At 62.5% G+C, this 57671-nt stretch carries 51 protein-coding genes (2 of these 51 running past the window's edge); 27 read left to right on the forward strand and 24 right to left on the reverse strand.

Annotation, left to right across the window (positions count from 1 at the left end; genetic code table 11):
* Positions 1–1482: the beginning of a serine hydrolase gene (locus B0E55_RS02070; RefSeq protein WP_080908984.1), read on the reverse strand. It extends 1887 nt beyond the left edge of the window; the window shows 1482 of its 3369 coding nt (coding positions 1–1482); its start codon is at positions 1480–1482; its stop codon lies off the left edge, out of view.
* 54 nt (positions 1483–1536) lie between these two features.
* The gene (locus B0E55_RS02075; protein WP_080908985.1) at positions 1537–3147 is read right to left on the reverse strand and encodes an ABC transporter substrate-binding protein; all 1611 of its coding nucleotides are present in this window, start codon (positions 3145–3147) and stop codon (positions 1537–1539) included.
* A gap of 207 nt (positions 3148–3354) precedes the next feature.
* Between B0E55_RS02075 and B0E55_RS02080 the strand changes: the two genes are divergently transcribed.
* The 4 genes from B0E55_RS02080 (at position 3355) to B0E55_RS02095 (ending at position 7113) form a co-directional block, all read left to right on the forward strand.
* On the forward strand, positions 3355–4470 hold the full coding sequence (locus B0E55_RS02080) for a pyridoxal phosphate-dependent aminotransferase (protein WP_179154745.1): 1116 nt from the start codon (positions 3355–3357) through the stop codon (positions 4468–4470).
* A gap of 64 nt (positions 4471–4534) precedes the next feature.
* On the forward strand, positions 4535–5143 hold the full coding sequence (locus B0E55_RS02085; RefSeq protein ID WP_024487531.1) for a TetR/AcrR family transcriptional regulator: 609 nt from the start codon (positions 4535–4537) through the stop codon (positions 5141–5143).
* 68 nt (positions 5144–5211) lie between these two features.
* The gene (gene purB / locus B0E55_RS02090) at positions 5212–6633 is read left to right on the forward strand and encodes an adenylosuccinate lyase (protein ID WP_019747059.1); all 1422 of its coding nucleotides are present in this window, start codon (positions 5212–5214) and stop codon (positions 6631–6633) included.
* A 66-nt stretch (positions 6634–6699) separates the two neighbouring features.
* Positions 6700–7113, forward strand: coding sequence for an HIT family protein (locus B0E55_RS02095; protein WP_019747060.1), 414 nt, complete (start codon positions 6700–6702; stop codon positions 7111–7113).
* A 15-nt stretch (positions 7114–7128) separates the two neighbouring features.
* Here B0E55_RS02095 and fes read toward each other — a convergent pair whose 3' ends face one another.
* Positions 7129–8364, reverse strand: a complete 1236-nt coding sequence (fes, locus tag B0E55_RS02100; RefSeq protein WP_080909059.1) for an enterochelin esterase — start codon at positions 8362–8364, stop codon at positions 7129–7131.
* A 66-nt stretch (positions 8365–8430) separates the two neighbouring features.
* Here fes and fepB point away from each other — a divergent pair, with 66 nt between their 5' ends.
* From fepB to B0E55_RS02115, 3 genes are all read left to right on the forward strand, one after another.
* Positions 8431–9426 carry a Fe2+-enterobactin ABC transporter substrate-binding protein gene (gene fepB / locus B0E55_RS02105; protein WP_241895987.1) on the forward strand — a complete coding sequence of 332 codons (996 nt, stop codon included), beginning with the start codon at positions 8431–8433 and terminating at the stop codon, positions 9424–9426.
* Between the two features lie 111 nt (positions 9427–9537).
* Positions 9538–10851, forward strand: coding sequence for a sensor histidine kinase (locus B0E55_RS02110; RefSeq protein ID WP_223257921.1), 1314 nt, complete (start codon positions 9538–9540; stop codon positions 10849–10851).
* Positions 10848–11510, forward strand: a complete 663-nt coding sequence (locus B0E55_RS02115) for a response regulator transcription factor (protein ID WP_019747064.1) — start codon at positions 10848–10850, stop codon at positions 11508–11510. The genes B0E55_RS02110 and B0E55_RS02115 overlap by 4 nt, the downstream gene beginning before the upstream one ends.
* A gap of 96 nt (positions 11511–11606) precedes the next feature.
* Here the strand turns inward: B0E55_RS02115 and B0E55_RS02120 are convergent, their stop codons facing one another.
* Complete coding sequence (locus tag B0E55_RS02120; protein ID WP_080908987.1) at positions 11607–12539, reverse strand: tyrosine-protein phosphatase; 933 nt, start codon at positions 12537–12539, stop codon at positions 11607–11609.
* 250 nt (positions 12540–12789) lie between these two features.
* Between B0E55_RS02120 and B0E55_RS02125 the strand changes: the two genes are divergently transcribed.
* From B0E55_RS02125 to B0E55_RS02135, 3 genes are all read left to right on the forward strand, one after another.
* Positions 12790–13824 carry an ABC transporter substrate-binding protein gene (locus tag B0E55_RS02125; protein ID WP_080908988.1) on the forward strand — a complete coding sequence of 345 codons (1035 nt, stop codon included), beginning with the start codon at positions 12790–12792 and terminating at the stop codon, positions 13822–13824.
* Between the two features lie 155 nt (positions 13825–13979).
* Positions 13980–14873: a phosphoribosylaminoimidazolesuccinocarboxamide synthase gene (locus B0E55_RS02130; protein ID WP_019747067.1), complete on the forward strand. Its 894-nt coding sequence runs from the start codon at positions 13980–13982 to the stop codon at positions 14871–14873.
* Positions 14870–16984: a S9 family peptidase gene (locus tag B0E55_RS02135; protein WP_080908989.1), complete on the forward strand. Its 2115-nt coding sequence runs from the start codon at positions 14870–14872 to the stop codon at positions 16982–16984. Before B0E55_RS02130 ends, B0E55_RS02135 begins: the two co-directional genes overlap by 4 nt.
* Positions 16985–16996: 12 nt before the next feature.
* Here B0E55_RS02135 and B0E55_RS02140 read toward each other — a convergent pair whose 3' ends face one another.
* Positions 16997–17686, reverse strand: a complete 690-nt coding sequence (locus tag B0E55_RS02140) for a response regulator (protein ID WP_003945570.1) — start codon at positions 17684–17686, stop codon at positions 16997–16999.
* Entirely contained in the window at positions 17683–19269 is a 1587-nt protein-coding gene (locus tag B0E55_RS02145; RefSeq protein WP_080908990.1) for a sensor histidine kinase, read from the reverse strand. The genes B0E55_RS02140 and B0E55_RS02145 overlap by 4 nt, the downstream gene beginning before the upstream one ends.
* Positions 19270–19388: 119 nt before the next feature.
* On the opposite strand from B0E55_RS02145, the gene B0E55_RS02150 reads away from it, so the two are divergent.
* Positions 19389–20801 carry a C4-dicarboxylate transporter DctA gene (locus B0E55_RS02150; RefSeq protein WP_003945501.1) on the forward strand — a complete coding sequence of 471 codons (1413 nt, stop codon included), beginning with the start codon at positions 19389–19391 and terminating at the stop codon, positions 20799–20801.
* A gap of 131 nt (positions 20802–20932) precedes the next feature.
* Here B0E55_RS02150 and B0E55_RS02155 read toward each other — a convergent pair whose 3' ends face one another.
* From B0E55_RS02155 to B0E55_RS02165, 3 genes are all read right to left on the reverse strand, one after another.
* Positions 20933–22156, reverse strand: a complete 1224-nt coding sequence (locus B0E55_RS02155) for an acyl-CoA dehydrogenase family protein (protein ID WP_080908991.1) — start codon at positions 22154–22156, stop codon at positions 20933–20935.
* Positions 22153–23430 carry an acyl-CoA dehydrogenase family protein gene (locus B0E55_RS02160; RefSeq protein ID WP_020906373.1) on the reverse strand — a complete coding sequence of 426 codons (1278 nt, stop codon included), beginning with the start codon at positions 23428–23430 and terminating at the stop codon, positions 22153–22155. Before B0E55_RS02160 ends, B0E55_RS02155 begins: the two co-directional genes overlap by 4 nt.
* 125 nt (positions 23431–23555) lie before the next feature.
* A complete protein-coding gene (locus tag B0E55_RS02165; RefSeq protein WP_080908992.1) occupies positions 23556–24542 on the reverse strand; it encodes a sucrase ferredoxin in 987 nt (328 codons plus the stop codon).
* A 122-nt stretch (positions 24543–24664) separates the two neighbouring features.
* On the opposite strand from B0E55_RS02165, the gene B0E55_RS02170 reads away from it, so the two are divergent.
* The 4 genes from B0E55_RS02170 (at position 24665) to B0E55_RS02185 (ending at position 28593) form a co-directional block, all read left to right on the forward strand.
* Positions 24665–25603, forward strand: coding sequence for an ABC transporter substrate-binding protein (locus B0E55_RS02170; RefSeq protein ID WP_080908993.1), 939 nt, complete (start codon positions 24665–24667; stop codon positions 25601–25603).
* A gap of 97 nt (positions 25604–25700) precedes the next feature.
* Complete coding sequence (locus B0E55_RS02175) at positions 25701–26198, forward strand: glutathione peroxidase (protein WP_003945816.1); 498 nt, start codon at positions 25701–25703, stop codon at positions 26196–26198.
* Positions 26199–26300: 102 nt separating this feature from the next.
* Entirely contained in the window at positions 26301–27005 is a 705-nt protein-coding gene (locus B0E55_RS02180; RefSeq protein WP_019747074.1) for a DUF2334 domain-containing protein, read from the forward strand.
* A 226-nt stretch (positions 27006–27231) separates the two neighbouring features.
* Complete coding sequence (locus B0E55_RS02185; RefSeq protein WP_080908994.1) at positions 27232–28593, forward strand: Ig-like domain-containing protein; 1362 nt, start codon at positions 27232–27234, stop codon at positions 28591–28593.
* Positions 28594–28601: 8 nt separating this feature from the next.
* Here B0E55_RS02185 and B0E55_RS02190 read toward each other — a convergent pair whose 3' ends face one another.
* Positions 28602–29249: an MBL fold metallo-hydrolase gene (locus B0E55_RS02190; protein ID WP_029254557.1), complete on the reverse strand. Its 648-nt coding sequence runs from the start codon at positions 29247–29249 to the stop codon at positions 28602–28604.
* A gap of 165 nt (positions 29250–29414) precedes the next feature.
* Between B0E55_RS02190 and purS the strand changes: the two genes are divergently transcribed.
* Positions 29415–29654, forward strand: coding sequence for a phosphoribosylformylglycinamidine synthase subunit PurS (purS, locus tag B0E55_RS02195; RefSeq protein WP_003945817.1), 240 nt, complete (start codon positions 29415–29417; stop codon positions 29652–29654).
* Positions 29651–30328, forward strand: coding sequence for a phosphoribosylformylglycinamidine synthase subunit PurQ (gene purQ, locus B0E55_RS02200; RefSeq protein ID WP_019747077.1), 678 nt, complete (start codon positions 29651–29653; stop codon positions 30326–30328). The genes purS and purQ overlap by 4 nt, the downstream gene beginning before the upstream one ends.
* A gap of 83 nt (positions 30329–30411) precedes the next feature.
* Here purQ and B0E55_RS02205 read toward each other — a convergent pair whose 3' ends face one another.
* The gene (locus B0E55_RS02205; RefSeq protein WP_080908995.1) at positions 30412–31632 is read right to left on the reverse strand and encodes a pyridoxal phosphate-dependent aminotransferase; all 1221 of its coding nucleotides are present in this window, start codon (positions 31630–31632) and stop codon (positions 30412–30414) included.
* A gap of 138 nt (positions 31633–31770) precedes the next feature.
* On the opposite strand from B0E55_RS02205, the gene B0E55_RS02210 reads away from it, so the two are divergent.
* Positions 31771–33177: an aminotransferase-like domain-containing protein gene (locus tag B0E55_RS02210; protein WP_080908996.1), complete on the forward strand. Its 1407-nt coding sequence runs from the start codon at positions 31771–31773 to the stop codon at positions 33175–33177.
* 57 nt (positions 33178–33234) lie between these two features.
* Entirely contained in the window at positions 33235–33681 is a 447-nt protein-coding gene (locus B0E55_RS02215) for a hypothetical protein (RefSeq protein WP_024487534.1), read from the forward strand.
* Between the two features lie 6 nt (positions 33682–33687).
* Here the strand turns inward: B0E55_RS02215 and B0E55_RS02220 are convergent, their stop codons facing one another.
* Entirely contained in the window at positions 33688–34896 is a 1209-nt protein-coding gene (locus B0E55_RS02220) for a macrolide family glycosyltransferase (RefSeq protein WP_020968563.1), read from the reverse strand.
* Positions 34897–35076: 180 nt separating this feature from the next.
* Here B0E55_RS02220 and B0E55_RS02225 point away from each other — a divergent pair, with 180 nt between their 5' ends.
* Positions 35077–35367 (forward strand): YiaA/YiaB family inner membrane protein, encoded by a 291-nt coding sequence (locus tag B0E55_RS02225; protein WP_003945505.1) that lies wholly within the window; start codon positions 35077–35079, stop codon positions 35365–35367.
* On the opposite strand, the gene B0E55_RS02230 is transcribed toward B0E55_RS02225, so the two are convergent.
* A complete protein-coding gene (locus tag B0E55_RS02230) occupies positions 35351–36472 on the reverse strand; it encodes a sensor histidine kinase (RefSeq protein WP_080908997.1) in 1122 nt (373 codons plus the stop codon). The genes B0E55_RS02225 and B0E55_RS02230 overlap by 17 nt on opposite strands.
* Positions 36469–37182: a response regulator transcription factor gene (locus B0E55_RS02235; RefSeq protein ID WP_080908998.1), complete on the reverse strand. Its 714-nt coding sequence runs from the start codon at positions 37180–37182 to the stop codon at positions 36469–36471. Before B0E55_RS02235 ends, B0E55_RS02230 begins: the two co-directional genes overlap by 4 nt.
* A gap of 215 nt (positions 37183–37397) precedes the next feature.
* Here B0E55_RS02235 and B0E55_RS02240 point away from each other — a divergent pair, with 215 nt between their 5' ends.
* Together B0E55_RS02240 and B0E55_RS02245 are read left to right on the forward strand one after the other, a co-directional pair.
* Positions 37398–38048 carry a DUF305 domain-containing protein gene (locus B0E55_RS02240; RefSeq protein WP_080908999.1) on the forward strand — a complete coding sequence of 217 codons (651 nt, stop codon included), beginning with the start codon at positions 37398–37400 and terminating at the stop codon, positions 38046–38048.
* Between the two features lie 112 nt (positions 38049–38160).
* On the forward strand, positions 38161–40239 hold the full coding sequence (locus tag B0E55_RS02245) for a heavy metal translocating P-type ATPase (RefSeq protein ID WP_080909000.1): 2079 nt from the start codon (positions 38161–38163) through the stop codon (positions 40237–40239).
* A gap of 18 nt (positions 40240–40257) precedes the next feature.
* Here B0E55_RS02245 and B0E55_RS02250 read toward each other — a convergent pair whose 3' ends face one another.
* The 4 genes from B0E55_RS02250 to B0E55_RS02265 all read right to left on the reverse strand — a co-directional run bounded on the left by B0E55_RS02250 (position 40258) and on the right by B0E55_RS02265 (position 44137).
* Positions 40258–41028: an alpha/beta fold hydrolase gene (locus tag B0E55_RS02250; RefSeq protein WP_024487536.1), complete on the reverse strand. Its 771-nt coding sequence runs from the start codon at positions 41026–41028 to the stop codon at positions 40258–40260.
* Positions 41029–41171: 143 nt separating this feature from the next.
* Positions 41172–41711: a hypothetical protein gene (locus B0E55_RS02255; RefSeq protein WP_080909001.1), complete on the reverse strand. Its 540-nt coding sequence runs from the start codon at positions 41709–41711 to the stop codon at positions 41172–41174.
* 51 nt (positions 41712–41762) lie between these two features.
* Entirely contained in the window at positions 41763–43364 is a 1602-nt protein-coding gene (locus B0E55_RS02260) for an ABC-F family ATP-binding cassette domain-containing protein (protein WP_080909002.1), read from the reverse strand.
* 218 nt (positions 43365–43582) lie between these two features.
* Positions 43583–44137, reverse strand: a complete 555-nt coding sequence (locus tag B0E55_RS02265) for a hypothetical protein (RefSeq protein ID WP_029254565.1) — start codon at positions 44135–44137, stop codon at positions 43583–43585.
* A 96-nt stretch (positions 44138–44233) separates the two neighbouring features.
* Between B0E55_RS02265 and B0E55_RS02270 the strand changes: the two genes are divergently transcribed.
* The 3 genes from B0E55_RS02270 to B0E55_RS02280 all read left to right on the forward strand — a co-directional run bounded on the left by B0E55_RS02270 (position 44234) and on the right by B0E55_RS02280 (position 48606).
* On the forward strand, positions 44234–46051 hold the full coding sequence (locus B0E55_RS02270; protein ID WP_198538383.1) for a penicillin-binding transpeptidase domain-containing protein: 1818 nt from the start codon (positions 44234–44236) through the stop codon (positions 46049–46051).
* Between the two features lie 107 nt (positions 46052–46158).
* Positions 46159–47838, forward strand: a complete 1680-nt coding sequence (locus B0E55_RS02275) for an NTF2-like N-terminal transpeptidase domain-containing protein (RefSeq protein WP_080909004.1) — start codon at positions 46159–46161, stop codon at positions 47836–47838.
* Positions 47839–47868: 30 nt separating this feature from the next.
* Positions 47869–48606, forward strand: a complete 738-nt coding sequence (locus tag B0E55_RS02280; protein ID WP_003945554.1) for a sulfite exporter TauE/SafE family protein — start codon at positions 47869–47871, stop codon at positions 48604–48606.
* Positions 48607–48612: 6 nt separating this feature from the next.
* Here the strand turns inward: B0E55_RS02280 and B0E55_RS02285 are convergent, their stop codons facing one another.
* The 4 genes from B0E55_RS02285 to B0E55_RS02300 form a co-directional block, all read right to left on the reverse strand.
* Positions 48613–50085 (reverse strand): peptide MFS transporter, encoded by a 1473-nt coding sequence (locus B0E55_RS02285; protein ID WP_019747095.1) that lies wholly within the window; start codon positions 50083–50085, stop codon positions 48613–48615.
* A 57-nt stretch (positions 50086–50142) separates the two neighbouring features.
* Positions 50143–50520 carry a DUF3054 domain-containing protein gene (locus tag B0E55_RS02290; protein WP_080909005.1) on the reverse strand — a complete coding sequence of 126 codons (378 nt, stop codon included), beginning with the start codon at positions 50518–50520 and terminating at the stop codon, positions 50143–50145.
* 64 nt (positions 50521–50584) lie between these two features.
* Complete coding sequence (locus tag B0E55_RS02295; protein WP_019747097.1) at positions 50585–51133, reverse strand: YceI family protein; 549 nt, start codon at positions 51131–51133, stop codon at positions 50585–50587.
* A 78-nt stretch (positions 51134–51211) separates the two neighbouring features.
* Positions 51212–52948 carry a 2-isopropylmalate synthase gene (locus B0E55_RS02300; protein WP_029254569.1) on the reverse strand — a complete coding sequence of 579 codons (1737 nt, stop codon included), beginning with the start codon at positions 52946–52948 and terminating at the stop codon, positions 51212–51214.
* 163 nt (positions 52949–53111) lie between these two features.
* Here B0E55_RS02300 and B0E55_RS02305 point away from each other — a divergent pair, with 163 nt between their 5' ends.
* Positions 53112–53792, forward strand: coding sequence for a FadR/GntR family transcriptional regulator (locus B0E55_RS02305; RefSeq protein ID WP_007734477.1), 681 nt, complete (start codon positions 53112–53114; stop codon positions 53790–53792).
* Here the strand turns inward: B0E55_RS02305 and B0E55_RS02310 are convergent.
* Positions 53789–54895, reverse strand: coding sequence for a TIGR00374 family protein (locus B0E55_RS02310; RefSeq protein WP_080909006.1), 1107 nt, complete (start codon positions 54893–54895; stop codon positions 53789–53791). The genes B0E55_RS02305 and B0E55_RS02310 overlap by 4 nt on opposite strands.
* Before the next feature lie 9 nt (positions 54896–54904).
* A complete protein-coding gene (locus B0E55_RS02315) occupies positions 54905–56383 on the reverse strand; it encodes an adenylate/guanylate cyclase domain-containing protein (RefSeq protein WP_003945952.1) in 1479 nt (492 codons plus the stop codon).
* Between the two features lie 192 nt (positions 56384–56575).
* Here B0E55_RS02315 and B0E55_RS02320 point away from each other — a divergent pair, with 192 nt between their 5' ends.
* Positions 56576–57671 carry the 5' portion of an AI-2E family transporter gene (locus tag B0E55_RS02320; protein ID WP_019747101.1) on the forward strand. It continues 83 nt past the right edge of the window, so the window shows 1096 of its 1179 coding nt (coding positions 1–1096); it begins with the start codon at positions 56576–56578; its stop codon lies beyond the right edge, outside the window.

Consider the following 57671-nt stretch of genomic DNA (forward strand, 5'->3'; position numbering starts at 1 on the left):
AAGCGCGTCGATCGGCTCGAGGAAGTCGGCTTGGTCCGAGGTACCCCAGGCGCCGTTGACGGCGTACATGAAGTCTGCGCCGTACCCGTCCGATCCACGTGGATTGAGGGTCAGGATGCGCCAGCCCTGCGCTGCGAGAACCTGGTGGGCGGGGTGATAGGTATCGGCAACGCCGGTCCACGCGTTGTGCGGTCCACCGTGAATGTCGAGCAGAAGGGGTGCAGCGCCATCAGTTTCGGGAGCGGACAGCAACCAGCCATGCACGGTACGGCCGTCGGAGATGGTGAATTCGCGCTCCTCGGCGGCAAACAGGGTCACCTCGGGGAGTGCTTCTGCGGTGAATTTTGTCAGCGTGGTGACAGCGCCGCTGTCGAGATCGACGAGTGCGACCTCGCCGAAGGACTGCTGTGTGGTGACGATGACGGAGGCGACGCGGGCGTCACGGGCAACGGAGAGCGCCGAGACGACCTCGTTGGGATTGGCGACGAGGGAGCGAGAGGTTCCGGTTTCGATGTCGGCTGCATACAGATGCGTCCATCCGCGATCGCGGAGGCAGAACACGATTTCGTCGCGAGTATTCGACAGTGCCGGTGTGCCACCGGGGTAACCGGGCGCGCCGGGCATCACGTTGCGATCGAGATGAGCTGTGAGGGTGACGTCGACCGGTGTCTCAGTTGGGCCGGGGACGGACAGACGGATCAGGTCGGCAGTTCCGACACGGACCTCGGGGGTGCCGATGGCGACGACCGAATCTCCTTGCGGGTGCCACAGTGTGGAGCCCTGCACCCCGGTGGCGTGACCGAGTCGCTGCGGCGGAACTGACAGATCGTCGACGAGGATTCGGTAAGCGCTGAACGTGAGGTTCAGATCGCTGTCCGGTTCGAGATTCGCGGTGAAGGCAAGAGCCGTGCCGTCGGGCGACCAGGACGGTACGTCCGCATTCCAATCACCGTCGGTGAGGCGTCGTACTGCCTTCGTCTCCAGATCGACGGTGTGCAGGTGGCGACGGAAGGTGCCGAGCCAACCGGCGCCGTCCACCTTGTATCCGAGTCGGTCGGTGACGATGGGCGCATTCGGATCGGTGGAGTCCGAACGTGAGATCACAGCGGCGAACGCAATGGCATTTCCGTCCGGGCTCCAGACCGGTGCGCCGGCACCGAGGGGGAGTGATGCTGCTGTGGTGAGGGTTTCGGCCTCGCCGCCGGCGAGCGGGATCAGGTGCAGCTGCGCGGAGTCGCCGACCTTGCGGAGGAAGGCAATCGAGGTTCCGTCCGGAGAGAACCGAGGTGCCGAATCGGCGGGCCCCGCAGTGAGGCGGCGAGCCTGGGAATCGCGGGACACTGCCCAGAGCGATGTAGTTGCCTTTCCGGCAACAATTTCCGAGCGAACGAAGACGACCACGGTGCCGTCGGGCGAGATTGCGGTTTCAGTGGGTGTGACCACGCGGTGGAGGTCGTCGAGAACAAATGGACGGTCAGTCATGTAGATCCTTCGAATCGGAGAAATAGATGCAGACGTAAAGCTTTGTCTTCCGGCTTATTTCAGAACTCGGATGCCTGGGCCCGCCAGGGTTCCACCAATCGGCGCGTACAGGGACGTCGCACCGTTGAAGAACATGAAGTTCGGCGATGTGGATACCGGAACGACGTCAGAAGAGGTGAACAGCGCCTGTTCCGCTTCCTTCCACACCGAGCAGGATTCCTGCCCGGGCAGAACCGATGCCTTCGCAGCCAGTTCGGTGTACTCGGGATTGTCGATCGATGCGAAGTTGACGCCCGCCGGAGGGGTCGGGCCGGAGAAGTACGGAACGAAGATGCTGGGAGTGTCACTCTGGACGGTCAGACCGATCGAGATCGACCAGGATGTCAGGTCCTTTGCTGCGAACGTATTGGAGATGATGAAATTGTTGTCACCACCGCGAAGCTCTACCTTCGCGCCGAGTTCCTGCCACTGCTTCATCGCGTATTCTGCTGCTGCAGAAGTGGTATCGCGGTAGTTGGCAAAGATGACCGTCAATTGCAGCGATTGACCGTCCTTGGTCAGAACGCCGTCGGATCCGGGCTTCCAGCCGGCGTCGGAGAGGGTCTTCTTCGCCGCGGCAATGTCGAACTTCGGAACTACACCGGTGACACTGTCGTAGTCACATGCCCGCGGATCGACAACGGCCAATGCCGTAGCGCGCGAACCCTTGCCACCGGTGTTGATGTCCGTGTAGTCGTCGAGATCGATTGCCTGCACGAGCGCGCTGCGCACCGCTTCGTCCTTGGTGGGAAGAGCAGCATTGTGGTTGAAGATGAACTGCCCGCTCAAGGTGTTCGACGTCATCGATTCCAGGCCGGACGCTTCCACACGTTCGATATCCGCACCGGCCACCGGTGCTGCGTTCACCGTTCCGGTGAGGACCAGGTTCGCCGTCGTCGCCGCGTCGGTCACGATCTTGATCGTGACGGCCTTGGGTACTCCGAGGGTGTCCGATGTGGTTTCGCCGTTCGGTCCCCAGTTGTATCCGTCGCGGCGTTCGAGCGTCACGTGATCGTTTGCCACTACTTCGGTGATCTTGAACAGGCCGGTTCCGTTGCTGCTGCTGCGAACACTGGCGGGGTCGTCGAGTGCTGCCTGGCATGCCAGTTTGAGAGCACCGATGCGCTCGAGCAGGAAGGGCGCAGGTTCCGCCGTCTTGATCGTGAGCTCGTCGCCATCGGCGGTTGCTACCGCAGTTTCGGGTACCGACGCTCCCAGCCACGGCGAGCCGTTCGTCTTGTCGACGACCCAGTTGATGTTGTTCGCGGCTGTCTGGGCAGTGAACGTCGTGCCGTCTTCACACGTGATCCCTTTTTTGAGGGTGAAGTTCAGCGAAGTTCCGTTCTCGCTCCATTTTTCGGCCAGATACGAGCCCGCTGCACGGGTTTTGGGGTCGATGGCCAACAACGAGTCGTTGGTATAGCTGTTGATTGCCTGCGTGGCAGTCAGGTTGGTGATCAGGGGATGAAGGTTGCCGGGGTCGGTGTTCACGATCGTCGTGAAACTCCCGTCCTTGGCGTAGTCCCCGGAGGTACCGCCGCCAGGATCAGAGGTGCTTCCGCACGAGGCAACCGTGAGAACGCCGATCGTGACCAGAGCCGCGGTGGGCACTGAGCGAGCTTTCATCTGATGCACCTTTTGATCGAAGGATGTCGTTGATCAATGCTGCGCGAGGGACGTGGCCCAGGTCTCGTTGAATCGACTCATGCTGAGCACCTGAATCTGTCGGATCGTCACAAAGGATGGTCGTCGTTTCTCACGGAAGTGTGGTTCGGCTACCGTCGGGGTGTGCGCTCAGAATCTCGTCGATCAGATATCCAGACCTTCCATGTCATGGATGTATGGAAGGCCGCGACCGAACGTCAGCGGACGCACGGTGACGTTCTGACGTTGGCTGCCGGTCAACCGTCGACCCCCGCGCCGGCACCGGTGCTACGTGCGACGCGCGAGATCCTCGGCACCGAACTACTCGGGTATACCGAGACTTTCGGGATCCTGCCGCTACGCGAAGCTATTGCGCGCTACCACAGCGAGCGATCGGGAATAGCCGTCGACGCCGAAGACGTGGTGGTGACGACAGGTTCGTCCGGGGCGTTCACCTTGCTTTTCCTGGCCGCGTTCGACGAGGGCGACACCGTGGTGGTCGCTCGCCCCGGATATCCCGCCTACCGCAACACCCTTGCCGCTCTCGGCTGCAACGTCGTCGAACTCGACTGCGGGCCGGCAACCCGATACCAGCCGACGGTGGACATGCTCGAGGCCTTGCCGTCGCCGCCTGCCGGTCTGATCGTTGCCAGCCCGGCAAATCCGACGGGCACGGTGATCTCGCCCGAGGAGCTCGCTGCGTTGGCGACGTGGTGCGAGCAGCACGGCACCCTCCTGATCTCGGACGAGATCTACCACGGCATCGGATACGGCGATCAGCACACGTCGAGCGCCTGGGAGACCTCACGCGAATCCGTTGTGATCGGCTCGGTGTCCAAGTACTTCTCGATGACGGGTTGGCGGCTCGGGTGGATGTTGGTGCCGACGTACTTGCGGCGCCCGCTGCAGCGACTCGCGTCGAACATGACGGTGTGTCCGCCCGCGATCTCTCAGTACGCCGCCATCGAGGCGTTCTCGGACGAGGCGAAGGTCGAGTTGGACGGGCACGTTCAGCGGTACGCCGTCAATCGTGAACTGCTGTTGACCGGGTTGCCGAAACTGGGCATCACCGAGCTGGCTCCCGCCGACGGTGCGTTCTACGTCTACGCGGATATCGGCCATCTGTGTGGCGACGAGGGCGCCACCGCGTGGTGTGCCCGGTTGCTGACAGATACCGGGGTCGCGTTGGCACCCGGAATCGATTTCGACACCGTCCACGGAAACCGGATGGTCAGACTTTCGTTCGCGGGCGCGACAGCCGACATCCAGGAGGCGCTGACCCGCCTCGAGAAGTGGCTCGGGTAACAAACAGCAGGGTCTTCGAGCTGTTTCGCCATGCGGAGGTGCCCTCTGCTGGCACGATGTCGTGGTGTCTTCTGCAGCTACGCCCAAGGGTGAACGACGTCGCCAAGCTCTGGTGGCGTCCGCTGCTGAACTTTTGCTGGAGGGCGGGTTCGACGCCGTTCGTCACCGAGCGGTGGCAACCAGGGCCGACCTTCCTCTGGCTTCGACGACCTATTACTTCGACTCACTCGACGATCTGATCGCGTGTGCCGTCGAGCTCAACGGCAACGCCGACATGGAAGCGATGCGCGCCAGAGTGGCTGCGGTGACCCAACGTCGGCGGGGCGCGGAATCAACCGTCGAACTTTTGGTCGAGCTGCTGCTCGGAGACGAAGAGAAGCGGCCGGAGAGCCGCGAACGATTGATCTCGCGCTACGAACGATTTGTGGCGTGTGCCCGTCATCCCGCGCTTCGTGACGTGCAGTTGCGCCTACGCGCCCAGCTCGACGACCTGTTGACCGATGCGCTTCGACGCTCGGGCCGAACGGCTCCCGAGGGGCAATTGCGCCGTCTTGTCGCGATGGTCGACGGCGCGATGATCACGGCGCTCGGGGAGTACGACCCGGACCCACGCGGGTTGGCCAGAGGAATGCTCTTGGAATCGATCGACGTGATGGCGCCGCCGGTCGTCTAGCTCGGGGGTGACAGCTGCTCTAGCTCGGGGGTAACAGCACTGCTCGGCCACCGTTAGACTGAGGCCTCGTGAGCCGCATCCCGAATGTCCTTGCCAACCGATACGCCAGCCCGGAGCTTGTTGCTCTGTGGTCTCCCGAGTACAAGATCGTGCTCGAGCGCCAATTGTGGGTGGCGGTGTTGCGTGCGCAGGCAGAGCTGGGCATCGACATTCCGGCCGACGCCATCGACGACTACGAGCGCGTCATCGACAACGTCGACCTGGCGTCCATCGCGGACCGCGAGCGGGTCACCCGCCACGACGTGAAGGCACGCATCGAGGAATTCAATGCACTCGCCGGACACGAGCAGGTCCACAAGGGCATGACCAGCCGTGACCTCACCGAGAACGTCGAGCAGCTGCAGATCGTGCGTTCTCTCGAACACGTCTACAACCACGGCATCGCCGTCGCCGCCCGTCTGGGTGAGCGCGCTGCCGAGTACTCGTCCATCGTGATGGCCGGCCGCTCGCACAACGTCGCAGCTCAGGCCACCACCTTGGGCAAGCGTTTCGCTTCTGCGGCCGACGAGCTTCTCGTTGCACTGACACGTCTGCGTCAGCTGATCGACCGCTACCCGCTGCGTGGGATCAAGGGCCCGATGGGTACCGCTCAGGACATGCTCGACCTCCTCGACGGCGATGCGGCCAAGCTCGAGCAGCTCGAAGCGAAGGTCGCGGAGCACCTCGGATTCGCCCACGTATTGACCAGCGTCGGCCAGGTGTACCCGCGTTCCCTCGACCACGACGTCATCTCCGCGCTCGTCCAGGTCGGCGCGGGCCCGTCGTCGTTTGCACACACGATCCGCCTGATGGCCGGCCATGAGCTGGTCACCGAAGGCTTCCAGCCCGGCCAGGTCGGCAGCTCGGCGATGCCGCACAAGATGAACACCCGCTCGTGCGAGCGAGTCAACGGACTTCAGGTGATCCTGCGCGGCTACGGCTCCATGGCAGCCGAGCTTGCGGGTGCACAGTGGAACGAAGGCGACGTCTTCTGCTCCGTCGTGCGTCGCGTCGCTCTGCCGGACGCGTTCTTCGCGATCGACGGCATGTTCGAGACCTTCCTGACCGTGCTGATCGAGATGGGCGCGTACCCGGCCGTCATCGAGAAGGAACTGACGCGCTACCTGCCGTTCCTCGCCACGACCCGCGTTCTCATGGCAGCGGTGCGCGCGGGCGTCGGACGCGAGACCGCCCACGAGGCGATCAAGGAGAACGCCGTCGCAGTTGCGCTGGCGATGCGTGAGGAAGGCAAGGAGCCCGACCTGCTCGATCGCCTTGCCGCCGACGACCGTTTGCCGCTCGACCGCGCCGCCCTCGACGAGGCTCTGGCCGACAAGGCGGCCTTTGTCGGCGCCGCGTCTGCTCAGGTCGACGCCGTTGTCGCCGAGGTGCAGAAGCTTGTCGACGCCAACCCCGAAGCTGCGGCGTATGCGCCGTCGCCGATTCTGTAAGGGCTACGCCCCCGTGCGCCTTTTCGGTAGTCACCACTACCGAAAAGGCGCACAGGGTCGAAGAGCATGAACTGCATCTTCTGTTCCATCATCGCCGGTGAGGCCGAGGCCAGCGTCGTCTACGACGACGCGAATGTCCTTGCCTTCATGGATATTCGGCCGTTCACATCCGGCCATCTCCTGGTCGTGCCGAAGCGCCACGCCAGTGGATTGTCCACGCTCGATTCCGACGACGGTGCCAGGATCTTTTCCGTCGCACAGAAGATCGCCGCAGCGATGCGTACCGGACCTCTCCCCGTCGACGGAGTGAATCTGCATCTCTCTGACGGAGCTGTTGCGGGGCAGGAAGTCTTCCATGTTCATCTGCACGTCATTCCGCGAAATCGCGGCGACGGCTTCGGCCTGCGTGCGCTACCTCGCACGCCCAATCGGGCAATTCTCGACAGCACGGCTGCCGTCATTCGCGGTGCACTGAACTAGCGGCACCGGCCACTTTCAGGGACTGCCGATCAGTTCGACAACGGAGTCCAGAAGGACACTGCGCCAGCACAACCAGTCGTGGCCGCCGTCGAAGATCCGATACGACACTTGCGCTCCGGCAGCCTTCAACGCCTGTGCGACCGCTGCGCTGTGCCCGACCATGTCGGACTCGTGCCTACCTACTTCGAGGACAACGCGTAAACCGTCCGGCACGCCATCGCGCTCGATGCGTGCGGCGATGTCTCCACCCGGCGGACCGTCCTCGCCGCGCTTCAAGCCTGTCGGCCACCAGAATGAACCGGACCCGCTGGCGACCAGCGCGAAGTGTTCGGGGAATTCGAGTGCTGCGAACATCGAGGCCAGGCCGCCGAAGCTCTGCCCCGAGACCACCGTTCGCGTTCGATCAGACGAGAAGGGTGCGACGGCGCGCACCTGCGGAAGTAGTTCGTCGACGACTGCACTCCAGTAGTCGCGGTTGCACGGCAATTCCTTCGAACGACGTTGATTGTCAACGGAATCAATGGCCAGCAGAACGCAGGACTTCAGTTTGCCGGTCTGCACTGCACGATCGAAGGCGGCACCTGCTGGCATGACCTCGGCCCAGTGGCGCCCGTCGAGAAGTATCACGAGCGGCCGTTCTTCGAGCGGTGTCAATCCGTCGTCCACGGTCTCGTAGATCCACACCGGCCGCTCGACGTCCAACGTCGAACTGGCCCAGGTGAGCTGTATCGACTTCCTGAAAACTGGAGCATCCCAACCGAACTGGACCGGCGCCGAGGGCATCTCGGCGACGGAACGCCTTGTGTCCACGCCTGCGGAAAGCGGATTGAGTGGGTCGGCAATTCGGTGTTCGAGCAACCCCAACCAGCGGGTGCGGCGGGTCGTGTCTTCCTTGCCTGCTCCCGGATAGTCGAATTCGTCGACTACGGACTTCGGCGCCGGGATGATGCTGTAACTGCTGCGCCAGGTGTTCGAGACTTCGGCGGCGTAGAACCACACCGGACTCTCGCCGATCCGTTGCATCACGCTGAGTTGTTCCGCGTGATGGTCGGTCAACGAGTTTGCGTCGAGGTAGACGCGCTCGACTTCCGTCTCCTCGGGCTGTCGCCAGAGGAAAGTTACTCGAACTGTATGTGTGTCAACACTTTCGATGATCGGCGTGCCTTGTTGCACTATCCGGTTCCAGAAGGTGTCGATGTCGGGCGAGGCCGCGAGGGAAGCGGACAATTCTGTCACCGCCTGAGTTAGCATGAGCACAGCCTAACCTAATTTCATGGGCTTTTGAATTCGAGGAGTGGTCCGCCAGTGGGCGTCACAATGAAAAAATCGCGCGCCTTGAAGGTGCTCTCCGCAGTCTTGGTGGCAGGGTTCGCTCTCGCCGGATGTAGTTCTGCGGATGCCGATTCCGGTGCTGATTCGGCTGCATCGCAGGGTAATTGGCCCCGCACGGTGGAAACGCCGAAGGGGCCGGTGGAGATCACGTCGAAGCCGGAGAGGATCGTCTCGACCAGTGTGACGCTGACGGGCACGCTGTTGTCGATCGACGCTCCGGTGGTGGCTACCGCATCGACGGGACCGAACACCGACGTATCGGATGCGCAGGGGTTGTTCACACAGTGGGGCGACATAGCTCGAGAACGTGGACTCGCAGTGCTGCCGATGGGCGGCGCGAACGCAGAATCCGTTCTGGCCCAGAACCCGGACCTCATCGTCGTCTCGGCGACTGGAGGTGACTCCGTCGTCGATCTGTACGAACAGTTCACGGCCATCGCTCCGACAATAGTGGTGGACTACGGAGGAAGTAGTTGGCAGGAAGTGGCCGCCGTGATGGGTGAAGCGACAGGTCTCGAAGACAACGCAGCGGCCACGGTCGCGAAATTCGACAGCGCAGTAGAGGCAGCGAAGGCCAAGATCACACTTCCCCCGCAGCCGACCACCGCGCTCGTCTACTACGAGGACGGCAGCGGCGCCAATATCTGGACGCACGAGTCCGGGCAGGCGAAGTTGCTCACGGCGATGGGTTTCACGGTCGCCGACATTCCCGAGTCTGCGAAGAGCAGTGAATCCATGGGTAAGCGCAAGGACATCATTCAGGTCTCGGCCGAGAACCTCTACGACGGTATCGCGGGCAACACCCTGATCCTGGTCAGCGCCGACGACGGTGCGGTGAAAGCGGTCGAGGCACTTCCCCTGTTGGCGCAGCATCCGGCAATTCGTGATCACCATGTCTATGCCGTGGGGCTCGATACCTTCCGTCTCGACTACTACAGCGCAACCAACATGGTGAACCGGTTGGTCGAGCAGTTCAGCTGATCCATAAGTACTAGTGCTTTCACCCCGAACTAGTCCTTTGGTTGTAGCCGAGAATCGAACATTCCCTTCACGTTCGTCGAATGTGGGACCAAGTGGTGCGCGCATGCCACCATGAACGTCAATCATCGGATGCGGAATGGGGAGTGGATGTTCGACTCGGCTGGTCAGAATGTCTCGGGGCAAGCTCTGGCATCGCGAGGGTGGGGACGTTTCAACCTGAACAACCCGGCCACGGCGGCCGTGATCGTCGGCCTGCTGAGTGTGCCGTGGGTGTTCGGTCTCGCCAGTCTCAAGACTGAACCCGAGACGAGCAATCGAGTGCTGAGCGATCCGGGAACCGTCGTCGGCATCATGGGTTTCCTGACGGTGTTGACCGTGGTGGCGTGTGCGCGCCGGCGGTACCCGATCGCGTACTACCTCCTGACGTTGGCAGGATCCGGCGGATTGATGCTCTTCCTCGGCAGTCGATCGCTGGGGGCCACGCCGCTTTTCTGGTTCGCGATCATGGCAGTGTCCATCCGGGTGAGCGGCATGCGCCTGGTCGGACTGCTGGTCCTCGGAATGGCGATGGACGTGATCTTGGCGATGTATCTCACCGAGCGGGACGGGCTGACGGTCGCAGAGGTTCAGGTGGGGGAGTTGCCCCACCTGTTCCTCGAGCCGGCGGCAAACACCGTCACGAGTTTTCTGGTCGTCGCCGCCATGGGAAAGATCGTCGCGCGTCTGCGAAAGCAAGCAATGGAGAACAGTCAGGCGGTAGCGGATCTGCACCGGGACCGCGAACGCAAGATCGCGAATGCCGTTGTCGCCGAACGGCAGGACATGGCACGTGAGTTGCACGACGTCGCGGCTCACCACATGACCGGCATGATCATCCAGGCCCGTGCCGCCGACAAGTTCTTCTCGAGCAATCCCGAACAAGCGCAAGCCCTCCTGGGCGGCGTCATCGAGCAGGGGCAGCGGGCCCTCAACAGCTTGCGGCAGATCGTGGGGATCCTCCGTCTGGGTGAGGAAGACCCCGATTTCCCGACGCCCATGGTCTCCGACATCGACGAGTTGGTGGACGACTGCAGGCGCACCATCTCGTCGATCTCGCTCGAGAAGGTCGGCCGCTTCGACGACCTGGACAGCGGAGTCCAGTTGACGTGCTACCGCATCGTCCAGGAGGCGTTGTCGAACGTCCTTCGCCATGCGCCGGGTAGCGAGTCCAAGGTATGTCTGAGCCGAGAAGCCGGTGCGGTGAGAGTCCGGGTGATCAATACGCTCGGGAATGCTCGTCCGTCCTCCGACGGGCAAAACCTCGGAATTGTGGGAATGCGCGAACGCGCGACGCTCATGGGTGGTCAACTGGACGCCGGACCGAATTCGGAAGGTGAGTGGGCTGTGCAGGCACTGGTGCCGGTGAACGGGAGGATCAACGCATGATCGACGTCCTTATTGCAGACGACCAGCAGGTGGTACGGCAGGGGTTCGAACTGTTTCTCTCCGGTCACCCCGAGATTCGCGTCGTCGGGCATGCCAAGACGGGAGTCGAGGCGTACGAGCAGGTGCGTGCACTGCGTCCGGACGTCGTACTGATGGATATCCGAATGCCTCACGGTGACGGATTGACCGCGACCAGGGAGGTCCTTGCCGAGTTTCCGGCGACCCGCGTCGTCGTGATCACCACGTTCGATCTCGACGAGTACGTTTTCGAGGCGCTCGACAGTGGCGCCGCAGGGTTCCTGCTCAAAGACGCCGATCCCGAGGAGCTCTCGTCGGCAGTGCTGACCGTGGCCGAGGGTGGTTCGGTGCTCTCTCCGAGATTGACGTCGAGACTGATCGTGGAGTTCGCGAGGCGCAAACCGGCACCGATGTCCACGGCGCGCTCCGGATCGGATCACGGTCTCAGCGCGCGTGAAATGGATGTGGTGCAGTTGCTGTCACAAGGCTTGGGAAACAACGACATCGCAGATTCCCTCAGCCTCGAGCAGAGCACGGTGAAGTCGCACATCAGCAACATCTGCAAGAAGCTGCAGGTGCGCACCCGTGTGCAGATCGTCATCTGGGCGTACCGAAACAACGTGATCGCCGTATCGCGCTGACGCACGGGACGCTGCGGCGCATCCGGCACGGCGCGGGCAGAGAAAGTCCACGTGCCCGGGTTCGACCCCTCGTCGAACCCGGGGCAGCTGGATCGCTCAGCCCAGCAGTTTGGCTTTGAGCGTCATGACGGTCGCCGGACTCAGACCCAAGCCCTCGGTCAGGTAACGATCGACCGACCCGTAGGTCAGGTCCAACTGGGCGAGGCCGGCATCGAGATAGCTTGCCTCGACACCCAACAGGGGCTCCATGTTGACGGCCATCTGTTCGCCCAGGCTCGCCGCGATGCCCGCGCGCGTGGCCTTCATGCCTTCGGCTGTGTATTCGTTGGTCAGCAAGTAGTCATTCATGATCACCGAGCGGTCGATACCGGCGATGCTCAGCAGCAGAAACGACGTCCAGCCGGTGCGGTCTTTACCTGCAGTGCAATGGAAGACCTGTGCGCCTTCGGTTTCCGCGAGGCCCGTGAGCAACTGTGCGAACCCGGCTCGCTCCGTCGCTCCGGTGACGAAGGCGCGGTTCATGTCCTGCATCATCGATCGTGAGTCCTCGGGGGACTTGATCTTCGCGACCATCTCGGCGATGTTCCCGGACAGGATCGGAATGTTCTCGTACGCAACCCCGTCGGGCAGGACATCCGGCTTGCTGGCGATCTCGGGTTCCGTGCGCAGATCGTAAACCTTTGTCAGTCCCAGCTTTTCGAGAATGCTCATGTCATCGCCCTTGGGCGTGATCGCGTTCGCGCGGTAGAAGACTCCCTTGTTCACGGGCAGACCGAAAGTTCCCGAGTATCCGGCGCCGGTGCCTGCGACGTCGCGGAAATTGTCGATCCCGGTCAGCCGCGGAGCATCTGGGGTTTGCTCGGCACTGCCGAAGTTGCTGGATCCGAAATCCAGTGAGCCGAACTGTGGAGCCGAGGGGGCAGGTCCGGCGTGCGCGATCGAGGCGCCGAAACCGGTGATGAGAAAGCTGCTGGTCAACGCAATGGCCGCGGCAGACCGTAGCGAGCACGTGCGCGTGGATCGGGACATGTGTGAGCCCTTCGTCGAGCGGAGAGAGTGGCTGGTCGATGAGGTATCGCGAAGGCAAGGTAGCGAGTTCGCGTGTCCGATTCGAGAGGAATCTTGCTTTGCTCCCTCTCAGTGGGAGGCGTGCTGCTGTGAGCGTGAGTGACTCGGGAGGCGCAGTTCATTCCTCGAGACCTGTGTTTGTGTAAAGGTCCAGTGCCCTGATATTGGTTAGCCTCACCAAATCAATTCCGGAGCAGTCCGGTGCGTTCAGATGGAGTTCAACATGCGGGTTCAAGGTCTGTCGCGGTTTCGCCGCGCAGTGGTGATCGGCGCAGCAGCTGCGCTGGCGGTCGGCGTCGCCGGCTGCAGCAACTCCGAGGAGGCGTCGTCCGAATCGTCGACGACAGCCGCGAGCTCGCAGACCCGTGTCTTCGAGGCACAGAACGGATCCATCGAGATCCCGAGCGACCCGCAGCGGATCGTGGCCTGCGGATACGCAGTTCTGCCGCTTATTCAGGCGGGAGCGAACCTGGCAGCAGTATGTGAGTGGACCCGTGAACTCGGCAACATGGACGACAAGACCAAGGCCGCTTACGAAGCTCTGCCGAAGGTCGCGCCCGACGGCAACGTCTCCCAGCTCAACTACGAGGGAATCGTCGCTGCCGAGCCCGATCTGATCATCATGGGTGTTCCCGCTCGTGTCGAAAGCCAGCTGGACATGGCGCAGCTCAAGGCGGCCGCTCCCGTCGTCTTCCTGGGACCGACGGTTCCTGCTGATTGGCGAGTGCTGGGCGAGCAGTTCGCCGATGCCGCGAATGTCTCCGACACCTACGGCGAGTTCAAGGACGACTACGACGCCAAAACCGCCGAACTGGCCGCGAAGTACAAGGACAAGCTCGGCTCGTTGACCTTCGGCGGCGTGTGCAACGTCTGCAAGCCCGAGGCCGGCACCTTCTCACGCGAGTACGCGTCTTCGTACACGACCAATCTCTTCGACGGACTCGGACTGCAGTTCCCCGGCACCCCCGCAGACCCCGCCGACATCCACGTCGAACAGGTATCCATCGAGAAGATCGGCGAAAATCTCGGAAATGTCGACGTGATCGTCTACGGCCTCAACGCCGACGGCTCGATGTCTCCGCAGTTGCAGGAGCTGGTCAATTCCGAGCTGTGGAAGGAATTGCCCGCAGTGAAGGCCGGCAACGTCGTCCAGGTCCAGCATTCGTTGGCCGCGACCTATCAGACGGCTCTTCTGACGCTGGATTCGATCGACGAGGGCCTGTCGAAGCTGCCCGCAAACCAGTAGTTCATCGACTGTGACGGTGGCCTCTCGCCTGCTGGCGAGGGGCCACCTGCATATCCGGATGAGCAGGGCGGACAGCTCTCCGAACGGCGAGGACGCTTACCTGTCCCGGCTACCGGGGTTCTGTACGAACTGCGAACGCCCGATAGGGTGACCGGGTGCGTCCTACACTTGATTCCTACACTCATCTGGCCGGTGGCAAGGTCCGTGACCTTTACACGATCGACGACGAGCATCTGCTGCTTGTCGCGAGTGATCGGATCTCGGCCTACGACCACGTGCTCAGCACGCCGATCCCGGACAAGGGTCGCGTGCTCACCGCGATGAGCGTGTTCTTCTTCAACGTCCTCGGTGGCACCAACCACCTGGCCGGCGAGCCCGACGACGATCGCATCCCGGAAGAGGTTCTCGGCCGCGCTCTCGTGGTGCGCTCCCTCGACATGGTTCCCGTCGAATGCGTCGTTCGTGGCTTCCTCACCGGCTCCGGCCTGGTCGACTACAACAACACCGGCGCAGTGTGCGGCGTCGCGTTGCCCGAGGGCCTCGTCGAGGCGTCGCGGCTGCCCGACCCGATCTTCACCCCGGCGTCCAAGGCAGCTCTCGGGGATCACGACGAGAACATCAGCTTCGATCAGGTAGTGGAGAAGGTCGGCCAGAAGCTGGCAGTGCAGCTTCGCGAGGACACTCTCGACGTTTATGCCCGCGCCTCCAACTTCGCGGCCGATCGCGGAATCATCCTTGCGGACACCAAGCTCGAATTCGGTCTCGACTCCGGTGGAAACCTCGTGCTCGCCGACGAGGTGCTCACCCCCGACTCGTCGCGCTACTGGCCTCTCGAAGGCTACGAAGCGGGCAAGGTGCAGCCCAGTTTCGACAAGCAGTTCGTGCGCGACTGGCTCACGAGCCCCGAATCCGGCTGGGACCGTAGCTCGGACACGACACCGCCGCCGTTGCCGCAGGAGATCGTCGACGCGACTCGGGCACGCTACATCGAGGCGTACGAGCGCATTTCCGGTCTGTCCTTCGACGATTGGGTCGGTCCCAGCGCATGAGCCTGATCCCGCCGGTCGCAAAGAAGGTCCCCGCCGAACGTACCCATCACGGACACACGTTCGTCGATGACTACGAGTGGCTGCGGGACAAGGACAACGCCGAGGTCGTCGCATACCTCGAAGCCGAAAACGCGTACACCGACGAGCAGACGGCCGCGCTCGAGCCGTTGCGCGAGAAGATCTTCCAGGAGATCAAGTCGCGGACGCAGGAAACCGACATGTCGGTGCCCACTCGCATGGGTAAGTGGTGGTACTACTCGCGCAGCGTGGAAGGCAAGTCGTACACCGTCCAGTGCCGGTGCCCCATCGCCGGTGAAGACGACTGGACTCCGCCCAACCTGACGCCCGGCGTCGAGCTGGCGGGCGAGCAGATCCTCATGGACGGCAACGTCGAAGCCGAAGGGCACGAGTTCTTTTCGCTCGGCGCGTTCTCCATCAGCGAGGACGGCACGTTGCTTGCGTACTCGGTGGACATCGTCGGCGACGAGCGGTACACCTTGCGGTTCAAGAACCTCGAGACCGGTGAGATGCTCGCCGACGAGATTCCCGATACCGCGCCTGGCGCCACCTGGGCGATCGACCACAGTCACGTCTTCTACATGACGGTCGACGATTCCTGGCGTCCGGACACCGTGTGGCGTCACAAGCTGGGAACGCCGCAGAGTCAAGATGTTTCGGTGTTCCATGAGCCCGACGAACGGTACTGGGTTTCGGTGGGGTCTACCCGCAGTGAGAAGTACCTGATGATCTGGGTCGGTTCCAAGGTGACCAGCGAAGGCTGGATGCTGGAATCGGCGAACCCGGAAGGCGACTTCCGCGTCATCATCCCGCGTCGCGAGGGCGTCGAGTACGGCGCTGAACACGCGGTGATCGGGGGAGAGGACCGCTTCCTGATCCTCCACAACGACGTCGTGGACGGAGTCAAGGCAGAGAACTTCGTGTTGGTGGAAGCTCCCGTGTCGGATCCGACAAACATGACGACGCTGATCGAGCACAGCGCAGACGTTCGTCTGGAAGAAGCCGAAGCCTTTGCCGGACACCTCGTCCTGAGCTACCGCCGCGAGGCGCTCACTCGGGTTGCCGTGTGGCCGTTGACGGATGACGGCTACGGTGAGCGTCACGAAATCGACTTCGACGAAGAACTCTTCAGCATCGGTATGGGGTCCAATCCGGAATGGGCGCAGCCCACCATCCGACTCGGCTTCACGTCGTTCATCACTCCCGGGCAGGTGTACGACTACTACGTCGCCAGTGGTGAACTGGCACTGCGCAAGTCGCAGCCTGTTCTCGGTGACTTCGATGCGAGTAATTACGAGCAGCGTCGCGACTGGGCAGTGGCCGACGACGGAACCCGCATTCCGCTCTCGATCGTGAGGCGCGTAGGTGCGCCGGAAGGTCCCGCGCCGCTGCTGTTGTACGGCTACGGTTCCTACGAGGCGAGCATCGACCCGTCGTTCTCGGTTGCCCGCTTGTCGTTGCTCGATCGCGGCGTCGTCTTCGTGGTCGCACACGTGCGCGGCGGCGGCGAGATGGGTCGTCACTGGTACGAAAACGGCAAGACGCTCACGAAGAAGAACACCTTCACCGATTTTGTCTCATGCGCAAAGCATTTGATCGATACCGGTGTCACAGCCGCTGATCGCATGGTTGCCGACGGCGGTAGTGCGGGTGGATTGTTGATGGGGGCTGTCGCCAACCTCGCTCCGGAACTGTTTGCCGGCGTTCTCGCCAATGTTCCGTTTGTCGACCCGCTGACGTCGATTCTCGATCCGTCGCTGCCGTTGACGGTCATCGAGTGGGACGAATGGGGAGATCCGCTGCACAACAAGGACGTCTACGACTACATGCGCTCGTACAGCCCGTACGAGAACGTGGAAGCCAAGGACTATCCCGCCATTCTTGCGATCACGAGCATCAACGACACCCGTGTTCTGTACGTGGAGCCGGCCAAGTGGGTCGCGAAACTGCGCGCCACGAAGACCGGTGATGCTCCGCTACTTCTCAAGACCGAGATGAGCGCCGGACACGGCGGTGTCAGCGGTCGCTACGAGAAGTGGAAAGAGGTCGCATTCGAGTTCGCCTGGGTTCTCGACACGGTTGGCGCAAACTAGATTCTGTGTCAATCAGGTTCTGCGGTAACGAACCTGAGGGCGCCCAGCGCGCCCGTACTCGGTCTCCCGGGTGAGCATGCCGTCGTCTGCCAGCTTTTCCAGGTAGCGCCAGGCTGTCACCCGGGACACGCCGACCGATGCTGCCACCTCTGCAGCGGTCACGGGTCCCTCAGAATCCCGGACAGACGCTGCGACGAGCCCGAGTGTTTGAGACGCAAAGCCTTTCGGTGCCGCTGCTCGATCGTCGGACGTTCGTAGTGCGGACATCGCGCGGTCGATGTCGTGTTGACTGACCGCAGACTCTCCAGCGGGAAGTGCTGCACGATATTCGAGGTAGCGCTCGAGCTTGTCGCGGAATGCTGCGAAAGTGAACGGCTTGAGAAGATAGAGGACGATCCCGCGAGCCACGGCGCTTCGGACCACCTCCAGATCGCGCGCCGAGGTAACCGCGATGATGTCCGGACTGGGCCGCAACCCGCCGAGGGCGGAGGCCACGTCGAGACCGCTGGCGTCGGGCAACCCGATGTCGAGCAGGACCAGGTCGATGGGCTGGTCAGTGGCGTTGGCTGCCGTAACTGCACGCACGGCGGCGTTTCCGGAATGAACCACGCCGTGGACCACGAATTCCGGCACACGCTCGACGTACGAACGGTGCGCCTGGGCGATCAACGGTTCGTCGTCGACTATCAATACACGGATCATCGCGGTGCTTCCGCCTCGCGCAGCGGGATACGGACAACCAGCATGGAGCCCATCGCCGGCTCGCTGGTGAGCGTGCCGCCGTGCCGTTTCACGACTTGAGAGACCAGAGCGAGACCGAGTCCGCGAGAGCCGGATTTTGTGGAGTAGCCACGGCCCTTGGCCTTTTCGAGTGCTTCGGGTGTCATTCCCGGGCCGCTGTCGGCGACGGCAACAACCATCATCGAATCCTCTTCCATTACCGTCACTTCCACCCACGGAGACTCGCTCGCGCGCGATGCGTCAATAGCATTGTCCACGAGATTGCCGACCAGCGTGACCAACTCGCGTGCATTGAGCGAAGGAACCGGACCGAGCGCGGTGTCTTCCGTGATGGTCAGGTCGACCCCGCGTTCGGTCGCTTCGCTCATTTTCCCGAGCAGTAGTGCGGCCAGCGCCGGCTCGTGGACCGCATTCATCAGACGATCGATCAACTGTTGGGACACCCGCAATTCGTTGGTGGCGAAGGCCACTGCGTCCTCGTTTCGCCCCAACTCGACCATCGTGATGATCGTGTGCAGACGATTTGCACTTTCGTGGGCTTGCGATCGAAGCGACTCGGCAAAACTACGTACCGAATCCAATTCCCCGAGTACGTTCTGAAGTTCGGTGTGATCGCGAATTGTCAGCACGGTGCCAATTCTGTTGCCTTCCCACTCAACCGGGTGTTGGTTGACCACCAGCACACGCTTGTCGGTGAGGTGCACTTGATCCTTCGCGGGAGAGGCGTCGTCGACCCGCATGGTCTCGGGGATGGATGAAAGTGGCACGGGCCCGTCCGGTAGATCGAGGAGGCGACGTGCTTCGTCGTTGACGATGTCCACTCTCGCGTCTTTGCTTCGGCCTTGCCCGATCACCACCAAACCCTCACCGATGCTGTGCAGTACGGCGTCGTGGTGCTCGTACATGGTGCGCAGTTCGTCCGGAGCCATTCCCAGGGTCTGTCGCCTGATGCGTCGGCTCACCAGAAGTGAACTCAGGAGGGCGGCAAGAAGACCGCCGCCGGCAACGAACAGGATGACCGGAACGCTTTGGGCGAACTGCTTGCTGATCTGCTCGCGGGTGACACCGGCAGAAACCAGACCGACCAGGGTTCCGCCGGAATCGTAGACAGGAGTGACTGCGCGGATCGACGGCCCCAGCGACCCGGCGTACGTCTCCGTGAAGGTCACGCCGGCGAGTGCGCGGTCAATGTTTCCGTTGAACAGTTGACCGATCAGCTCCGGGCTCGTGTGGGTGAATCGAGTGCGATCCGGCGCCATCACCACGATGAAATCGACGCCGGTTGCCTGTCGTATTTTCTCGGTCTGTGGTTGCAGAATCGCGGTCGGGTCCGGGCTCGTCAGGGCGGCCACCGTCGAATCCGACAGGGCGAGAGTCTGCGCTATCGAGCTCACCTGCCTGCGGATCGCGTCGTCGCTGTCTCGGCGTTCGTCGACAACTGCGAGCGCGGCCCCCACGCCGATGACCAGCGCCAACAACGCCAACTGCAGGAGCAGGATCTGCCTGGCGACGCTCATACGTCGGCCGGTCTTTCGTTCGACCATCGAGCGCCTCCTGAACGTAATGAACACAAACTTCCGGGCCCACCTGTTTGCAACAAGAATTCTCCACGACTCGAAGTGATCCCGATCACTTCACAGATATCCGATCCAAAGGACACCCCATGAGCAGCACGGCAACAGGGACAGTAGACGGTTCCCCACAGCCCGAGGGCACCAAGGCAAAGCGCGACAAGACGCATTGGCTCTACATGAGCGTGATCGTCGCGGTTATCGGCGGCATCCTCGTCGGTTGGCTCGCACCCGAGTTCGGTAAGTCCGTCGGTGTACTCGGCACGTTGTTCGTCAGCCTGATCAAGATGATGATCAGCCCGGTCATCTTCTGCACCATCGTGCTCGGCATCGGCTCGGTTCGAGCTGCGGCCAAGGTCGGCAAGGTCGGCGGCCTCGCACTCGCCTACTTCATCGGGATGTCCACCATCGCACTCGCGATCGGCCTGGGAGTCGGCAACCTGCTCAACCCGGGCAGTGGCCTGAACATCACGCCCAACGCGGCCTCCGTGGCCAAGCTTGCAGATCAGGCCCACAGCGCGGGCGGTACCTGGGACTTCATCGCGTCCATCATTCCGACGTCGATGCTGTCCTCCCTCACCGCCGGCAGCGTGCTGCAGACTCTGTTCGTCGCCCTTCTGGTCGGCTTCGCGATCCAGTCGCTCGGCAAGTCGGGTGAGCCGATTCTCAAGGCCGTCGGATACATCCAGAAGCTCGTGTTCAAGATCCTGACGATGATTCTCTGGCTCGCCCCGATCGGTGCTTTCGGCGCCATCGCCAGCGTCGTCGGCCAGACCGGTTTGAACGCCGTCGTCCAGCTCGGAACCCTGATGATCGGCTTCTACCTGACCTGCCTGATCTTCGTCTTCGGTGTTCTCGGAACGCTGCTGCGCGCGGTCACCGGATTCAACATCTTCAAGCTGGTCAAGTACTTGGCCCGTGAGTACCTGCTCATCTTCGCCACGTCGTCCTCCGAATCGGCACTGCCGCGTCTGATCGCCAAGATGGAGCACGTAGGCGTCGAGCGCACCACGGTGGGCATCGTCGTTCCCACCGGCTACTCGTTCAACCTCGACGGCACCGCGATCTACCTGACGATGGCCTCGATCTTCATCGCCGACGCCATGGGACAGCCGCTCGCCTTCGGTGAACAGCTCTCGCTGCTGGTGTTCATGATCATCGCCTCCAAGGGCGCTGCGGGAGTCAGCGGCGCCGGTCTGGCCACGCTGGCCGGCGGACTGCAGAGCCATCGCCCCGAGCTTCTCGACGGCGTCGGACTCATCGTCGGAATCGACCGCTTCATGTCGGAAGCGCGAGCGATCACCAACTTCTCGGGCAATGCGGTCGCGACTCTCCTGGTCGGCGCGTGGACCAAGACGATCGACAAGGAACGCGTCATCGAGGTGCTCGACGGGAAGATTCCGTTCAACGAAGCCACGATGCTCGACGACGAGGACGAAGAAGAGCAGCACAAACTCGAAACGGCTCCGACCGGCACCAAGCAGTCATTTGTGAGCCATCACTAGATACTTCCGCTCTGCTGAACGTTTGACCGCACAGCAGGCGCGGAACCCGATCTACGATCAGTGATCCTGGTCGTAACGATGAAAGAGACCGCCGCACCAACCGTGCGACGGTCTCTTTCTGTTCGTGGGTGCTATGTGTACCAGGTGGGTTCGGGAATCTCGCCGGTCAGAAAACGACTACCGACTTCACGGCGCTTGTACGCGAGCGGATCGTGAAGGGTATGCGTCCGGATGTTGCGCCAGTAGATATCCAGGCCGACGTCGTTGGACGTGGCTCTGGCACCGGTCAGTTCGAAGATCTTGTTGCTGATCTCCAAGGAGACGTCGGCGGCGCGAAGTTTTGCGGCCGCGATGCGTACGGCGAGGTCGCCGCGAGCCTGCTCGGTGAGGTTTTCGCGAGCGTCGTGGAGCACGGCGTCGGCCTCACGGCTGACCTGATCCACGAAGGCCTCCGCCGCCCACAGCTTCGATTGCAAGTCGCCGTAGCCCTCACGGAGGTACCACTCGTCGGTTGCGATTTCGCGGTTGTCACCGCCGTACGGCCATGGACGCGTACGGGTTCGGGTGTACTCGGCCGCAGTGTCCAGTGCGCCACGCGCGATCCCGAGGTAGAAGTTCGCGAACACGATCTCGATCGCGGGGAAGTTCAGGGTGTTGTAGACCAGAGGTTGGAATTCCTTGTCGACAAAGCCTGCCGCACTTGCCCAGTCGACCTCGACGTCGTTGACCTCGACACTGCCCGAATCGGTGAGGCGCTGCCCGAGGTTGTCCCAATCGCCGCGGAAGACTATGCCGTCCTGAGCAGTCGGCACGATAGCGAACACATGCGTCGCAGTTCCGTCGATGATTCCTTCGAGCACCGTGAGGTCGGTGACTCGTCCGCCGGTGGAAAACGACTTCACACCGTTGAATACCAGGGTGTCTCCGCGATCCACGACGGTGAGGTCGGTGTCTCGAGGGTTCACCGCGCCGCCGAAGAAGAATCGGTTGCTCGTGTACAGCTCCTCGACAGCGGAGATCTGCGGATCGGTTCCGACCAATCTGGCTGCCCATGCCCACAGGTAGTGGTACCCGAGCAGTTGCCCGATCGAGCCGTCGGCGCGCGCGATCTCCCGAACCACCTTGTAGGCGGTCTCCCATCGCTGCCCACCGCCGCCGAACTCGATCGGACCCAGCAGTGTCACCAGACCACTGTCCTTGAGCAGCTGGACTTCTCGGAACGGTGGTTCGCCGGCTCGGTCGCGGGCGAGCGCGTCGACGGCAAGGACGTTGCTCACCTCGCGAGCGCGGTCGATCCAGCCTTCGGATGTGTCGGGAACGCCGACGAAGACTTCGGTTTCACTGGTCACGGTCATGCCTGTACATCCTTTTCGGTCGGTGCAGTCCCGATGGCCCACACGTAAATCGGTTCGGTTCCGTTGATTTCGTAGTCGCCGACAACTTTGGATTTGAAGACGACCGGATTATGACTGGCCACGGTGCGCGCGTTGCGCCAGAACCGATCGAGATCGAGGTCGCGGCTCACTCCGGAAGCACCGAGTGCGTCGAAGATCTTGGCCGTGGCCGGAACGACGAGTCCGATCGAGGCGACTTGCCCTCGCCCCGAATCGATTTCGGCTGCGATGTTGGCGGCTTTCTCTTCCTCCGGCGAGCCGGAGAATGCGGCTTCGTATGCCCATTGGGACGACTGTGCTGCGTGCAGCGCCACGGCCTCGGCTGCAAAGGCAGCCGAGGACACCTCGCCGACAACTTGCTGGATCTGCGAATCCTGCGCGTATCTCGGAGCGTTGCCGTGACTGAAGGTTCGAGTACGAGAGGCGACTCGACGAGAGATCTCGGTTGTCGCAGCCTTGGCGATGCCGGCGAGAGTGGCGAGATGGAACAGTTGGTAGAACGCGGTCTGGTATTTGAAGCGCGTCGAGAAGTCGAAGATGTTCTCCGGCTGGACTATTGCGTTCTCGTAGACGGACGAGCCGGAGCCAGTCGTCTGCTGGCCGAACCCGTTCCAGTCGTCACTGTGTGTGACACCGGGTTGTCTCGCTTCGACTGCGGCGATCACGAATGCGCCGGTGTCGGTGCGCTGCGAGTACAGGTCGATCCAGTCGGCGAAAATGGAACCCGTGCTGTAGAACTTTGCCCCGTTCGCCAGGAAGTGGTCGGCATCGGGTGCGGGAGAGACCTTGGTGTTGGCTTCGCCCAATGCAACGTCGCCGATTTCGGTCCACGCGTTGCCGACCAACTGTCCCTCCGCGAAGCGTCGGAGCCAGGTGTCACGCTCAGGCCCGGGGTCGGCGACCAGTCGGTCTTCGACAAACGCGAAATGACCGCGCAGTGCCTGGGTGATGTTGGAATCGGCGCTCGACAACTCGACTAGTAACCGGATCAATTGCGGGATGCTCGCGCCGGATCCACCGTGTGTTGTCGGCACCCGAACGGCGCCGAAGCCTGCTTTCTTGAGTGCGTCGATCTGTTGGAAGGGAAGCACGTGATCGCGTTCGCGTTCGACGACGGCTTGTGCGATGTCCGCGAAGATCGGACGGAATTTTGCTGCCAGTGTTTCGTAGTCGACCTCACTCTTGATCGGATCTGCAGACCGGGAAACGGCATTCGGCGTCAGTGCGGTGGTCATGGGAAGAATGCAAGCTGTAATCACCAGGGGCGTCGATCCTTCATCGCGACCTGATTCGAAGTGTTGTCAGGCCGCGCAAATCTCGGTTCGATGGCCTGCCGGGCAGTTCTACCGGAATCGAGTGGTCAGTGCGATTGCTCGTGAAGGTGTTCTACGATCCATCCGTTCCATTCGACAGTTCCTCCGGAACCGCAATCGTGTCGGAACGGCTGCCCTGGAGAGCCGGGTCGAACGACCACGCGAAAGTCTCTCGCCTCCAATCGAAGATCGACAGTCGTATGTTCTCCGTCGACGCTCTCGGCGACACTCTCGAGTGCGTCCGTCGCGACGATGCCGGTAACGCGTCGGACTGCGTGTTCGGCGGCCTGAGCGGCCTGTGACAGTGCCGCTCGGCCGCGCAGGTGCAGCAGCTCCAATTCTCCGGCTTGGTATTTTTCGGCTGCATCGATCGCGGAGTTGCCGTCCAGTCGGCTGAAATAGACTGCGGCGGGCCACGCAATCATGTTGGCCGCGAATCGATCTCCGCCGATGTGACTGCATTCCCACACATCTGCGATCTGTGCCGCGTTCAGCGCCGACACGACCGGGCGACCGAGTTCCGCGCAGCACGCATCCTTCTTTCCATGTGTGCAGACTGCGAAGAGCGGTTCCGTGCGGGAGCGGCCGAAGTCGGGTTCCACTCCGGTGGCCATCGATTCGAACGGCAGTACCGACAGGTCCTCGTATCGGTCGACCGACCCTTCCCGCATCCACTGACGTGTGCCGTCCGTCCAGGCGAGTACGCACATCGGGGTGAGGACTCGGCGGTTGCGGGGCCGCCGGATCACCACGAGGCGGATACGACCCTGCGCTGCGTAGATTTTTTCGGTGAGTGCGACTGGGAGAACGTCGTCAGGAGCGGACGCCGGCCAGGGGCCGGGGTGCTCGATCAACACCCACAGATGTGTCATTCCGGCGCGACCGACCATCGGTTCGCCGGCGGTCGACGACTGCCGTGTACAGGCGTGAGGGCGTCGACTGGTTTGCGGATTGGCGACAAATTCCGGAAAGCACTGCGTAGATGCCTTCCCCAGGACACCGTCGCTGCAGGTGTGGCAGGGAAGGGAAGACATGATGAGGCTCCAGTCTCGTAGGTTAGGCTCACCAGACTATTGGATGGTGAATCCTTTGCTCAGCCGTGGTGAATGCGCGTGGCTGTGACGGTCGAAAGCAGTCGGTAACAGGAGTGTTGGGAATGAAACGCAGTAACTCGCGGGCGAAGTACGTGCTGGGTGGTTTTGTCCTCGCCGCCATCGTGGCAACGACAACGGCGTGTGGCAGTGACGACAAGACGGATACCGACAGTCAGTCCGCCGACACCGTGCACGCGGTCACCCATGCCCGCGGAACCACGGACGTACCGATGGATCCGCAGAGAGTTGTCGTGCTCGAGCCGGTTCAGCTCGACACGTCGGTAGCGCTGGGCGTGATTCCCGTGGGCACCGCGGTCCTCAGCGAGACGACCGGTGTTCCGGCGTACCTCGGTGAGAAGGCCGCGGAGATCGAGATGGTCGGCACCGTCGCGGCGCCGAACCTCGAGAAGATCGTCGCACTGAGCCCGGACCTGATCATCGGAACGGAATCGCGGCACGGTGATCTGTACGAGCAACTCGCTGCCATCGCGCCGACCGTCTACATGGCGACCCAGACCGATCCGTGGCAGGACAACGTCCAGTTCGTCGCAGAGGCGTTGAACAAGACCGATCAGGCAGGCGAACTGCTCGGTGACTACACGGCACGCTGCGAGGAAGTGGCGAGCAAGCACAGCACCGAGGGCAAGACCGCTCAGCTCATCCGCCCACGCGACGACGTTCTGACGCTGTACGGACCCACGTCGTTTGCCGGAAGCACTCTCGAATGCGCGGGACTCACGATTCCCGCACGCGACTGGGAGAACTCGATCTCCGTCGACCTCTCCCCGGAATTCGTCTCCGGAGCCAACGCCGACCTCATCCTGGTCACCTCCGCGAGACCGGCCGATGCCAGCACGATGCCGAAGGCCGTGGCGGACAACGCCGGATTCTTCCCGAACCCACATCTGGTCGACATGTCCTACTGGATCACGGGCGTCGGACCGCTCGGCGGCCTCACCGTTCTGGACGACCTCGATCGCATTCTCGGAGCATCGAAGTAGCAGTAGGTGAGAACAAGCAGTAGGTGAGAACAAGCAGTAGGTGAGAACAAGCAGTGGGCGAGAACTGGCAGTCGGCCAGAGTCGCTAAGTTGGACCTATGACAACTCCAGTACAGAACATCGCGATCAACACCCTCGGTGGCGTGCCCACCTCGTTGGGTGAATACGACGGCCGTGCCGTGCTCGTGGTCAACGTGGCATCCAAGTGTGGACTGACCCCGCAGTACTCGGCGCTCGAGAAGCTGGCCAGCGAGTACGCCGATCGCGGTCTGACCGTGATCGGCATCCCGTGCAACCAGTTCATGGGGCAGGAACCGGGTACCGCCGAAGAGATCGAGACGTTCTGCTCCACTACCTACGGCGTCACGTTCCCGCTCCTCGAGAAGATCGAGGTGAACGGCGAGAACCAGCATCCGCTGTACGCCGAACTCACCAAGGCCGCCGACGCCGAAGGCGCTGCGGGCGACATCCAGTGGAACTTCGAGAAGTTCTTGATCGGACCGGACGGCACCGTCGTCAACCGCTTCCGTCCGCGGACCGAGCCTGACGCTCCCGAGGTTGTCGCCGCCATCGAAGCCGCGCTTCCCAAGAATTAGTAGCTGCGCTTCTCAAGAGCTAAACGCTCGTTGCTGAAAACTGCCGCCGGATGATCATCCGGCGGCAGTGTGCTGTTCACCCACAGCTGCCACTATCGGAGTATGTCCGCAGAACTGATCGTGTCGGTATCCGGAATCAGAGACGAGACATGTTATCTCGCTGCCGGATTCGCAGACGAGATGGACGCTCGAGGTGTCCGCCTGTCGCTCCTCGTGGCGCCGCGACTGAAGGACAAATACCGGCTGGCCGACGACGCGGTGACGACGGCCTGGCTGCGTGAGCGTCGTGAGCACGGCGACGCCATCGTTCTGCACGGCTACGACCAGGCCGCGACCAAGCGTCGTCGAGCCGAGTTCGCCACTCTGTCGAAGCACGAAGCAAAACTGCGACTACTCGCTGCGGATCGGGTTCTCGAGCATGCAGGTCTTAGGACCCGGGTGTTCGCACCGCCGCGCTGGGTGGCGTCGCCTGGTGCCATGTCGGTGTTGCCGGAGACCGGCTTTCGGACGATGGCAGGCCTCGGCGCAGTACACGATCTGACCCGTGGAACCTTGCAGCGGGGAAGGGTTTTCGGTATCGGCGAGGGCTTCAAGGCCGAGCCGTGGTGGTGTCGCGCATTGGTTCTCGGAGCTGGGCGCGCCGCCAAGCGTGGGGGACTGGTCAGATTGTCGATTACTGCCAAGCAGTTGGGAAACGAGGGCCCACGTCAGGCTGTTCTCGACGCTGTGGACCTCGCGCTTTTTCATGAGGCCACCTCGCAGGTATACCGATGGAACTCTCCGTCGCAGGAGCTCGGCGCTGCCTGAATTCGGCCATTGGCAACTATTCGATAGCTGCGAGACGGTGTCGTGTGTCCGGGTTGCCCGAGCAGGCAGACTCTTCGCATTTATCCCGTTCCTTGCAGGCAGTAGGGCCGATTTGGTCAAATTCGCATAAAGTGGACGTTGAATTCGAGTACGGCGTCGCCCAACCTTTTCGCTGCTACAGTGCGTGCAGTTAATCTGCCGCTAGTAGACGAAGTTGAGGTTCACCATGCGCGCACGAGGGTTCTCCAAGTCGGCCGAGGGTCTTGTCGCTCTGGCTGTGGGCGCAGTCGTCTGTGCTGCAATCGTCCCGGCAGTTGCGTCTGCCGCTCCGACCGGCGTGGTTCACACGCTGCCGACGGGCGGTGTCGACGGCGGTGCGAGCGAAGGCACCCGCACCGCAACTGTCGACGACGAAGGTGAGCAACTCACACTGCGGCTTCACAAGATGAATCTGCGGGGATCCGACTTCTCGATGGCCGTACAGGAAAGCGGCGGCGAGCTGACCGATGTGGTGATCCCGGCGCCCCGTTCGTACATCGGCAGTGTGGAAGGGCATCCGGACGCAATCGTCTCGGCCATCGTCGACTCCGCCGGAACACTGCGCGGGCAGGTGATTTTCGATCGTGGTGCTTCGATCGAGTTCGTGGGATCCGACGTGGTCGGTCGCAGCACGGCGCCGATCGACGCAAAACCCAAGTGGCCGAACGCCTCTATCGCGTCGGCCTCGGCCGCAAGCGTCGGCAAGACGGTGAAGCAGTTCGTGGTGGGATTGGATCTGAGTGGCGAGTGGTACTCCGCGCACGGCGCAGGCAGTCCCGCCGTCGCTCTGGATCGGGCCGAGGAATCGATGGCCCGAACCGCTGCCATCTGGATCAGAGACGTCGGAATTCGGCCGATCCTGGGTCGGGTTGTCCTTCGGGCCGATGCCGCGAGTGACCCGTATTCGAGCAGTTGTGAAGACCTCGACCAGTTGGAAGGTCTGTGGTCCGATCAGGTCGGGACGAGCGTCGACCAGGCGACTGTCGTCTGCGCTTCCGGTGGCGGCAATGCCTACTACTCGAGGTTCGAACTCGATCACAGCTACGCGCAGGTCGGTGCCGAGCCCGATGGCAACTTCAGCCGCGTCCTCCGCCACGAGTTGGGCCACAACTTCTACGCCGACGACTATCACGGCGGCGGCGCCGAGGGATCGACCATCATGAACGGCAACGACCTCTCGCGCTTCGACGGCACCGAATTTGCTGCCATCGTCGATGCCGCGGACGCGGCCTCGGCTCGACTCGACGACGTCGGTCGGTACACCGCAAGCCCGATTCCGCCGTACGCCGCACTCGACACCGCACAGGTCCGCTCAGGTGGCACAGTCACCGTCGACGCCGTCGCGAATGATCATGACAGCAACGGAGATTCGATCAAGGTAACCGGGGTCGAGGCGACGTCACTTCTCGGTGGCACCGTAAAGCTCGAAAACGGCGAAGTGGTGTTCGAGGCCGGAACGAAGACAGGCACCGACAGGATTCTCTACACACTCACCGACGCAGCCGGTGGGACGAGCACCGGCTGGATCATCGTCGATGTGAGTGCGTGAGGACTGAATCAGGCGACTTCGACGCTCGACTCCTCGCCGAGAACTCGGAACTCGGTACCGTCGGCAGCCATTTCCGAGTAGCGACCGTAGAAGATGCCTGTGGCTTCGTCGCGGATGATCGCTTGATGGATGGGAACCGCGACGCGCGGCGCTACCGCGCGAAGGTAGTCGATGGCCTCCGAGATCTTGAGCCACGGTGCGGCGGCGGGAAGGGCAAGAACGTCGACCTTCTGTTCGGGGACGTAGAGGGAATCGCCGGGATGCATGAACTGCGCCGGGTTGGTGGCGTCGCCGAGGAGGAACGCGGTGTTGTCGATCATCGGTAGGTCCGGATGGATGATCGCGTGCTCTCCGCCGGTTCCGGTCACCTCGACGTCGCCGATGCTGAACCGGTCGCCCGGCCGGACTCCCGTCCAGCGCCCACCGAGCTTCTCAGCCGTCTGCGGATCGCTGTACAGCACCGCGTCGGGGTTCGCTTCGGCCAGTTCGGGTAGCCGCGCCGGGTCGGCGTGATCGGGGTGTTGATGTGTCACGAGGATGGCGTCGAGGCCGGTGATGCCTTCGAATCCGTGCGAGAAGTTGCCGGGATCGAAGAGGATTTTCGATCCGTTCAACTCCACGAGCACACAGGAATGGCCAAAATGTGTCAGTCGCATGATTTCGAGTATGCGCCGCCCTGGAGTGACTCGCAGGCGGGTTTCGCGGGTGTTGGCCGTCACGCCCCGATCACTCGATGCGAACCATCTCGGGTGCGCCCGGTAAACTGGCCATCACCCGAGCGTTTCACTCCGGGTTCGCGCACTAGTACCGAGGAGCAGCACGTGGCCCGTGTCGTCGTCGAAGTCATGCCCAAGGCCGAGATTCTCGACCCCCAGGGACAGGCAATTGTCGGGGCACTGTCTCGCCTGGGCTTTGCAGGAGTATCCGATGTCCGTCAGGGCAAGCGGTTCGAGTTGGAGATCGACGGCAGTGTCGAAGACGCCGAACTCGAGAAGATCGCCGAAGGCCTGCTGGCCAACACGGTGATCGAGGATTGGACCGTCAGGCGAGTCGAGGCATGAGCGCACGTATCGGGGTTATCACGTTCCCGGGCACGCTCGACGATATCGATGCCGCTCGGGCCATCAACCTGGCCGGCGGTGAAGCTGTCGAACTCTGGCACGGCGACGCAGACCTCAAGGGTGTCGACGCGGTTGTCGTTCCCGGAGGATTCTCCTACGGCGACTACCTTCGTTGCGGCGCGATCGCACGTTTTGCTCCCGCGATGGGCAAGGTTGTCGAAGCAGCCAAGGGCGGCATGCCGGTCCTGGGCATCTGCAACGGTTTCCAGATCCTCTGCGAAGCAGGTTTGCTCCCCGGTGCCCTGACCCGTAACCAGGGTCTGCACTTCATCTGCCGCGACGAGTGGTTGACGGTCGAAGCCAACAACACGGCTTGGTCCTCGCGTTACGAGGCCGGCGCCCAGATCCTCATCCCGCTCAAGTCGGGTGAAGGTCGCTTCCAGGCTTCCGAGAATGTTCTCGACGAACTCGAGGGCGAAGGCCGCGTCGTCTTTCGCTACTCGGAGGAGAACCCCAACGGTTCGCAGCGTCGTATCGCCGGTATCTCTTCGGCCAACGGCCGCGTCGTCGGTTTGATGCCGCACCCCGAGCACGCCACCGAGGCTCTCACCGGACCGAGCGACGACGGACTCGGCTTGTTCTACTCGGCACTCGACGCGATCGTCACTGCCTGATCGCCTGCTGATTTTCACCACTGAACGCCGACCGGAAATCCGGTCGGCGTTCAGTCGTTTGTGGGGGCGTCCCGGTTCTCGGGTTACTGGCTGTAGGAACTGAGGAAGTTGCCGAGACGCTCGAGGGCGGTCGCGAGGTCGTCGGTGTTCGGCAGGGTCACCAACCGAAAGTGGTCGGGTTCGATCCAGTTGAACGCGCGGCCGTGACTGACCAGAATCTTCTCCGATTCCAGTAGATCGAGAACGAACCTCTCGTCGTCGACGATGCCGAACTTGTCGACGTCGAGCTTCGGGAACAGATACAGCGCGCCGTCGGCCTGCTGACAGCTGATCCCGTCGATGCTGTTGAGCGTGCTGAGCGCGAGATCGCGCTGTGCTGTCAGTCGGCCCTGCGGGAGCAGGAGGTCCTCGATGGACTGGCGTCCGCCGAGTGCGGTCTGGATCGCGTGCTGCGCCGGCACATTGGCACACATTCGCATGTTGGCCAGCAGTTTGATGCCTTCGATGAAACTCGACGCCCGCTCGAGTGGTCCGGTGATGGCCAGCCATCCGGCTCGGAACCCGCAGACGCGGTAGGCCTTGGACAGCCCCGAGTACGTCAGACACAAAACGTCTCGCCCGGTCATCGACGCAAGGTTTGTCATGGATCGGCCGTCGTAGACGATCTTCTCGTAAATTTCGTCGGCGAAGAGCATCAGGTCATGCTTGCGGGCAATGTCGACGAAGCGTTGCAGCACCTCCGTCGAGTAGACGGCGCCCGTCGGATTGTTGGGATTGATGACGACAATCCCTCGGGTGCGCGGAGAGATCCGGGCTTCCAGATCGTCGAAGTCCGGTGCCCAGCCCTGGCTTTCATCGGTGAGGTAGTGAACCGGCGTGCCGCCGGCAAGTGAAACCGAAGCCGTCCACAAGGGGTAGTCGGGAGCGGGAATCAGGATCTCGTCCTCGGGATTGCAGAGCGCCTGCATCGTCAGCGTGATCAGTTCGGAGACGCCGTTTCCGAGATAGATCTCGTCGACGGTGACGTCGGTGATACCCCGCGTCTGGTAGTACTGGACCACCGCGGTGCGCGCCGAATACAGTCCGCGAGAATCGCAATATCCCTGGGCAGTGGGGAGATTGCGGATCATGGCCATCATGATTTCGTCCGGTGCTTCGAATCCGAAGGGGGCCGGATTACCGACGTTGAGTCGCAGGATCGTGTGTCCCTGATCCTCGAGTTCTTCGGTCTTGTCGAGAATTCGCCCTCTGATGTCGTACCTGACATTCTCGAGCTTGCGGGCCTGATCGATGGGTGTGTTCACGCGGTTACGTACCTCTCCGGTTCGGGTGGGCGAGTTGTGTTTCAGATGAGAAGGGCGCCTCAGGGTTCGGTCTGGAAACGGACATTGATTCGCGATAGCGCTAGCGGCGAGAGGAGAGTAGCGCTACTATGATTCGACATGTCCAATGATAGCAGTTCGAGGATTGTCGCAGCCTTGCGCGAATGGATCGCGACGGCACCTCCAGGCGCGAAGCTTCCGTCCACTCGGTCGCTCGTGAGCCTGCACGGGGCGAGCCCGGTCACCGTGCAGAAGGCGCTGCGAACGCTGGTATCTCAGGGGGTGGTGGAGGCTCGTCCCGGTGTGGGGACCTTCGTACGCGCCGCACGCGTCGTGCGACCCAACGATTACGGGTGGCAGACAGCGGCGCTCGGATCGCCGAACTATCGTCTGCAGCTGCCTATTGCGCTGCAGTCCACCTCCAACGACGTGATCGCGCTGCATTCCGGCTATCCGGCCCGAGAGCTGTTGCCCGAAGGTCTGGTTCGTGCAGCCTTCACCAGGGCGACGCGAACCGACGCCGTGTTCAATCGGCCCCTCGCCGCCGGGCTTCCGGAACTGCAGTCCTGGTTTGCCTCCGAATTGGGTTCCGCAACTCCCGCCGGGATCACTCCGCCCGGGCCGAACGACGTGGTTGTACTTCCCGGCAGTCAGGGTGGGCTTGCGACGTCCTTCCGTGCGCTGGTGGGGGAGGGGCGTCCGTTGCTCATGGAATCGCCGACCTACTGGGGTGCGATCCTGGCTGCCGCGCAGGCCGGTGTGACGGTCATTCCGATCTCCAGCGGCGCCAACGGTCCTGATCCCGAAGAGCTTTCGCGTGCATTCGAACAGACCGGTGCCCGTGCGTTCTACGCGCAACCGAGCTTCGCGAGCCCGACGGGAGCGCTGTGGTCGCCGTCGTTGGCTGACAAGGTTCTCGACACCGTCCGTCGGCACGGCGCCTTCCTCATCGAGGACAGTTCGGCGCTCGACTTCGGAATCACCGCAGATCCCAGCCCCATCGCTGCACGCGACGACAGCGGACACGTCGTCTACCTTCGTGCACTGACCAAGAGCGTGTCGCCATCGGTGCGAGTTGCCGGATTGATCGCCCGAGGCCCGGCCTACGAGCGGATTCTTGCTGATACACAGGCAGATTCGATGTATGTCAGTGGGATGCTGCAAGCGGTAGCGCTCGACGTCGTGACTCAGCCGGCCTGGCGCACGCACTTGCGCCGGCTTCGTCACCAACTCGAGGCCAGACGCGACCTCCTCGTGTCGAGTCTGCGCGAGCATGCGCCGGACGCTCACCTCGACGCTGTACCGCAAGGCGGACTCAACCTCTGGCTTCGGCTCCCGGACACCACGAATCTCGAACGTGTCGTGCAGGACTGCCGGTCGGCCGGCGTCATCGTCGGGGCCGGTGACGATTGGTTCCCGGCAGAACCGACCGGAAAGTTCTTGCGGCTCAACTACGCCGGACCGAACCCGGGTGAGTTCCCCGACGCCGCCCGCATCATCGGCCGAGCAATCACACAACATATCTAGAACTTCACCTCGCTGGTGGTTGACCTGAACTTCCGTTGAGGTTTTATCGTCGTGTCCATGAACAAACAAGCGATGCAGCCACCGGCCAATCAGCCGATCGGATTCTGGACAGCGCGCGCCGGTGAAGCGATTCGCGCGCGCACGCGCGGAGCGCTCGAAGCAATCGGCGTGACCCAGCCGGGGTGGTGGGTCCTGCACCAACTTTCGCTGCACCCTGAAGGGGTGGAGCGAGCTGTCCTCCTGCGAACGATCGGTCCGAACGAATCAACCGACGTGATCGACGCGGCCGTCGACTCTGCTCTCGACCTGGGCTGGGCGCGTGAAGACGAGTCTGTCCTTCTCCCTACTGATGCGGGCACCCAGCAGTTCGATCGCGCCGCGCGGGTACAGCAGATGCTGCAGGAAGAGCGGATGCAGGGAATCAGCGAAGAAGAATTCGTCACCACCATCACGGTTCTGCAGCGAACCATCAAGAACGTGGGCGGCGACGCCTGGCACTGGTAGCCACCACTACCGCCGCCCGCTGTCTGGCAGGGCGGCCTCGATCAACTCGACGGCACGAGATACACCGCCCGCCGCTGCGAGTTCTTTTGCCAACTCTGCACTGCGTCGGCGGAACTCGTCCGAGCTCACCCGAGTCAGCGCCTCTCGAAGCTCTACTGGCGTGACGGTAGCGCCGTCGACGCGTACTGCGACACCGGCGTCGACGAGCGAGTCGGCGTTGCCGAACTGATCGACGGCTTGCGGCACCGCGATCATGGGCGTGCCGGTCACGAGTCCCTCGCTGGATCCGCCCATACCCGCGTGGGTCACGAACGCGTCGGCCTGCTGCAGAATCGCGAACTGCGGTACCCAGCGGTGTATTTCGACGTTGTCGGGTAGTGGTCCGAGATCCGAGATCTGCACCTGCTTTCCGATCTGGAGGACGACGTGCCAGCCGTCCATCGGGGCGAAAGCCTCGACGCAGGTGCGATAGAAATCCGGATGATCGGTGAAGGCTGAACCCAGCGAAATCAACACAAGCTTGCGTTCGGGATCCGGGTTCACCCAGGGTTGATTGCTCGGTTCGAGTGCGGGGCCGACAAACGTGTAGACGTCGCGGTTCACGCGATCGGCGTTGGGCTGCATCGATTCTGCGATCAGCACGATTGCACGGGGTGGGCGTCCGGTGAACTCACGCGGATCGACCTCGACGCCTTCGGCGCGGAAGAACCGGGCCTCGCGATCGAGTAGGTCGACGCCTCTCGGATCGGAACGAATCTCGTCGTACATCGGTGCGGCGTCGTCTTCGTAGCCGTCCCAGGCAACATACGTCGGCGACAACTGGATGATGGGAATGTTCCACTGCTGAGCCAGTATTCGCGCGGGGATCCCGGCGATGTCGTAGAGAAAGAGGTCGGGACGGTCGTCGTCGTAGATTTGGCGCAGCTGCGGCAGCATCGCCTCGTAGTCGTCCTGGAAAATCGTCAACTGATCGATCAGATCCCCATCCCAACTCTTCTCCGGTTCGGCGCCGTCAGGGGAAGGAACGAGGCTGGGCAGCGTGGAGACGTACGGTGCGAATTCGGCCCCGGTCGCCTCGATGACCTCGCGCATCGACTCGTCGTTGGCGTAGGTGACGCGGTGACCGGCGGCGACGAGACGCGCGATGATCGCCAGGCTCGGATTGACGTGGCCAGGTGCCGGAATGCTCACCATGGCGATATGTCTGCGGGTCATCGATCACTCCTGCCGTCTGACTGTTGTCGAACAACAACTGTTCTGGAACAACTCCGGATACCGGACCGAGACTATCCACCAGGATGGGTAACGGCATCTGATTTTTGCCGGGGAAGTACCGTGCGCACTCGAGTAGGACTACGCATCCGAGTGCCGGGATGGGCGAGCAGACTTCGAAGCATGAGCACACCGACAACACCTTCGAAGACCACTGCAGCCTTCTATCTGCAGGCCGGAATAGCCTTTGCCGTCAGTTTTGTCGGCACCCTCCTCGGAATTGCGTATCTTCCGATCGATGCGTGGCAACGCGGATTTCTCGGAATGTCCTTGCTGTTCTTGGTCACCAGTACGTTCACGTTGGCCAAGGTGATTCGTGATCAGCAGGAGGCGTCTACCGTCAGGGTTCGAGTGGACGAGGCTCGACTCGAGAAGTTGATCGCCGAGCACGATCCGTTCAAGGCAGCTGCCTGAGTCCCATCGGCACAGTGAGGACGAGCGTGCTGCCGAGCGGCTGCTCGTTGCGGCGGGCCGTCAGGTTGCCGCCATGCGCCAGCGCGAGGCTCCTCGCAATGGTGAGTCCCAAACCAGAGCCGTCGGATCGATCACCGCGATGGAAACGGTCGAAGACGGATTCGAGTTGGTCTGCGGGAATTCCGTCACCGGTATCGGTGACGGACACCGTGAGGTGATCACCTTCCCGTGCGAGTGTCACCTTCACCGAACCTCCGGTTGGAGTGTGCCGCAACGCGTTTTCGAGCAGGTTGGCGAGGATCTGTTCGATTCGTTGGCGATCGACCTCGGCCGTGACCGGTTGCGGAGGCAGGGCGGTTGTCAATTCGACTCCACGATCGTCAAAACGTGGCCCCGCTGCTGCCGTTGCGCTGCAGACGACGTCGTCGAGATTCTCGGTCCGGCGATCGAGTTCGAGAGCGTGTTCGTCGGCAGCGGAGACGTCCGCCAGATCGCACGACAGCCGACGCAGACGTTCGAGTTGATCGCGCATCACCGACCATGACGAAGGATCTGTCGGCACAACTCCGTCCTCGATGCCGTCCACGTACGCAGCCAAAGTCGATACCGGAGTGCGCAATTCGTGGGCAAGGTCGGCAAGCAGTCGTTTGCGGACCCGATCCGAATGATCAAGGCGTGCAGCCATGTCGGCGAATGCCGTTTCGAGACGCGTGAAATCGGCATCTACGTCGGACCTGCCGATAGTCACGTCGAAGTTCCCGTCGGCGACGCTTTGCGCCGCCTCTGCCAGCATGGTGATCGGTGCCGTGACGCGTCGGACGATGTAGACCGCGGCGATGCCTGCGCCCACCAGCGCGACCGCGATCCCGCACAACAGTGCAATGGTCATGGTCTGAGCGAATGCTTCTTCGGTGTGGGTACGGACATTCGAGTCTTCGATGCCGGCCATCATGAGGTGGTTGTGAAAGAGCGGGGCAGCGACGGCGATGGCAACGGCGGCGATGACGAGGCAGGCGACGAACAGGACGGCGAGCTGCGCGAGCAGTAGTTTTCCGCGTAGCCCGAGTCTTTTCATGACGACCGCGTTCATGACGACCGTGTTCATGACGACCTCAGGGAGTATCCGACGCCCCTGACGGTTCTGATGAACCGCGGATCGGTCGCGTCGTCGCCGAGTTTGCGGCGTAATGCACGGACATGGACGTCGACGATGTGCTGGTCCCCGAACCAGGACGACCCCCACACCGAGGCGATGATATCGGCCCGACTCCAGGCCGCGTCGGGTCGGGATGCGAGCGCGGACAACAGGGTGAACTCGGTGGGGGTCAGATCGACCAGGTTGTCGTCGACACGGACCGTGCGCGCCAGGACGTCGATGTCGAGTCCGGGAGGCGTTGGCAGCACTTTCGGCAGCAAACTCGACGCGCGTGGCCGTCTGAGCAGAGCTTTCACTCGCGCAACCAACTCGCGGGGGCCGAAGGGTTTGACCACGTAGTCATCCGCGCCGGCCGCCAGACCCGTCACTTTGTCCGACTCTTCACCGCGGGCGGAGAGCATCAGGATGTACGCGTCCGAGAAGGTGCGGATTCGTCGGCAGACTTCCATGCCGTCGAAGCCCGGGAGCATCAGATCGAGCACGATCAGCGCGGGCTCGAATTCGCGCACCGAACGTACTGCGCTCGGCCCGTCGTGGGCGAGGCGCACGGTGAATCCTTCGCGTGTCAGATAGTTGGCGACAACCTTCGCGAGGGCAGTCTCGTCGTCGACGACGAGTACACGCCCCGGTTCCTCACCAGGTCGTAGTTCGGCGCTCATCAAACCGAGGTTAGTCGACTGTGTGTCTGCATTGCTGTCGTGTGGTGGTTTCCGCTCGACTGTGAAGATTCGATGAAGGAAGCCTGTTTGGGCCGGTTATCGGGCTTCGAGGCGGATTTTCGCCGGTAACGTGGCAACTGTGCATGTGCAGCATTGTTGTCAAATCAATTGTGGTGCAGTGCATATCGAACAGAATCAATTTTCGGGAGTGAAACATGTCTTTGACGGTCAGGAAGAGCGCCGCACGGTTCGTACCGGTTGTGGCAGCGGCAGCACTGTTGATTGCCGGATGCTCGGACAACTCCGGGGAGAGCGTCAACCATTCTTCCGAAACAACCAGCGTCGCAGCACAGTCGGAGATTCCTGCGGGTGTCAATGCTGCCGACATCGAGTTTCTCGAAGGGATGTACCCGCATCACGCGCAGGCATTGGACATGGCCAGAATGGTCGACGGTCGAACCGACAATGCCGAACTTCTCTCTCTTGCAGCGCAGATAGAGGCAGCGCAAGGCCCGGAAATGGCTCAGATGACGGAATTGCTGACGAAGTGGGGACGCCCCGATCCTTCGTCGAGTTCGATGGAGGGCATGGATGATTCGGCGCATGCGGGACACGGCGTCGGGATGGCCGAGATGCCGGGCATGATGTCGGCCGACGACATGACCGCCCTCACCGACGCCAGTGGCGCGGAGTTCGACAAGTTGTGGCTGACGATGATGATCGAGCACCACAAGGGTGCCATCACCATGTCCCAGACCGAACTCGACAACGGGCTCGATCCATCGGCGGAGAAGATGGCAGAAGCGATCACTGCCGGTCAGCAGGCGGAAATCACTCAGATGCAAGCGATGTTGAAGGAGAAATGAACGGTTGACCTCGGCCGCGTGACCTTGCTCGGTGGCCGAGTCGGGCATACGTTCGAGGCTGATGGTTTGACCGCTGCAGTGCCGGAATCACACGCGAGGGGATGACCGCCACATGGATCACAGTCAGATGGACCAGAGCGAGACGGACCATAGCGCGATGGACCACAGCCAGATGGAGCACGGTGCGCACGGTGGTCACGCGGATCATGTCGCACAGTTCCGGACGTTGTTCGCAGTCATGCTGGTAATCGCAGTTCCGGTTGTTGCGGCAGATGCGATGTTCGCTGATCTGGTCGGGTACACATTGCCGGAAAACTCTCTGGTGGAATGGATCTCACCGGTACTCGGCACCGTGATGTACTTCTGGGGAGGCAAGCCGTTCCTCACCGGCGCTGTCGCCGAAATACGTTCTCGGCAACCCGGAATGATGCTTCTGATTGCACTTGCCATCACCGTTGCCTTCTTCGCTTCTTGGGCTGCAAGTCTGCACTGGGTGGATCACACTCTTGATTTCTGGTGGGAGCTCGCGCTTCTGATCGTGATCATGTTGTTGGGTCACTGGATCGAGATGCGTTCGCTCAGTCAGACATCGAGCGCCTTGGATTCGCTTGCCGCTTTGCTGCCCGACGAGGCCGAACGGGTGGTGGGGGAGTCGGTGGAAACCGTGCCCACCGCAGCTCTGGCCACCGGCGACCTGGTGATAGTTCGTCCCGGCGCCCGCGTTCCCTCGGACGGAGCGGTCGTCGAGGGCAGTGCCGACATGGACGAATCCATGATCACGGGCGAGTCGAAGACCGTCCGCCGGACTGTCGGAGATCAGGTGGTGGCCGGCACCGTAGCCACCGACTCGGCACTTCGGCTTCGAGTCACCGCTGTGGGAGAAGACACCGCGCTCGCCGGTATTCGGCGCCTGGTCGAACAGGCGCAGAACTCGTCGAGTCGTGCTCAGGTGTTGGCGGACAAGGCCGCTGCTCTGCTGTTCTGGTACGCACTGGGCGCGGCAGTGCTGACCGCGATCGCCTGGAGTATCTGGGGCACACCGGAGAGCGCAGTCACCCGGACGATCACCGTTCTGGTGATCGCCTGCCCGCACGCGCTCGGGTTGGCGATTCCGCTGGTCGTCTCCATCGCGACGGAACGAGCAGCTCGGGCTGGGATTCTGATCACCGACCGCATGGCCCTCGAGGCGATGCGCAACGTAGACACCGTTCTCTTCGACAAGACCGGCACTCTCACCAAGGGGGAGCCCGCAGTGGTCGGTGTGCGCGGCGTCGACGGGTACTCCGACGACGAAGTTCTCAGCGCAGCAGCTGCCGTCGAATTCGACAGCGAACATCCACTCGGGCGGGCCGTCGTCGCAGCAGCGCGGGAGTTGTCGCTCGAATTCACTTCGGGTTCCGACTTTCAGGCGCACAACGGAATCGGGGTTGCTGCGGACGTCGGCGGCGCACGCGTCGGTGTCGGCGGACCGGGGATGTTGAGATCGGTCGGGGCCACAGCGATCCCGGGGACCGAAGAGTGGCTCAGTGACGGGTCGACGGTCCTGCATGTAGTGCGTGACGAGAAGGTAATCGGCGCATTGGCATTGGCCGACGAGATTCGCCCGGAATCAGCATTGGCCGTCGACGCCCTCCATGCTCGCGGTGTTCGAGTGGCCATGGTCACCGGAGACGCGGAGGCCGTGGCCGATTCGGTGGCTCGCAGGCTCGGGATCGACGAAGTCTTCGCCGAAGTGCTTCCTCAGGACAAGGGCGCGCAGGTATCTCGGCTTCAGGCTGCGGGCCACCGCGTGGCGATGGTCGGTGACGGGGTCAACGATGCGCCGGCACTCGCCCAGGCGGATGTGGGTATCGCGATCGGTGCCGGAACCGACGTGGCGATCGCATCGGCGGGAGTTGTTCTGGCCAGCGATGATCCGCGTTCGGTGAGCTCGGTCATCGAGCTGTCCCGCGCCACCTACCGCAAGATGGTTCAGAACCTCTGGTGGGCAGCGGGATACAACGCGATCTCGGTTCCCCTCGCTGCGGGAGTACTGGCGCCCGTCGGGTTTGTGCTGCCGATGGAGGTCGGAGCAATCCTGATGTCGGTATCCACTGTGGTCGTTGCCGCGAATGCCCAGTTGCTGCGACGCTTGGACTTGCGGCAACCACCGGTGACCGCGTTCGAGTCGAGAGTGCTCACACCGCAGTAGTGAGCGGATGAAGCTGGACTACTGTCGGCTCAGGAACGGAACGAGCGCACGCAGCACAGCTTCGGAGTCCGCGACTGCGCTCGCGTGATCAGCCCCCTCGATCACAGTCAAGGCACTGTCCGGGATCAGCGACGCGAGATGCTCGGTATCCGGCAGGCGCTCGCGATCTCTCGATCCGACGAACAACAACGCCGGTGTGGTGATCCGTTGAAGCACGGCGTCGTCGATGCCCTGCTCCTTCTCGGCCCGGCGCATGTAGGCCGCGAGTGCGAGGGCATCGTTGATTCGAAAGGCAGTCGCAGTCTGTGGATCCACCGGTTTGCCGCGCCTCGCGCCCCAACCGCTCAGAAACCCCTCGATACCGCCGCTTTCGAGTGCGTCGATGCAGCCTGGGAAGAACAATGCGTCGAACGCCCCCGTCATCGGCCGGCTACTACCGCCCCCGACGGTCAGCGATCGCACCCGTTCGGAGTGCTCGACAGTCAGCGACATCACCGAGCGCCCGCCGAACGAGTATCCGAGGACGTGAGCCGGTTCGAACGGAGACTCCGTGTCGAGGATCTCCAGGAGGTCGCCGACCACCAGATCCATTGCATACGAATCGGAGTCGTGTGGTTTGTCACTGCGTCCGTGACCCCGCATGTCGACGAGGATCAGACGATACTGTTCCTGGAGCGCCTTGACGTACCCGAAGCCACGCCAGATGGAGCGCGACAACGCTGTGCCGTGCACCATCAACAGGGGTGGGCCATCGCCCACGATCTGATAGGCGATCCGCGCACCGTCCACCGGATTTCTCACGTCGTGCAACACCCGTCCAGTATGGGTGCCAGCTACTGCGCACACGAACTCGAGTAGTCGTCCGGAGCCATTCCGACGGATGCCGTGAACTTTCACGACCAGTCGAGCAATCAACTCGGCCTCCCTCAGAGCTACCGGTCACTGCCCGGCCGGATAGTACCCACCGTTCCAAGCAGTGCATCGGTGAAGGGGTCTGCCGTGCTGACGCCTGCGGCTATGCCCCGAAGCAGAGCCTCGAAATCAGTGGCAACTACGGTGACCTCCTCGAACTCAGGCTCTCCCCCACGGACAACCTGACCGTCCGGTGCGAGCGCCAGGTACTCGTACCCATTGCGTACCGACAGCAGAACCGGGAGGTGAGTGGACCAGAAGGCGTTGATCGCCGCGCGCTCAGCCGGCCCGGAAGCGACCGCCAGGCTCTCGTGCCGGAACGCATTCCAAGGAAACGCCTCATCACTGACGCCAACTCCACCGGCATAGTTCTCCGCCGAGAGAAACCACACCTGGTCGTCGGAACTGGCAAGTACGGAGAACGAACTCGCCCACACGATGAGTTGATCACAAACGCCGACCAGCGGTTGCGGAACTGGGGCAGAGGCCGATCGAGTAGGTTCTCCGCGAACCCAACCTGCGATCGACAGCGCGGCGGTTGCGTCGAGGTGAAGGCACATCGCCCCACAGTAAGGCCAGACCGTCTCGCACCGATAGCGTCAACCGTCGGCCTACTCGGGATCGATGTCCTGAATACCATTCTCGTCCATGCTGATCCACCGCGTTATGCCGATGTCGCGCAGGAACGGCAGATCGTGACTCACCACCACCATGGCACCGCGGAAATCGGAAAGTGCCTGCGTGAGGTGAGCGAGACTCGGTAGGTCCAGGTTGTTTGTCGGCTCGTCGAGAAGAAGCAGCTGGGGCGCGGGTTCGGCCAGAAGGATCGTCGCTAACGCCGCGCGCAATCGTTCACCGCCGGAGAGCGCAGAAGCCAACACATCGGAATCCGTTCCCCGGAAAAGGAACCGTGCCAACTGCCCACGAATTTCCTCGGCTGTCGCGTGTGGCGCGGCCAAAGCGACGTTGTCCGCCACCGAGAGATTCTCGTCGAACACGTCGAGACGTTGGGGGAGCGCACGAGAGGCTACGAACGGAGTCGACGCAGCGAGTGCATCGAGCAATGTTGTCTTGCCGATTCCGTTGCGTCCCAGTAGCGCAATCCGCTCCGGCCCGGTGATCTGGAGCGATACCCCTTGGCCGCTCCGCAACGTAACCTCGGCGAGCCGCGCAACCTGCTGCCCCGGATGAACCTCTGTAGCAGGAAGGTCCAGGCGAATCTCGCGATCGTCTCGAAGGAGTTCCTCTGCCTCCGACAGGGCGGACTTGGCCTCGTCCACCTTCCCGATATGGTTGAGGGCCAGCTTTCCGGCCGAAACTTGGGCTTGGCGTTTTCGTTCCTGCGCGATAATCAGTGGCACCCGCTTGTTCTCGAACATCTTCTGCCCATAGCGCTTACGTCGGTCCAGTTTTGTTCGAGCGTCGATCAGCTCGCGGCTCTGCTTCGCCAGATCGGCCTTGGCGTCGCGAACAGTGGCGAGTGCGTTTTCCTGCTCAGCGGTCACGACCTCCTGGTAGTGCGAGTAGTTGCCGCCGAACACGCGTAGATCGCCCCGACGTAGTTCGACCGTGTACTCCGCGGTGTCGAGCAGTTCCCGGTCGTGGCTGACGATCAGTACGGTTCCCGGAAACTGTTGGACTGCAGCATGAACTCGTGATCGAGCGTCGCGGTCCAGGTTGTTGGTCGGTTCGTCGAGGAGTAGCACCTGCGGATTCTTCAGCAGTGTTGCGGTCAGGCCGAGTAGGACGGTCTCCCCGCCGGAGAGGGTGCCGACGGTTCGGCTCAATGCTGCGGTATCCGGAACTACCTTCTCGAGGCCGAGTCGATGCAAGGTGGAGAGAGCGCTCTCCTCGATATCCCAGTTGTTGTCGACGAGTGCAAAATCGGACTCGGATCCGTCGCCGGTTTCGATGCGGTGCAATGCGTTTCGTAGTTCGTGGATACCGAGGATGCCGTCCACCCGAACGCTCGGATCGAGTGTGATGTCTTGGCGGAGGTAGCCGACCTCGCCGGAAGCGGTCACGGATCCGGATTCCGGTGAGAGCTCTCCCGCGATCAATCGCAGCAGAGTCGACTTTCCCGATCCGTTAAGTCCCACGAGACCGACACGGCCACTGGGGAATACAAATTTGGTGCGGGAAAAGACTGATTCGCCGTCCGGCCAGATGAAGGTGAGATCCGAGAGCGACAGAGATGGATGGGATTGGGTCATGAGTACTCCAGAGGGTGCTTGGACTGTGCGCCCGGCTCAGCAATTGCTGATGGGTGCGAGTGCCTTCGCGTGATGAACCTCTAGAGGAGCAACGGCCCGTTTCCTGTTCTGTCGGGAATGATTCGTGTTCCAGGTTAGAACACTCGAGTGGTCCCCTGCAATCGAATTATTTTGTGCTGTCGGTCTCGTCAGTGTTCGGTGCTGAGATTTTCTGGTCCTCAGATTTTCGGGCCTTCGGACCGAAGATCGTCGACCTTCGACATTGCTTCTCGGAGTTCCGTGAGCCATTGTTCGCTGTGCTTGCCCGCCAACCGGACTGTCCACATGAGAGCGTCCGCTCGCGAGCGAGCAACTCCCGCGTCTACCAAGGTGTCGAGAACCTTGCGTTCGGGCTGACGTAGTCGTGTCATCACCGGAACTGCGAGATGTGTGAACAGGACGGTCTTTTCGTCCAGGCGTACACCCCAGGCGACCTTGCGTCCGTAGCGAGCCTCGGCCTCGTCGGCGATTCGCATCCGGTCGGCGCGCGTGGTTTCACGAAAGCGCGAGATCCTTCCGTCCGCGGCGGCCTCGCCACCGTCGACTGCCGGAAGTTCACCGATCACGACGATTTCTTCGCGGTCGACCTGGACGTCGGCGGTCCCGGTGAACCAGTCATCTGGAAGTCGACCGGCAAACCAGTCGGACGCATCACTCGCGTCGGGAACCGATGCCTGTTGCCAACCTCCGGGACGGCCGAACCTGCGGTCGCCGGAGCTTTGTGAGTTCTTCATGGCGTTCTCCTCGGAAAGCTGGTGGAGCATGACGTGCGTTTATTGCACTGATTACATGATTACACTGATAGTCAAACCGGCGCCACAAATTCGGGCATGATCGGAGTCGTGCGCCTTTCACACGCTCGTCAGAGCTTCCGAACTTTCCGTCGTCCCGTGGCTGCCGTGGCTCTGGGGGTATTGGCCGCAGGATCGGTAGTTGCCTGCAGTTCTGGCCCTGACCAGCCGAAATCAGTGGCAGAGGAGTTCGCCTCCGCGCTCACGTCGGATGACGTGCAAGCGGCGGCAGCCCTGACCACCGATCCGGCGGCGGCCTCGACTGCGATTTCGGCTCTGATCGACGGGCTGGGCAAGGACGAGGGAACATTCACCGTCTCCGACGCCACCGAGTCCGGTGATTCTGCGGGGACGTTCACACTCGATGCGGCGTGGAAGTTCGGTGAAGGTCAGGACTGGAACTACTCGACGCAGGGAAACGCGTCGAAAAGCGGAGACAACTGGCTGATCCAGTGGGACCCGGCGCTGCTGGCCCCGGACCTGACCTCCTCTACCACTCTGCGCTACACGCCCACGACCGGTGCGCCGCCGTCCGTGCTGGACGCGGCGGGTCAGCCGATCATGGAGCAGCAGGTGGTGACGCTGGTCAATCTGGATTCCGCTGCGGTTCCTCCGGTGGACACCGCAGCTGTGGCCGCCCTGCTCTCGCCCGTCGCGCCGACGATCACGGCGACATCGCTCAGCGGCGACCTTGCGTCGGCGAACGGGAAGCCGGTCACCGCAATCACTTTGCGTGCCGAGGATCTTGCACCGATCGAGGAGCGGTTGGCGGCGATTCCCGGAGTGAGCTTGGCGCCGCAAGCGCGGTTGCTCTCGGTAAACAAAACTTTGGCGTCGCCGACGTTCAGTGGGCTGTCCGATCTGTGGCAGGAGGGGCAGGACAAATCCGCAGGCTGGGCGGTGCAGCAGGTGAAGCAGAACGGAACCGTCACCACCGTCGCCGGCCAAGACGGGCCGGTTGCTCCGAACATCGCGACCACCATTGACCGACCACTGCAACTCGCGGCCGAGAACGCGCTCGCCGGGGTGACGCAACAGGCGGCGATCGTAGCGCTACAGCCGTCGACCGGAGCGGTGTTGGCGGTGGCCCAGAATGCCCCCGCCGACGCACAGGGCCCCATTGCGTTGACCGGCCTGTACCCGCCGGGGTCCACGTTCAAGACCGTGACGACCTCCGCGGCGCTGCAAGCCGACGTCGCTACACCGGACACCGTTCTGGCGTGCCCGGGTACCGAGAACATCGAGGGCCGTCAGATCCCCAACGACGACGAGTTCGACCTCGGATCGGTTCCGCTGCACACCGCGTTCGCGAAGTCGTGCAACACCACCATGGCCAGGATGGCCGTCGGTCTGCCTGCCGATGCTCTACACAACGCGGCTCTGCAGTTCGGGCTTGGCGTCGACTACGTCACTCCGGGCCTCACGACGGTGACGGGCAACGTCCCCGATGCGAACACACCCGCCGAACGCGTCGAGTCCGCGATCGGACAGGGCACGGTGACCGCCACGCCTTTCGGGATGGCTCTCGTGGCGGCCTCGATCGCCAACGGGACGACACCCGCGCCGATGTTGGTCAAGGGACGGCCCGGCGTGGCAGATCAGACCGTGGCACCGGCTCCCACCGAGGTGACCGAACAGTTGCGGGTGATGATGCGCGAGACCGTCACAGGCGGTACGGCAACGTCGTTGCAGGACATTCCGGGGCTTCTGGGCAAGACCGGTACGGCCGAAACCGAAGGTGGTCCAGCACACGGGTGGTTTGTCGGAATCAAGGGAGATCTCGCATTTGCGGTGTTCATTGCCGGCGCGGACAGCTCTTCGCCTGCGGTGCAGGTAGCGGGCACTTTTCTGCGCTGAAACCTGTTTTCCGTTGCAGTTGGATCACGCCGTCGTAGCTCAACCGTGACACGTTCGTAGGCATCCCGTGCTTGTTACTCGTGTGACAGAAGTAAAGAGTTACATGCATGGGGCCCGGAGGACAGCACAACCGTCGTGGAAAATATGTCGTTGCTTCGATAACTGCTGTCGTTCTGACAGTGGCGCTCGCGTCATGTGTCATCGGTGGGGAGAAGAAAACCGACGCCGCTTCGGTGGTGGAAGACTTCGTCACCGCCCTCAACAACCACGACGCCGAAGCTGCTGCGGCGCTCACGTCGTACCCCAACGCAGCCCGGCCCTCGATCCAGCAGATGTTCGACGGACTGGCCGCCATGTCCACCGACTTCGACGTCGCTCAGGTCATGGATCTGGGTAGCGACTCCGGACTCTTCACACTCGACGCGTCCTGGAACTTCGGCGAAGGCAAGGACTGGAGCTACCAGTCGCAGGGCGAGGTTCGCGATCTTTCCGTCGGCTGGCGGGTGTCCTGGGACCCGTCAGTCCTGGTTCCCGACCTCGGAAACGGGCGCACCGTCTCGTACACCCGCACCGACGCAGCGCCCCCGAAGGTGGTCGACAGCACGGGCACCCTGCTCATGAACGAGCAGACCATCAACGCGATCACTCTCGACCCGACGACCATGCCGGACCCCGTCGACACCACTCGTCGCCTCGCCGCAGTTCTCGAGCCCGTCGCACCGTTGGTGACCTCGGAGTCGATGCTGGCCGACCTCGCGGCCAACCCGGGCAAGCCCGTCACCGCCGTACTGCTCCGCGATCCCGACTACGCGTACCTGGAAAGCGATTTTGCGATCCCCGGCGTCGTCGTGGTCAAGACACCCAAGCTGATCGCCTCCGATCGTCGTATCACCTCGCCGCTCCTGGACCCGCTTCGGACCGTGTGGCAGGCCAATCGCGACGCCACCGCCGGTTGGGCGGTCAACCTGGTGGAGTCCAACGGATTCCCGATCAAACAAGCCGGCTTCCAAGGACCTCCCGGCCCCGACGTCGCCGCAACCCTCGACTCGCACGCTCAACTCGCTGCGATCGAAGCCGTCGTCAGTGCAGGTACTCCCGCCGCCATCGTCGCGATCCGCCCGTCGGACGGCGCCATTCTGGCTGCAGCACAGAACAATCAGGCCATCGAACAGGGCCCGATCGCATTCACCGGGTTGCGCCCGGCCGGCGGCGCCCTCGATCTGGTCCGCCTCGCATCGTCGATGCAGAACGGCGTCGACCCCGGATCTGTGTCACCCGAACAGTTGGCCGACACCGGGCAGCAACTCGGACTCGGCAACGGCTTCCACATTCAGGGACTCGATCAGCAGACGGCAGTACTTGCCGCGAACCGCCCCGGCGTGGACCAGGCGATGAACAACGTCATGGCCAACAAGACGTCCAACGACGCGGACGCGCCGACAGTGACTCCGTTCGGAATGGCGATGCTCGCGGCATCGATCGCCCGCGGCAGTGCCCCGCTGCCGATGATGGTATTCGGACAACCGGCTACCGCCGACGTCACGCCGACGGCATTGCCCGGCGACGTCAACAATCGTCTGCGCGACGCCATGCGAGGGGCCGGCGGACTGGCCGGGTACCCGGACATGATGGCGGCCGGTGCAGCGAGCGGTGACGATCGTTGGTTCTATGGATCACGTGGTGACTTCGCGTTTGCAGTGTTCGTCGCAGACGCCGACGGCGGCGATCGAGCAATGCAGATGACGGACAAGCTCTTCCAGGAACTCGGCAAGCCTGCCGACAAGTAGTACCAGGCACCGCGGGTAGATTCCTGGTTCGTGAACCTGCTCGATTTCCTTTTCCTCGTCGTAGCGGGATTCTTCAGCGGTCTAGTCGGTTTTGTCACCGGTCTCGCATCGATTGTTTCGTATCCGGCGCTGCTGAGCGTCGGGCTCTCGCCGGTCAGCGCGAACATGACCAATACCGTCGCGTTGGTGGCCGTGGGCGTCGGCGCATTGGCGAACTCGTCCCGTGAAGTTGCCGACACGGGTCCGAAACTTGTTCGCTGGTCTCTCTATTCGGCTGCCGGTGGCATCATCGGTGCCCTGATTCTGTGGCTGGCACCGGAAGGTTCGTTCGAATCCGTTGTGCCGGCGATGGTTGTGTTCGCCTCGCTCGCGTTGCTACTGCAACCGAAGATTCGTGAGTTGTCCGGCGGCGGTGACCGTCCCGGAATCTACTCGGCCGCACTGTTTGCCGTCGCGGTCTACGGCGGCTATTTCGGTGCTGGTGCCGGCGTCATCTTCCTGGCCGCGACGCTCATCCTCACTTCCGAAACGGTGTGGCGTGCAACGATCCTGAAGAGCTTCTTTCTCGGCATTGCCAATCTTGTGGCTGCACTCATCTTCGCCTTCTCCGGACAGGTGCATTGGGTGGCCGCGTTGGCGATGGCGCTCGGAGCGTTGGCTGGAGGTTGGTGTGGCCCGCCCGTAGTCAAGAAAATCCCGCCATCGGTACTGCGTGTGGCAGTAGCGATAGCGGGATTCGTGTTGGCTCTGTGGTTGTGGGTGAAGTGAGACCGTCTACTTAACGCCCTGCATCAGCTTCTTGATCCAGGGCGAGGCAAGAGCAAGAAGTACTCCGATTCCGATTGACGAGAAACCGATGATCAGGAAGAACGGGCGACTGTCGTCGATGTCGAAGTAACCGGCCAAGGTTCCCGCCATCGAAGAACCCAACGCAACGGACAAGAAGAACAACGCCACCATCTGGGTGTGGAAATGCTCGGGCGCGAGTTTGGTTGCAAGGGAAAGGCCGACGGGGGACAGGAAGAGTTCCGCGAAGGTGAAGAGCAGAAGCACTCCGGCAAGGCCGAGGAGCGGTGCACTGTTCGGTCCGCCACCGGTGATCGGGATGAATGCCAGGAACGCCAGACCCATCGTGCCGGTACCGAGCGCGAACTTGATCGGCGACGACGGCTGACGGTCACCGAGTTTTGTCCACATCGCTGCAAACACACCGGCAAAGATGATGATGAACACCGGATTGATCGACTGTACCCACGTCGGCGGGAAGTCCCAACCGAAGAGATTGCGGTCCAGGAGTTTGTCGGAGATCACCGGCACGGTGGTGAACTGCTGCTGAAACAGCGACCAGAAGGCTGCGCTCGCAATGAACATCGGGATGAATGCAAAGACTCGACTGCGTTCGACCTTGGTCACCTTCTTGCTGGTGAGCATGAGGAGGAAGTAACCGACCGACGCGACGATCGTGAGTCCGACAACGACATCGGACATGTTGTCCGCGGTGATCAAACCGGTGATCGAGGCGACCGCGACGACGACGATCGCGGCAATGCCGATCCCGATGTAGAGCGCGCGCTTGTCTGCAGGCAACGGGTTGCCGGGCTCGGCTCCGATTCCGTGAAGATGCTTCCGACCCAGCGTGTACTGGATCAGGCCGAGAGCCATGCCGACGGCGGCGAGAGCAAAACCGGCGTGGAATCCCCAGGCGTCCTGGACGGCTCCGGTGAGCAGTGGACCGACAAGACCGCCGATGTTGATGCCCATGTAGAAGATGGAGAATCCGGCGTCGCGGCGATTGTCCTGTTCGGAATATAGGTCTCCGACCAGAGAGGTCGCATTGGCCTTCAAGCCGCCGCTGCCGAAGGCGACCATGACCAGGCCGACACCCACACCCCACATGCCAGGAAGAACCGACAAGGCGATGTGGCCGGCCATCACCAGCGAAGCGCTGTAGAAGAGTGTGCGCTCGGAGCCGAGAAGTCGGTCGGCCACCCACGCGCCGAGAATCGTCGACAGATAGACGGTGCCGCCGTATGCGCCGACGATGCTGGTCGCTGCCGCCTGACTGATGCCGAGGCCGCCGTCGCTGACGCTGTAGTACAGGTAGTAGATGAGGATGCCTTGCATCCCGTAGAAGGAGAATCTCTCCCACATCTCGACGCCGAACAGGTTCGCCAGCGCAAAGGGTTGGCCGAAGAACCCCCGGTCTTCTTTCTCGCTACGTTCGACGGGCTCCGTAGTGTTGCTCATTCGAAAAGTGTCCTACGTGCTCGGGCATTTCGGGTGGTTCCGAGCCGTGGAGTTTGGTTACGACTTGGTGCGGATCCTCGCTACCAGCGGAGCGAGTGCGCGCCAACCGAGAAGGAACGCGCCGAGGACCAGCGTCGCGACGACGATGAAGCTGAACTGGGTGCCCTGGCCACTCAACACTCGCAGGATCATGCCGACGACGACGGTGGAGAGCCAAACGACAATGCCGGTGGGAAGAAGGAGAACGGCGTTGAACTTGTCGCGGTACAGCGCGAACGTGGCAGCCCATCCGATCACCAGGCCGGTCAGGAAGGGCCACGATGTCTTCGCCAGACCGGCGAGCGCATTGGCTTCTTCGTGGGTACGGCGCCCTATCGCGCAGAAGACTATGACAAGAATGGCGTCGATCAGCAGGAATGGTGCGTACTTCTTCACGCTCACACCATACGACTGTGCGCCTTTATTAACCGCGGGCGGTTAATAAAGGCGCACAGTGCTGTTAGGCCTGGAGGCCGGCTTCGATCTCGAGGGTGATCGTGATCTTGTCGCCGACAACTGCTCCGCCGCCTTCGAGGGGCATCTCGATGGAGATGTCGAAGTCCTTGCGGTTGATGACGGTGGTGGCTTCGAATCCGGCGACGGGGCCCTGGCCCATGCCCGGGTTGACGCCGTTGAACTCGAGGTTCAGCTCGACCTCGCGGGTGACGCCGTGGAGCGTGAAGTCGCCGGCGAGGACGAAGTCGCTGCCCTTGGAGCGCACTGCGGTGGACTTGAAGGTGGCCTTCGGGAACTTCTCGACGTCGAAGAAGTCAGCGGACTTGATGTGGCCGTCGCGCTGCTCGTTCTTGGTGTTGATGGAGTCCACGGAGATCTCGGCCTCGACGGCGGGGGTTCCGTCTTCGGCAACGGTGATCGTTCCCGAGAACTCGTCGAACGTTCCACGAACCTTGGAAACCATGAGGTGGCGAACCGAGAATCCGACAGTGGAGTGGACGGTGTCGATGACCCAGGTTCCGGCGGTCAATGTGGGCAAGGTTGCGGTGGTCATGGAAGCTCCTGAATAAGTAGTTGAATGTTCAAGTTCTTGTAGCTTCAACTATGGACCCCTGGAAATCCTTCCGCAAGATCATGTGAGCTGCATCACAGTTTGTGTACTGGCGGCATAGACCGCGTGAAGCGCCGACGCTGTCACTGACTGATGCACCGCAATGCCCCAGCGCCCTTCGCCGTTCACCACGCATTCTGCGATGGTGACTGCCGAATTCGCACTACCGGAAGACTCCGGGTTGCGGGGCAGTGAATGCTGGGTGAGCGAGACGACCTCGACGTCCGAGCCCTGTTCCGTCAGGATCTTGCTCAATGCCTCGACCGGCCCGGACGCACTCGCGGCGGCGGTGACCTCGCGTCCGTCGCGATCAATGGCGATGAACAACTGATCACCGTCGGCGGTGTGTTCCAGTGAGTACCGACGCACTCCTCCGTTGTACCCGTACTCGCGCAGCAGCAGTTTCCACAGCTGGTCGGCGGTCATTTCGGTGCCCGAGTCGTCGGTCTCGAGCTGCACCCGCGAGGCGAAGTCGATTTGCAGGCGCCGCGGGAGTTCGACCCCGTACTCGGTCTGCAACAGATAAGCGATTCCGCCTTTGCCCGACTGGCTGTTCACACGAATCACCGCCTGGTAATCGCGGCCGACGTCGGCGGGGTCGATCGGCAGATAGGGGACTGCCCACGGCGCCGATCCCGGATCGACGCCGGCAGCCTCCGCACTCTCGTAGTGATGGGCGAAGCCCTTCTTGATCGCATCCTGGTGGGTTCCGGAAAATGCCGTGTACACGAGATCGCCGCCGTACGGGTGGCGCTCGTGGACGGGAATTCTGTTGCAGTACTCCACCGTTCGACGGATCTTGTCGATGTCGGAGAAGTCGATTTCCGGATCGACGCCCTGTGCATGCAGATTCAGCCCCAGCGTGACCAGGTCGACGTTGCCCGTGCGCTCGCCGTTGCCGAACAGGCATCCCTCGACGCGCTGCGCGCCGGCCAGTACTGCCAGTTCGGCACATGCAACCCCGGTGCCGCGGTCGTTGTGCGGGTGGACCGAGAGAATCACCGAATCGCGTCGGGCCAGGTTCTGGTGCATGTATTCGATCTGGTCGGCATAGATGTTGGGGGTGGCGATTTCGACTGTGGCAGGCAGGTTGTGGATGACCGGGCGGTCGGGACTGGCGTCCCAGAGTTCGGTGAGGCTGTTGCAGACCTGCAGGATGTAATCGGGTTCGGTGAGGTTGAAGACCTCGGGGGAGAACTCGAATCGCCACCCGTCGTGGCCTTCGCCGCCACGGGCCACGTCCTGCGCCGCGCGGAAAATCATGTCGTGCAACTCTTCTCGCTCTTTGCCGAGAACCACGTTTCGCCACGTCGGCGCAGTCGCGGTGTACATGTGGACGACCGCGTTTGGCAGTCCCTCGATCGACTGGTACGTCCGATCGATCAAATCCGTACGCGCGGCGGTGAATACGACGATGGTGACGTCGTCGGGAACGAGATCGAACCGCACCAGGTCGCGAACGAAATCGAAATCGGTCTGGCTCGCAGAGGGATAGCCGACCTCGATTTCCTTGTAGCCGATCGCCACCATCAGTTCGAACATTCGGCGCTTGCGTTCGGGGTCCATCGGTTCTGCGAGGGCTTGATTACCGTCACGCAGATCGACGGGCACCCACAGGGGCGCCGCGGTGGTGCGATTGGACGGCCACGTTCGGTCGAAGGTCGGAATGTCGACGCGATCCCACGCGGCGCGATAGCGCTCGGACGGCATGGGTGACGGCTTCTGGTTGTTCCAGCGGTTGGCGCGGGTAGTACTCATCTTCGGTTTCTCCTGCGGTCGAGTCGAGAGAGCAGCATGGCGAAACCCCGCGGAGGGGTGCCGGTCTGTCAGGCCCCGCCGCGGCAGTCGAGAAGGAGTGCTCCTGTAGCCATGCGGGCTACACTAGAACGAAATCACTTATCAGACAACCTGAGGAGTTAACGTGTCACCGATCGTCGAGCGTCGGCTGCTCACCGACCAGGCTGCGGAGTTGCTGCGAGCGCGGATCGTGAGCGGTGAATGGGAAGTCGGCGCCAAACTTCCAGGTGAAACCACTTTGGCTGCGCAGTTGGGTATCGGTCGGTCCACCATCAGGGAAGCGGTGCGGACCCTCGCGGGCCTCGGCATGCTCGAATCGAGACAGGGTGCCGGCGTCTTCCTACGGAGTACGACGCCTCCGGATCAGTGGCCGCGCGTGCTCGAAGCCGAGGCGATTCTTCATGTCGTCGAGGTGCGAAATGCGGTCGAGATCGAAGCGGCTCGGCTGGCGGCACAGCGCCGCGATGCCGTTGACGTCGCGGCTCTGCGGCAGGCGTTGGACGGTAGAACTGCCGCCGCGCACTCTGGGGACGCAGCGTTTGTCGACGCCGACATTGCGGTCCACCGGGCAGTGGTGGATGCGGCACACAATCCCGTGCTGTCGGAACTCTTCGAGACTTTTGTGCCGCGTCTGCGGGCCGCGTTGATCGAGTTGATCGCGGTTCTGGACCTGCATCCACACAGTCAGCCGGATGCGGACGAGCATCGAATGTTGGTGGACGCCATCGAAGCCGGCGACGCGGAGGCAGCGGTACGGATCAGCCGGGCACACCTCGACGACATGGCGGCAGCGTTGCGACGTTAAACGCCCGGCTGTTCGCGGCGTTCGAACTCGAGATCCATCTCGAGGTCTTCGTGGTGGGTTGCACGGAATGACACGAGGAAGATGAGCCATCCCACCAGAGCGACAAGTACGAAACTGATTATCCGATAAACGAATACCGCTGCTGCGGCTTGCGCCCAGGTAGAGCCCGCCATGGTCAGTGCTGTGATGAGCACGGGCTCGACATAGCCGAGACCGCCCGGCATGAGGGGAATACTGCCCACCGCTTTCGCCGCTGTGAACGCGATCAGCAGGCCGGCGAAGGACGGATCGGCTCCTACTGCCCAACAAGCGAAACCGAGACAGAGGACGTCGGCAACTCGGTGAACTGCCGACCATCCGAAGGCAACCGCAGTGTCGGTCCGACTGAGTTCAACCGAGTCCAGTTGCTTGAGGATTTCGGACCAACGGTGCATACCGCGCCCGGTCGGGTTATTGCGGGAACGGTTGTACAGCGCCAGAACTCGGTGCCCGATGCGTTCGATGCTGCCGGGATTCTGGGCTACGTATCGCAACGCCAGAAACAGTGCTGCCATGCCGACGAGCGAAATCGTCAGCGTCACCGGGCTGACCTTGGTGCCGAACGCCACTGCGCCAGTGGCACCGAGTAGTGCCAGAGTCGCGGCGGCGATGACACCGCACATTGCCAACTGCCAGGACGCGACAACCGGCGTCGCCCCCCACTTTCGAGTCTGCTTGTACGTGAACGCTGTCGAGAAGACCTGGCCGGCAGGCAACGTCAACGCCATCGCCGTGCTGGCGTAGATGACCGAGAGGTTCTTGAGGTGACCGGCGACAACACCTGCCGCGTTGAGAAGGCGCTGCTGAACGGACGCGTAACCACTGAGGGACACCGCCTGGGCGGCTACACAGGCAGCCACCCAACCCCAATGGATTTCGGTGAGAGCTTGCCAGTACTCGTTGAGACGAGGCCACAGGATGATTCCCTCGACGATCAGAAGGGCGATCAGAGCCACCCCGAGCAGCCACTTCAACCACCAGAAGCGCCCTCTGGCCCGACTGGTCTCGGCCACGGGCGAGCGTGGTCGTCTCAGTCGCCGTGGGGTATTTCCAGGCTGAGCCATCGACTCACCCTAACCAATTTGATCCGGATCGACCTCTGGATACTTTTCGGGCCACGCCAGATGCGTCAGTCGTCGGCGCCCACGCAGTTGGACTTGCTCGCCGAGTTCCCACTCGGCCTGTTCCTCTTCGTCGGCGAAATACAGCGCGCTCGTCGACGCCAGCACTCGGCTGGGCCGAAGTTTCGCGAGCTCGGTGAGCCGTGATGCTTCGTTGACCGGATCGCCGATCACGGTGTACTCGAAACGTTCGGCAGCACCGATGTTGCCGGCGACCGCGAGTCCCGCGCTCACGCCGATACCGACGTCCAAGCCGGTGATGTCGTTGAGCTTGAACCGCAGCTCGCGAGCCGCCGCGAGGGCTGCCGTCGGAGCGTCGGGTCGATCGAGTGGTGCACCGAAGATGGCGAGCGCCGCATCACCCATGAACTTGTTGACAAAACCGTGGTGGCGATCGATGACGTCGACGACCACACGGAAGAACTCGTTGAGCAGTTCGACCACTTCGCCCGGCGGGCGCTCGGCCGCGGCACCGGTTGATCCGACCATGTCGACGAACAGAACTGCCACGAATCGAGTTTCGCCGCCCAGTTCGGTACCGAACTTCAGCGCGCGCCGGGCCACGTCCTCGCCGACGTGCTGGCCGAACAGCTCACGCAGCAGGCGACGCTCGTCGGACTCTTTCATCATGCGGTTGAATCCGACCTGTAGCCGGCCGATCTCACTGCCGTCGAACACCTCGACGCGTACGTCCGTGGCGCCGCGCTGCACTCGCTCGATGGCGCGTCGCAGTTGTCGGATCGGATCGGAGATCTGAGTAGCCGTCAGCATCGACAGTGCAAAGGCCTGCACGATCGCCATGATCGAGATGAGCAGGATCGCCCACGCGAGCGAGTCGGGGGAGAACTCGAGATCGGTCGTGAGCTGCGTCGAGCACAGCAAGATGATGCCTGCGACGGGCATCAGCGTGCCGAGTCCCCAGGTCATCGCCAGCCGGGTTCCGACGCCCGGCGCCATGGTCCGATCGAATTCGCCCTCGCTCAACGCCTGGGCGGCGACCGGACGCAAGATGCGCTCGCCGAGCATGTAGGTGAACCCGAAGGTCGTGGTCGCGGCCATGCAGACCGTCACGATCACGGCGATCGCGAGTCCGGGCATCTCGGTGATGGTCAGGAACACGAAGATGATGCCGCCCAGAATCCACAGCACCAGGTGGACGATGGCCTGGCGAAGCGGCGCGTGCAGTGCCGCCATCTGCTCGGACCTCGTCGGCGGACCCCCGCGCAGCCGCCAACGGATGACCGACTTCAACATCATTGCCGCCGCGGTGAGGCTGACGGCACCGGCGAATGCCAGGTAAACGCCGAAGATCGCGAAGTTGCGGACCCGGTCGGCAACTATCGCGTCGGACTCTTGGATCGGAACGCCGTACCGCACGAAAGCGAAGACCAGCACCGCGCCGATCAGATTGGCCGCGAGCATGGAGAGCATATAGAGGGGCCACCGGCTGCGGATGGTCACCGCTATTGCTCTGTATGAGGCCCGCACAGGGTTCAATTTAGCTGGCAGAGCTCGAAGTGTTGGTACGCGCGTCCGATTATTGGTCCGCTCACCTGTGTCGGCCGGTCCGGTTAGGCTCGCGAGGTGAACGCAAACAGGGGGCGTGCGGAGCGAGCTTCGAGGATGAACAAACCCATCTCCGCCGACGCTCGGGCGGTGCACCCGGGCGTGCGCATCGCGGCGGAATGGTCGTGGCGCCTCATCGTGATCTTTGCCGGGCTACTGGTCCTCGGATACGTGGTTCTGCGCCTCGAGACCGTGCTCATCCCGGTGGGGCTGGCTCTACTGGCATCGGCTCTGCTGATTCCGGTTGTCGATCGGCTACAGGTATGGGGAGTTCCTCGCTCGGCAGCCGTCATCGTCGTTCTGCTTGCCTCGATCGGACTGGTCGCGGGAATCATGACGTTTGTCGTCGAGCAGTTCATCGACGGGTTGCCCCAGCTCACCGACCAGTTCACGGCCAGCGTCACGCAGATTCAGAACTGGCTCACCAGCGGACCGCTGCACTTCAGCGAGGATCAGATCCGCCAGGCTGGTGATTCGGTCGTCAAGTCGGTGCAATCCAATCGTGAGTCCCTGACCAGCGGCGCCTTGACCACGGCGACGGTCATCGGCGAGATCTTCACCGGGGCATTGCTGACGCTGTTCACTCTCATCTTCTTCCTCTACGGCGGCGACCAGATCTGGCAGTTCGTCACCCGGATCGTTCCCACCGACGCGCGTCGTCGGGTGCGGATCGCCGGTTCTGCAGGTTTTGGGTCGCTGATCGGTTACGTGCGCGCCACGGTCGCGGTTGCCGCCGCCGACGCGATCGGTATCGGTGCCGGCCTGGCGATCCTCGGGGTGCCGCTCGCCCTGCCACTGGCGTCGTTGGTGTTCATCGGCGCGTTCATCCCGATCGTCGGCGCATTTCTGACCGGTTTTCTCGCGGTGCTTGTCGCTCTGGTCACGAAGGGTTTCCTGACGGCACTGATCGTCCTCGGCATCATCATCGGCGTCATGCAGCTCGAAGCGCACGTGATGCAACCGCTGTTGTTGGGTCGCGCTGTTCGCCTGCATCCGCTGGCAGTCGTTCTCGCCATTACAACGGGCATCGTCCTCGCCGGAATCGTCGGCGGGCTCTTGGCTGTTCCGATCGTCGCGGTCCTGAATACCGCCATTCGTTCCCTCCTCGCCGACGACCCGGACATCGCGTACGCCGAACTGCACGTCGAAGATC

It is taken from the genome of Rhodococcus sp. 66b (assembly GCF_002076325.1).
In the GTDB taxonomy this organism is placed as follows: Bacteria; Actinomycetota; Actinomycetes; order Mycobacteriales; family Mycobacteriaceae; genus Rhodococcus_F; species Rhodococcus_F erythropolis.

Excerpts from the sequence above, each read along its gene's own strand:
- B0E55_RS02075 (WP_080908985.1), bottom strand. The coding sequence starts at position 3,147 with ATGAAAGCTCGCTCAGTGCCCACCGCGGCTCTGGTCACGATCGGCGTT.
- B0E55_RS02080 (WP_179154745.1), top strand. The coding sequence starts at position 3,355 with ATGGATGTATGGAAGGCCGCGACCGAACGTCAGCGGACGCACGGTGAC.
- B0E55_RS02095 (WP_019747060.1), top strand. The coding sequence starts at position 6,700 with ATGAACTGCATCTTCTGTTCCATCATCGCCGGTGAGGCCGAGGCCAGC.
- fes (WP_080909059.1), bottom strand. The coding sequence starts at position 8,364 with ATGCTAACTCAGGCGGTGACAGAATTGTCCGCTTCCCTCGCGGCCTCG.
- fepB (WP_241895987.1), top strand. The coding sequence starts at position 8,431 with ATGAAAAAATCGCGCGCCTTGAAGGTGCTCTCCGCAGTCTTGGTGGCA.
- B0E55_RS02110 (WP_223257921.1), top strand. The coding sequence starts at position 9,538 with ATGAACGTCAATCATCGGATGCGGAATGGGGAGTGGATGTTCGACTCG.
- B0E55_RS02115 (WP_019747064.1), top strand. The coding sequence starts at position 10,848 with ATGATCGACGTCCTTATTGCAGACGACCAGCAGGTGGTACGGCAGGGG.
- B0E55_RS02120 (WP_080908987.1), bottom strand. The coding sequence starts at position 12,539 with ATGTCCCGATCCACGCGCACGTGCTCGCTACGGTCTGCCGCGGCCATT.
- B0E55_RS02125 (WP_080908988.1), top strand. The coding sequence starts at position 12,790 with ATGGAGTTCAACATGCGGGTTCAAGGTCTGTCGCGGTTTCGCCGCGCA.
- B0E55_RS02135 (WP_080908989.1), top strand. The coding sequence starts at position 14,870 with ATGAGCCTGATCCCGCCGGTCGCAAAGAAGGTCCCCGCCGAACGTACC.
- B0E55_RS02140 (WP_003945570.1), bottom strand. The coding sequence starts at position 17,686 with ATGATCCGTGTATTGATAGTCGACGACGAACCGTTGATCGCCCAGGCG.
- B0E55_RS02145 (WP_080908990.1), bottom strand. The coding sequence starts at position 19,269 with ATGGTCGAACGAAAGACCGGCCGACGTATGAGCGTCGCCAGGCAGATC.
- B0E55_RS02150 (WP_003945501.1), top strand. The coding sequence starts at position 19,389 with ATGAGCAGCACGGCAACAGGGACAGTAGACGGTTCCCCACAGCCCGAG.
- B0E55_RS02155 (WP_080908991.1), bottom strand. The coding sequence starts at position 22,156 with ATGACCGTGACCAGTGAAACCGAAGTCTTCGTCGGCGTTCCCGACACA.
- B0E55_RS02160 (WP_020906373.1), bottom strand. The coding sequence starts at position 23,430 with ATGACCACCGCACTGACGCCGAATGCCGTTTCCCGGTCTGCAGATCCG.
- B0E55_RS02165 (WP_080908992.1), bottom strand. The coding sequence starts at position 24,542 with ATGTCTTCCCTTCCCTGCCACACCTGCAGCGACGGTGTCCTGGGGAAG.
- B0E55_RS02170 (WP_080908993.1), top strand. The coding sequence starts at position 24,665 with ATGAAACGCAGTAACTCGCGGGCGAAGTACGTGCTGGGTGGTTTTGTC.
- B0E55_RS02175 (WP_003945816.1), top strand. The coding sequence starts at position 25,701 with ATGACAACTCCAGTACAGAACATCGCGATCAACACCCTCGGTGGCGTG.
- B0E55_RS02180 (WP_019747074.1), top strand. The coding sequence starts at position 26,301 with ATGTCCGCAGAACTGATCGTGTCGGTATCCGGAATCAGAGACGAGACA.
- B0E55_RS02185 (WP_080908994.1), top strand. The coding sequence starts at position 27,232 with ATGCGCGCACGAGGGTTCTCCAAGTCGGCCGAGGGTCTTGTCGCTCTG.
- B0E55_RS02190 (WP_029254557.1), bottom strand. The coding sequence starts at position 29,249 with ATGCGACTGACACATTTTGGCCATTCCTGTGTGCTCGTGGAGTTGAAC.
- purQ (WP_019747077.1), top strand. The coding sequence starts at position 29,651 with ATGAGCGCACGTATCGGGGTTATCACGTTCCCGGGCACGCTCGACGAT.
- B0E55_RS02210 (WP_080908996.1), top strand. The coding sequence starts at position 31,771 with ATGTCCAATGATAGCAGTTCGAGGATTGTCGCAGCCTTGCGCGAATGG.
- B0E55_RS02215 (WP_024487534.1), top strand. The coding sequence starts at position 33,235 with ATGAACAAACAAGCGATGCAGCCACCGGCCAATCAGCCGATCGGATTC.
- B0E55_RS02220 (WP_020968563.1), bottom strand. The coding sequence starts at position 34,896 with ATGACCCGCAGACATATCGCCATGGTGAGCATTCCGGCACCTGGCCAC.
- B0E55_RS02225 (WP_003945505.1), top strand. The coding sequence starts at position 35,077 with ATGAGCACACCGACAACACCTTCGAAGACCACTGCAGCCTTCTATCTG.
- B0E55_RS02230 (WP_080908997.1), bottom strand. The coding sequence starts at position 36,472 with ATGAACACGGTCGTCATGAACGCGGTCGTCATGAAAAGACTCGGGCTA.
- B0E55_RS02235 (WP_080908998.1), bottom strand. The coding sequence starts at position 37,182 with ATGAGCGCCGAACTACGACCTGGTGAGGAACCGGGGCGTGTACTCGTC.
- B0E55_RS02240 (WP_080908999.1), top strand. The coding sequence starts at position 37,398 with ATGTCTTTGACGGTCAGGAAGAGCGCCGCACGGTTCGTACCGGTTGTG.
- B0E55_RS02245 (WP_080909000.1), top strand. The coding sequence starts at position 38,161 with ATGGATCACAGTCAGATGGACCAGAGCGAGACGGACCATAGCGCGATG.
- B0E55_RS02255 (WP_080909001.1), bottom strand. The coding sequence starts at position 41,711 with ATGTGCCTTCACCTCGACGCAACCGCCGCGCTGTCGATCGCAGGTTGG.
- B0E55_RS02260 (WP_080909002.1), bottom strand. The coding sequence starts at position 43,364 with ATGACCCAATCCCATCCATCTCTGTCGCTCTCGGATCTCACCTTCATC.
- B0E55_RS02265 (WP_029254565.1), bottom strand. The coding sequence starts at position 44,137 with ATGAAGAACTCACAAAGCTCCGGCGACCGCAGGTTCGGCCGTCCCGGA.
- B0E55_RS02270 (WP_198538383.1), top strand. The coding sequence starts at position 44,234 with ATGATCGGAGTCGTGCGCCTTTCACACGCTCGTCAGAGCTTCCGAACT.
- B0E55_RS02275 (WP_080909004.1), top strand. The coding sequence starts at position 46,159 with ATGGGGCCCGGAGGACAGCACAACCGTCGTGGAAAATATGTCGTTGCT.
- B0E55_RS02285 (WP_019747095.1), bottom strand. The coding sequence starts at position 50,085 with ATGAGCAACACTACGGAGCCCGTCGAACGTAGCGAGAAAGAAGACCGG.
- B0E55_RS02295 (WP_019747097.1), bottom strand. The coding sequence starts at position 51,133 with ATGACCACCGCAACCTTGCCCACATTGACCGCCGGAACCTGGGTCATC.
- B0E55_RS02300 (WP_029254569.1), bottom strand. The coding sequence starts at position 52,948 with ATGAGTACTACCCGCGCCAACCGCTGGAACAACCAGAAGCCGTCACCC.
- B0E55_RS02310 (WP_080909006.1), bottom strand. The coding sequence starts at position 54,895 with ATGGCTCAGCCTGGAAATACCCCACGGCGACTGAGACGACCACGCTCG.
- B0E55_RS02315 (WP_003945952.1), bottom strand. The coding sequence starts at position 56,383 with ATGCTCTCCATGCTCGCGGCCAATCTGATCGGCGCGGTGCTGGTCTTC.